Source organism: Citrobacter sp. XY323 (assembly GCF_025106035.1).
GTDB lineage: Bacteria > Pseudomonadota > Gammaproteobacteria > Enterobacterales > Enterobacteriaceae > Citrobacter > Citrobacter braakii.
On record NZ_JANYUK010000003.1, the window covers coordinates 1 to 57,671 of the forward strand.

The 57,671-nt window shown below is 50.9% G+C and carries 55 protein-coding genes, 1 other RNA gene, 1 pseudogene and 1 other annotated feature (1 of these 58 running past the window's edge); of the genes and pseudogenes, 29 read left to right on the top strand and 28 right to left on the bottom strand.

Going from position 1 to position 57,671, the window contains the following annotated elements; genetic code table 11:
• Positions 1-110 precede the first annotated feature (110 nt).
• The 10 genes and pseudogenes from N0B36_RS05805 to N0B36_RS05850 all read left to right on the top strand — a co-directional run bounded on the left by N0B36_RS05805 (position 111) and on the right by N0B36_RS05850 (position 7,122).
• A complete protein-coding gene (locus N0B36_RS05805; protein ID WP_232584972.1) occupies positions 111-491 on the top strand; it encodes a hypothetical protein in 381 nt (126 codons plus the stop codon).
• A gap of 71 nt (positions 492-562) precedes the next feature.
• The gene (locus tag N0B36_RS05810) at positions 563-766 is read left to right on the top strand and encodes a hypothetical protein (protein WP_235116734.1); all 204 of its coding nucleotides are present in this window, start codon (positions 563-565) and stop codon (positions 764-766) included.
• 172 nt (positions 767-938) lie between these two features.
• The gene (locus N0B36_RS05815; RefSeq protein ID WP_142417436.1) at positions 939-1,289 is read left to right on the top strand and encodes a hypothetical protein; all 351 of its coding nucleotides are present in this window, start codon (positions 939-941) and stop codon (positions 1,287-1,289) included.
• A 184-nt stretch (positions 1,290-1,473) separates the two neighbouring features.
• Complete coding sequence (locus N0B36_RS05820; RefSeq protein WP_232584968.1) at positions 1,474-1,623, top strand: hypothetical protein; 150 nt, start codon at positions 1,474-1,476, stop codon at positions 1,621-1,623.
• 63 nt (positions 1,624-1,686) lie between these two features.
• On the top strand, positions 1,687-2,151 hold the full coding sequence (locus N0B36_RS05825; protein ID WP_232585356.1) for an HK97 gp10 family phage protein: 465 nt from the start codon (positions 1,687-1,689) through the stop codon (positions 2,149-2,151).
• Positions 2,148-2,531 carry a hypothetical protein gene (locus N0B36_RS05830; RefSeq protein ID WP_181603972.1) on the top strand — a complete coding sequence of 128 codons (384 nt, stop codon included), beginning with the start codon at positions 2,148-2,150 and terminating at the stop codon, positions 2,529-2,531. The genes N0B36_RS05825 and N0B36_RS05830 overlap by 4 nt, the downstream gene beginning before the upstream one ends.
• Positions 2,532-2,593: 62 nt before the next feature.
• Positions 2,594-3,337: a phage tail tube protein gene (locus N0B36_RS05835; protein ID WP_259686181.1), complete on the top strand. Its 744-nt coding sequence runs from the start codon at positions 2,594-2,596 to the stop codon at positions 3,335-3,337.
• 57 nt (positions 3,338-3,394) lie between these two features.
• Positions 3,395-4,066 carry a DUF6246 family protein gene (locus N0B36_RS05840; RefSeq protein ID WP_235116736.1) on the top strand — a complete coding sequence of 224 codons (672 nt, stop codon included), beginning with the start codon at positions 3,395-3,397 and terminating at the stop codon, positions 4,064-4,066.
• Between the two features lie 12 nt (positions 4,067-4,078).
• A pseudogene (locus tag N0B36_RS05845) lies at positions 4,079-6,199 on the top strand (tail protein (tape measure)); the annotation flags it as partial.
• 101 nt (positions 6,200-6,300) lie between these two features.
• Positions 6,301-7,122 carry a hypothetical protein gene (locus N0B36_RS05850; RefSeq protein WP_259686201.1) on the top strand — a complete coding sequence of 274 codons (822 nt, stop codon included), beginning with the start codon at positions 6,301-6,303 and terminating at the stop codon, positions 7,120-7,122.
• Between the two features lie 33 nt (positions 7,123-7,155).
• On the opposite strand, the gene N0B36_RS05855 is transcribed toward N0B36_RS05850, so the two are convergent.
• Complete coding sequence (locus N0B36_RS05855) at positions 7,156-9,135, bottom strand: acyltransferase family protein (protein ID WP_259686182.1); 1,980 nt, start codon at positions 9,133-9,135, stop codon at positions 7,156-7,158.
• Positions 9,136-9,581: 446 nt separating this feature from the next.
• Here N0B36_RS05855 and thrS point away from each other — a divergent pair, with 446 nt between their 5' ends.
• The 8 genes from thrS to ihfA all read left to right on the top strand — a co-directional run bounded on the left by thrS (position 9,582) and on the right by ihfA (position 16,865).
• Complete coding sequence (thrS, locus tag N0B36_RS05860; protein ID WP_016152864.1) at positions 9,582-11,510, top strand: threonine--tRNA ligase; 1,929 nt, start codon at positions 9,582-9,584, stop codon at positions 11,508-11,510.
• 3 nt (positions 11,511-11,513) lie between these two features.
• Positions 11,514-12,056 (top strand): translation initiation factor IF-3, encoded by a 543-nt coding sequence (infC, locus tag N0B36_RS05865; protein ID WP_048997935.1) that lies wholly within the window; start codon positions 11,514-11,516, stop codon positions 12,054-12,056.
• Between the two features lie 96 nt (positions 12,057-12,152).
• Positions 12,153-12,350, top strand: a complete 198-nt coding sequence (gene rpmI / locus N0B36_RS05870; RefSeq protein WP_003030583.1) for a 50S ribosomal protein L35 — start codon at positions 12,153-12,155, stop codon at positions 12,348-12,350.
• Positions 12,351-12,405: 55 nt separating this feature from the next.
• Positions 12,406-12,762 carry a 50S ribosomal protein L20 gene (gene rplT / locus N0B36_RS05875; RefSeq protein WP_003030578.1) on the top strand — a complete coding sequence of 119 codons (357 nt, stop codon included), beginning with the start codon at positions 12,406-12,408 and terminating at the stop codon, positions 12,760-12,762.
• Positions 12,763-12,882: 120 nt separating this feature from the next.
• Positions 12,883-13,007, top strand: a sequence feature (Phe leader region).
• Positions 12,888-12,932, top strand: coding sequence for a pheST operon leader peptide PheM (pheM, locus tag N0B36_RS05880; RefSeq protein WP_001386830.1), 45 nt, complete (start codon positions 12,888-12,890; stop codon positions 12,930-12,932). (Overlaps the previous feature by 45 nt.)
• Positions 13,008-13,174: 167 nt before the next feature.
• Positions 13,175-14,158 carry a phenylalanine--tRNA ligase subunit alpha gene (gene pheS / locus N0B36_RS05885; RefSeq protein WP_016152865.1) on the top strand — a complete coding sequence of 328 codons (984 nt, stop codon included), beginning with the start codon at positions 13,175-13,177 and terminating at the stop codon, positions 14,156-14,158.
• 15 nt (positions 14,159-14,173) lie between these two features.
• Positions 14,174-16,561: a phenylalanine--tRNA ligase subunit beta gene (gene pheT, locus N0B36_RS05890; RefSeq protein ID WP_181220506.1), complete on the top strand. Its 2,388-nt coding sequence runs from the start codon at positions 14,174-14,176 to the stop codon at positions 16,559-16,561.
• Between the two features lie 4 nt (positions 16,562-16,565).
• Entirely contained in the window at positions 16,566-16,865 is a 300-nt protein-coding gene (gene ihfA, locus N0B36_RS05895; RefSeq protein WP_003030571.1) for an integration host factor subunit alpha, read from the top strand.
• 40 nt (positions 16,866-16,905) lie between these two features.
• Here ihfA and N0B36_RS05900 read toward each other — a convergent pair whose 3' ends face one another.
• The 5 genes from N0B36_RS05900 to N0B36_RS05920 form a co-directional block, all read right to left on the bottom strand.
• Entirely contained in the window at positions 16,906-18,135 is a 1,230-nt protein-coding gene (locus tag N0B36_RS05900) for a NupC/NupG family nucleoside CNT transporter (protein WP_016152867.1), read from the bottom strand.
• 3 nt (positions 18,136-18,138) lie between these two features.
• On the bottom strand, positions 18,139-19,101 hold the full coding sequence (locus N0B36_RS05905; RefSeq protein ID WP_016156339.1) for a nucleoside hydrolase: 963 nt from the start codon (positions 19,099-19,101) through the stop codon (positions 18,139-18,141).
• A gap of 17 nt (positions 19,102-19,118) precedes the next feature.
• Positions 19,119-19,853: an outer membrane protein OmpK gene (locus tag N0B36_RS05910; RefSeq protein WP_047500289.1), complete on the bottom strand. Its 735-nt coding sequence runs from the start codon at positions 19,851-19,853 to the stop codon at positions 19,119-19,121.
• 31 nt (positions 19,854-19,884) lie between these two features.
• Positions 19,885-21,099: a PfkB family carbohydrate kinase gene (locus tag N0B36_RS05915; RefSeq protein ID WP_259686183.1), complete on the bottom strand. Its 1,215-nt coding sequence runs from the start codon at positions 21,097-21,099 to the stop codon at positions 19,885-19,887.
• Positions 21,100-21,184: 85 nt separating this feature from the next.
• Positions 21,185-21,343, bottom strand: coding sequence for a DUF1427 family protein (locus N0B36_RS05920; protein WP_047500294.1), 159 nt, complete (start codon positions 21,341-21,343; stop codon positions 21,185-21,187).
• A 304-nt stretch (positions 21,344-21,647) separates the two neighbouring features.
• Between N0B36_RS05920 and btuC the strand changes: the two genes are divergently transcribed.
• The 6 genes from btuC (at position 21,648) to selO (ending at position 27,067) form a co-directional block, all read left to right on the top strand.
• Complete coding sequence (gene btuC / locus N0B36_RS05925; RefSeq protein ID WP_032931198.1) at positions 21,648-22,628, top strand: vitamin B12 ABC transporter permease BtuC; 981 nt, start codon at positions 21,648-21,650, stop codon at positions 22,626-22,628.
• A 59-nt stretch (positions 22,629-22,687) separates the two neighbouring features.
• On the top strand, positions 22,688-23,239 hold the full coding sequence (locus N0B36_RS05930; protein ID WP_016156341.1) for a glutathione peroxidase: 552 nt from the start codon (positions 22,688-22,690) through the stop codon (positions 23,237-23,239).
• The gene (gene btuD / locus N0B36_RS05935; protein ID WP_259686184.1) at positions 23,239-23,988 is read left to right on the top strand and encodes a vitamin B12 ABC transporter ATP-binding protein BtuD; all 750 of its coding nucleotides are present in this window, start codon (positions 23,239-23,241) and stop codon (positions 23,986-23,988) included. Before N0B36_RS05930 ends, btuD begins: the two co-directional genes overlap by 1 nt.
• 77 nt (positions 23,989-24,065) lie before the next feature.
• Entirely contained in the window at positions 24,066-24,530 is a 465-nt protein-coding gene (locus tag N0B36_RS05940) for an NlpC/P60 family protein (RefSeq protein WP_003832591.1), read from the top strand.
• 319 nt (positions 24,531-24,849) lie between these two features.
• Complete coding sequence (locus N0B36_RS05945; RefSeq protein WP_019076659.1) at positions 24,850-25,563, top strand: EAL domain-containing protein; 714 nt, start codon at positions 24,850-24,852, stop codon at positions 25,561-25,563.
• A gap of 61 nt (positions 25,564-25,624) precedes the next feature.
• A complete protein-coding gene (gene selO, locus N0B36_RS05950) occupies positions 25,625-27,067 on the top strand; it encodes a protein adenylyltransferase SelO (RefSeq protein WP_047500304.1) in 1,443 nt (480 codons plus the stop codon).
• On the opposite strand, the gene N0B36_RS05955 is transcribed toward selO, so the two are convergent.
• The 8 genes from N0B36_RS05955 to ppsR form a co-directional block, all read right to left on the bottom strand.
• The gene (locus N0B36_RS05955; RefSeq protein ID WP_200051735.1) at positions 27,064-27,843 is read right to left on the bottom strand and encodes a heme ABC transporter ATP-binding protein; all 780 of its coding nucleotides are present in this window, start codon (positions 27,841-27,843) and stop codon (positions 27,064-27,066) included. The two genes, selO and N0B36_RS05955, sit on opposite strands and share 4 nt — an antisense overlap.
• Positions 27,836-28,828: an iron ABC transporter permease gene (locus N0B36_RS05960; RefSeq protein WP_259686185.1), complete on the bottom strand. Its 993-nt coding sequence runs from the start codon at positions 28,826-28,828 to the stop codon at positions 27,836-27,838. Before N0B36_RS05960 ends, N0B36_RS05955 begins: the two co-directional genes overlap by 8 nt.
• Positions 28,828-29,649, bottom strand: coding sequence for a hemin ABC transporter substrate-binding protein (locus N0B36_RS05965; RefSeq protein WP_259686186.1), 822 nt, complete (start codon positions 29,647-29,649; stop codon positions 28,828-28,830). Before N0B36_RS05965 ends, N0B36_RS05960 begins: the two co-directional genes overlap by 1 nt.
• Entirely contained in the window at positions 29,646-30,677 is a 1,032-nt protein-coding gene (chuS, locus tag N0B36_RS05970) for a hematinate-forming heme oxygenase ChuS (RefSeq protein WP_259686187.1), read from the bottom strand. Before chuS ends, N0B36_RS05965 begins: the two co-directional genes overlap by 4 nt.
• A 47-nt stretch (positions 30,678-30,724) precedes the next feature.
• Positions 30,725-32,710 (bottom strand): TonB-dependent hemoglobin/transferrin/lactoferrin family receptor, encoded by a 1,986-nt coding sequence (locus N0B36_RS05975; RefSeq protein ID WP_259686188.1) that lies wholly within the window; start codon positions 32,708-32,710, stop codon positions 30,725-30,727.
• Between the two features lie 74 nt (positions 32,711-32,784).
• Entirely contained in the window at positions 32,785-33,015 is a 231-nt protein-coding gene (gene hemP, locus N0B36_RS24390) for a hemin uptake protein HemP (protein WP_072034386.1), read from the bottom strand.
• Between the two features lie 124 nt (positions 33,016-33,139).
• A complete protein-coding gene (gene aroH, locus N0B36_RS05985; RefSeq protein WP_046275860.1) occupies positions 33,140-34,186 on the bottom strand; it encodes a 3-deoxy-7-phosphoheptulonate synthase AroH in 1,047 nt (348 codons plus the stop codon).
• Between the two features lie 126 nt (positions 34,187-34,312).
• On the bottom strand, positions 34,313-35,146 hold the full coding sequence (ppsR, locus tag N0B36_RS05990; protein WP_016152884.1) for a posphoenolpyruvate synthetase regulatory kinase/phosphorylase PpsR: 834 nt from the start codon (positions 35,144-35,146) through the stop codon (positions 34,313-34,315).
• A 328-nt stretch (positions 35,147-35,474) separates the two neighbouring features.
• Here ppsR and ppsA point away from each other — a divergent pair, with 328 nt between their 5' ends.
• On the top strand, positions 35,475-37,853 hold the full coding sequence (gene ppsA / locus N0B36_RS05995) for a phosphoenolpyruvate synthase (RefSeq protein WP_019076667.1): 2,379 nt from the start codon (positions 35,475-35,477) through the stop codon (positions 37,851-37,853).
• A gap of 95 nt (positions 37,854-37,948) precedes the next feature.
• Here ppsA and fadK read toward each other — a convergent pair whose 3' ends face one another.
• The 5 genes from fadK to N0B36_RS06020 form a co-directional block, all read right to left on the bottom strand.
• Positions 37,949-39,595: a medium-chain fatty-acid--CoA ligase gene (gene fadK, locus N0B36_RS06000; protein ID WP_259686189.1), complete on the bottom strand. Its 1,647-nt coding sequence runs from the start codon at positions 39,593-39,595 to the stop codon at positions 37,949-37,951.
• A gap of 83 nt (positions 39,596-39,678) precedes the next feature.
• Complete coding sequence (locus N0B36_RS06005) at positions 39,679-39,972, bottom strand: ferredoxin (RefSeq protein ID WP_016152887.1); 294 nt, start codon at positions 39,970-39,972, stop codon at positions 39,679-39,681.
• Positions 39,969-41,258 (bottom strand): FAD-dependent oxidoreductase, encoded by a 1,290-nt coding sequence (locus N0B36_RS06010; RefSeq protein WP_181220497.1) that lies wholly within the window; start codon positions 41,256-41,258, stop codon positions 39,969-39,971. Before N0B36_RS06010 ends, N0B36_RS06005 begins: the two co-directional genes overlap by 4 nt.
• A gap of 53 nt (positions 41,259-41,311) precedes the next feature.
• A complete protein-coding gene (locus N0B36_RS06015) occupies positions 41,312-42,247 on the bottom strand; it encodes an electron transfer flavoprotein subunit alpha (protein WP_259686190.1) in 936 nt (311 codons plus the stop codon).
• A 21-nt stretch (positions 42,248-42,268) separates the two neighbouring features.
• Positions 42,269-43,033 (bottom strand): electron transfer flavoprotein, encoded by a 765-nt coding sequence (locus N0B36_RS06020; RefSeq protein ID WP_047500317.1) that lies wholly within the window; start codon positions 43,031-43,033, stop codon positions 42,269-42,271.
• A gap of 505 nt (positions 43,034-43,538) precedes the next feature.
• Between N0B36_RS06020 and N0B36_RS06025 the strand changes: the two genes are divergently transcribed.
• Entirely contained in the window at positions 43,539-44,429 is an 891-nt protein-coding gene (locus tag N0B36_RS06025; RefSeq protein ID WP_016152891.1) for an AraC family transcriptional regulator, read from the top strand.
• Between the two features lie 54 nt (positions 44,430-44,483).
• On the opposite strand, the gene N0B36_RS06030 is transcribed toward N0B36_RS06025, so the two are convergent.
• The 9 genes from N0B36_RS06030 to ydiK all read right to left on the bottom strand — a co-directional run bounded on the left by N0B36_RS06030 (position 44,484) and on the right by ydiK (position 53,745).
• Complete coding sequence (locus N0B36_RS06030; protein WP_003836610.1) at positions 44,484-45,635, bottom strand: acyl-CoA dehydrogenase; 1,152 nt, start codon at positions 45,633-45,635, stop codon at positions 44,484-44,486.
• Between the two features lie 13 nt (positions 45,636-45,648).
• Positions 45,649-47,244 carry an acyl CoA:acetate/3-ketoacid CoA transferase gene (locus tag N0B36_RS06035; RefSeq protein WP_047358873.1) on the bottom strand — a complete coding sequence of 532 codons (1,596 nt, stop codon included), beginning with the start codon at positions 47,242-47,244 and terminating at the stop codon, positions 45,649-45,651.
• A gap of 156 nt (positions 47,245-47,400) precedes the next feature.
• Entirely contained in the window at positions 47,401-48,159 is a 759-nt protein-coding gene (gene aroD / locus N0B36_RS06040; RefSeq protein ID WP_259686191.1) for a type I 3-dehydroquinate dehydratase, read from the bottom strand.
• Positions 48,160-48,195: 36 nt separating this feature from the next.
• On the bottom strand, positions 48,196-49,062 hold the full coding sequence (gene ydiB, locus N0B36_RS06045) for a quinate/shikimate dehydrogenase (protein WP_016156358.1): 867 nt from the start codon (positions 49,060-49,062) through the stop codon (positions 48,196-48,198).
• A gap of 21 nt (positions 49,063-49,083) precedes the next feature.
• On the bottom strand, positions 49,084-50,319 hold the full coding sequence (locus N0B36_RS06050) for an MFS transporter (protein WP_047417810.1): 1,236 nt from the start codon (positions 50,317-50,319) through the stop codon (positions 49,084-49,086).
• Positions 50,320-50,559: 240 nt separating this feature from the next.
• Entirely contained in the window at positions 50,560-51,780 is a 1,221-nt protein-coding gene (locus N0B36_RS06055) for an MFS transporter (protein ID WP_200010919.1), read from the bottom strand.
• A 48-nt stretch (positions 51,781-51,828) separates the two neighbouring features.
• Positions 51,829-52,185, bottom strand: a complete 357-nt coding sequence (locus N0B36_RS06060; RefSeq protein ID WP_016156361.1) for a YdiL family protein — start codon at positions 52,183-52,185, stop codon at positions 51,829-51,831.
• Positions 52,186-52,343: 158 nt separating this feature from the next.
• Positions 52,344-52,451, bottom strand: an RNA gene (gene rprA, locus N0B36_RS06065) — antisense sRNA RprA.
• Positions 52,452-52,635: 184 nt separating this feature from the next.
• Complete coding sequence (gene ydiK / locus N0B36_RS06070; RefSeq protein ID WP_016156362.1) at positions 52,636-53,745, bottom strand: AI-2E family transporter YdiK; 1,110 nt, start codon at positions 53,743-53,745, stop codon at positions 52,636-52,638.
• Between the two features lie 213 nt (positions 53,746-53,958).
• Here ydiK and N0B36_RS06075 point away from each other — a divergent pair, with 213 nt between their 5' ends.
• The 3 genes from N0B36_RS06075 to N0B36_RS06085 form a co-directional block, all read left to right on the top strand.
• Positions 53,959-57,015 (top strand): FAD-binding and (Fe-S)-binding domain-containing protein, encoded by a 3,057-nt coding sequence (locus N0B36_RS06075; RefSeq protein ID WP_047358869.1) that lies wholly within the window; start codon positions 53,959-53,961, stop codon positions 57,013-57,015.
• On the top strand, positions 57,012-57,422 hold the full coding sequence (gene menI, locus N0B36_RS06080; RefSeq protein WP_016152900.1) for a 1,4-dihydroxy-2-naphthoyl-CoA hydrolase: 411 nt from the start codon (positions 57,012-57,014) through the stop codon (positions 57,420-57,422). Before N0B36_RS06075 ends, menI begins: the two co-directional genes overlap by 4 nt.
• A gap of 77 nt (positions 57,423-57,499) precedes the next feature.
• On the top strand, positions 57,500-57,671 hold the 5' portion of the coding sequence (locus tag N0B36_RS06085) for a YdiH family protein (protein WP_029139522.1). 17 nt of this gene lie beyond the right edge of the window; 172 of the gene's 189 nt are visible here — the first part of the coding sequence; it begins with the start codon at positions 57,500-57,502; its stop codon lies off the right edge, out of view.

A 57,671-nucleotide genomic window follows, 5' to 3' on the forward strand; every position in this document is an offset into this window, starting at 1 on the left:
GCAGAGCAGGCAGAGCAGGCAGAGCAGGCAGAGCAGGCAGAGCAGGCAGAGCAGGCAGAGCAGGCAGAGCAGGCAGACACCTCCGCTAAATCGAAAAAGGCGAAATAACCATGGCAGTAGTGCAGATAACAGCCGAGCAGGTGAAGCAGCAGCTATCTGCACTCGGTTACTCAATTCCTGAGTTCATGATTGATGCTTACCTGTGCAAACTGGACAGCATTCAGGAGTGCCTGGAGGCGTCTGGCTATGATGAGTGCGACGTAATCCTGATTCAGGTATATGCCGTCACCTTAATGGCGCTCACGGCCTACAGCCAGCGCATTAAATCACAGTCAGCGCCTTCAGGGGCGTCGCGTTCGTTTGAGTACAGCGGCGATGTAACTAGCATGCGTGATGCTTTGCTGACACTTGATACTTCCGGCTGCACGTCAGCTCTACCGATTGATGTAGGTAGCAGCGTCGGATTCTTTGATGTTGTCGGGGGCTGTTGATGTTGGAAGCAAAGCTAATTACCGAACTGCTTAACCAGTTATTTTCTACCGACCAATCTGCGGCGAATGCCTTGGTAAATCATCGAGTGGTATGCAACGAAGCATTTCTCGGTAGCGACATCCCATTTGTTTGCTCTCAGTCTCGTGATGGCATCATCACCATGGGTGTGGTCGGGTTCGTGAATGGCATGGCTAAGCCGGGAACTGGTCGTGCAGCCGCTGTGTATGACGATGCCAATCATCTCACTGGGTTTACCGTCGTAGGTGCTGAGTGATGACGTACAAATCAGTTAAGCACGGCTTGCCGCGCTCGTTCACCCGCGTCTGGGTGATGACTGACACCGGGCGGGAGACGACCGGCTACGTTAAATCGGACGGCGAGTGGTTCATTAACTGCCCGCGCATCCGGGCGACTGGCGCGAAGGTTTTACGCTGGAAGGAGGGCTGATGTCATCGGTAGCGAACTGGAGCTATACCGCCACGGCAACCATCTGGCGCAAGCTGGAAGGCAATGACGAATACGGCGATCCGCTGGGCTATGCCGAACCTGAGCAAATCCTCTGCGATTACGAGGGCGGACTCAGCAAGAAGCTAGCCAGCTTGGGCGCTGAAATCGTCGTGAAAAATACAGTCTGGACCGAGTTTGCGCTGGCGGCCGCGGGTGATTACCTGCTGATCGGTGTATCGACCGAAGCCGACCCGGTTGTGGCCGGTGCCGACGAGGTGCGGCAGGTTATCCGCTACGCCGACACTTTCGAGCGTGTGACTGATGATTACGCCATCCTTACTGGAATCTGATAAACCTGTGCAATAATAGGGGAAAAATTACGTGGATTGAAAGGTAATGGGATTTCAATATTGGTTCACGGTGTGCGCGGTTTTTTTGGTTGGCCCAATCTCCTTGGTACAATCGTTTGTCTACTGTCGTCGGGGTGTTTATACCAAAACATTCAAAGGAACGCTCCGAAAGGAGTACATTCACGTGGATGAAAAGCCTATTGAATTCTGGTTCAGCATTATCTTTCACATGGTAATGGGCATGGCGATGATTGTTTTAGGCTTCTGGTTTTTAGATGACCTACCTGCTTTTCATGGTTGGTACACTGAAATTCGCGCAATGCTCCCTTTTTGATTCACCGTTTAAATGACACCAAACCTCGCTCAGGCGGGGTTTTTTTATTGCCTGGAGAAAGCTATGGGCATCAAAGTGAAGGGCATCAGCCAGGCGAAAAAGCACCTGAGCGATGTCATCAATGACGTTAAGGGCCGCAAGGTAATCCGCGCGCTGCAGTCGGCGATGATGCTTATCGGCACCCGGGCGGCATATTACACTCCGATCGACACCTCAACGCTGATTAACAGTCAGTTCCGGGAAATCGACGCTGGCGGCGTGCTCATCACCGGGCGAATCGGTTACTCAGCCAACTATGCCGCCTACGTGCATGAGGCGTCAGGCAAGCTGAAAGGCCAGCCGCGCGCGCACTTCGGCGTGACCAGCAACCGGTCTGAGTTCGGCCCGCAGAAACCGAAAGAGTTCGGCGGCGGGACCGGAAAGGGCAACTACTGGGATCCACATGGTGAGCCGCAATTCCTGACCAAAGGCGCGAATGACGAGCGCGATAACGTTGACGCGGTGATGCGCAAGGAGCTTTCGCTATGACACCCATGATGCACGAGCGGGTGCGCAACATGTTCGGTGACGCCGGGCTAACGACCGGATTTACGGTGCAGCAGCTGATGTACGACGACCCGGGTGACCAGTCGAAGGCGATCATGGTGTTCAGGCCAAACGGCGGCTCGAATATCCGAAACGATCTCGGATCGGAGTATCACGTCCTTGTCGACGTCGTCGGCGCGAAAGATAAGCGCAAAGACGCACTCAACGCCGTGCAGCGTATTGTCGATTATGTCCAAGCCAACCCCATGGTTAACGAGTGCGTAGGCTACATCCAGAACATGGGCGCAATCCCCGCGCCTGTGCTCACAGAAGAAGGGCGAATAGTCTTCCGACTCCAGTTCGCCTGCACTTACGGCGAATAGCCATCTCAACCAAATAACCCGCTCCGGCGGGTTTTCTTTTATACGTCAAAGAGGAGTTTCAAATGGCTGACTGCCCTAACTCGAACGAGCGCCTTTTCGGCGGTGCGATCGTGCTGGAGGTCGCTGACGGCTGCCCTGATGTAAAACCTGAAGAATCAGAGTGGAAATCTCTGGCTGCGGGTACATCAAAGGGCTTCGACTTCAACCCTAACTCGGTTACCTCTGATGCGGATGACGGCGGCGGCTATGTCGAGACCATCATCACTAACAGTGACTTTACCCTGAGCTTTGAAGGTGAAGTGCGCAAGAAGGACAAACTGGATCAGTACGGTGTTGGCAAGTTCATCAAGTATTTCGCTGACGAACTTAAGGCCAAGCGCCAGCCCGGTATCTGGGTACGTATGGACTACGGCCCGGTCGAATTCATCGGTTACATGAACATCACGGCTCTGAGCTCTGACGGCGGAACCAACGACATCGTCACGTTCTCTACCGAGTTCAAAGTCGGCGATGCAAGCACTATCGAGGTGAACGAAATCACTGCGGTAGCGGTGACTGGCGTGACGGTAACTCCGGCAACCAGTACTGGCGCGGCGGGAGGTACCAGCACATTCACGGTGAATATCGCACCAACCGGAGCAACCAACAAAGACTTCACCGTCGCATCAACCGATCCAACCAAAGCCACTGCCACAGCATCCGGTACCACTGTCACGGTGAACCGCGTCGCCACCGGCAGCGCGCAGATCATCATCAATACCGAAGACGGCAACTTTGTGGCCGTGCATACGGTTACCGTTACTTAACGGACATTCCAAAGGGCGGCGTGCTGCCCTTGATAATGACCGTTTACTGGAATGCCTATGACCGCTTTAACAGATATTGGTGAAATCTCCATCAGCGACAGCCGCGATGGCGGGAAAGATTACCTGCTGCGTCCTTCATTCGAGGCTATGACGAGGATCGGCACTCCGGAAGATATTGTGCAGGCGTATGCCACCATCCACGGCAATGACGTCGCTCAGCTCATTGAGGTTTGTGCTGGCACGCTGGGGCGTTTCCCTGCCTGGCTGTCACCATCATTCAACCGCGCTGCTGAAAAGCTTTTATCAACGTGTATGCATGTTTTACAGGCGTGCTGTGAGAGCGATCTGACGCCGATGATAGGCGAGTGGAAAGGTTGGCGGCATTGTGTCGTCTACCGCCCGGGCCAGATGCCGAAAAACGACATTATTGTGCTGGCTCAGCATCTCATGCAACACGGAGTGGTCGGTAAAGCCAAGGTTCGCCAGTTGCAGCGTCACGAGACGGGAGAACGTACTACCGAGTTTAAAGCCTTCGACTACATCAGCGCGGCACGCAGCCATTTTGGCATGAACCGCGCTGAAGCATCTCAGTTAACGATGACCGAATTTCAGATGCTGCTGGCGGCGAAATACCCCGATCAGAAAGGCTTCACTCGCGAAGAGTATGAGAGCATCGCCGACGAATATCTGGCTAAACAGGCCGCACGCAGGGCAAGAGCAAAGAAATAACCGGAGAATGACATGGCAGGTGAGAAGAACGCCGGTAGCATCGTTTATGAAATCAGCGCCGACGTTGAGCCGCTGTTGCAGGGCGGGAAACAGGCCATTGATGCTCTGGATAAACTGGATGCTGCGGCCCAGCAGTCTGGCAAGGGAATGGATAACCTCGATCAGAGCACATCTCAAACCGGGACCGCGTTTACAGAATTGGCTGGTTATGCCAACTCTATGGATAACCAACTGCGCAAGCTTAACACCAATGTGAGCGGGATCGCCCGCGCAATGGAAGAAGCCCGCAGTGGGACCGGTGGCGCTAACAGTGAGTTCAATCGCGCTGAATCCATCATCGAGGCGCTGGGTAACCAACTAGCTGTGCTGGACGAAGCACAGGAGAATGGCGCGCGCAGTGCTGCCGTTCTGGCTGCCCAGTTGCGCGCCGGGTCAAAAGCGACCGATGAAGAGAAGCAGAAGATCGGCGAGTTAACTGGTCGCCTGTATGACATGAAAACGGGCGTGGAGACCGGTGCCAAAGGAACCGGAGCCTGGAAAAACAGCATGCAACAGGCAGGGTACCAGGTTCAGGACTTCATCATTCAGGTTCAGGGCGGCCAGTCCGCGCTGGTAGCGTTTGCACAGCAGGGCTCTCAACTTGCCGGTGCATTCGGCCCGGGTGGTGCGGTAATTGGTTCTGTTATCGCTCTGAGCTCTGTCCTGGCCGGGGTGCTTATCACATCTCTTAATGGCGGCAAGAACGCCATGGATGCGCTGAAAGACGCAGCCGAGGCGATGGACAAGGTCATTACCATTTCCCAAAATGGCGTGGCCGCGCTGTCAGATAAGTACGCTTTTCTTGCAAAGACCAATTCTGAAGTCGCAACCCTAATGCGCAATCAGGCGCTTCTGGAGTACAACCAGGCGATCGCTAAAATACCAAAGGCCATTAGCGATGCTTCTAATTCATTTATCTCATTTGGCGATAAGGCTTTATCTGCATTTTCTGGTGGCTATGCCACTGTGCAGGGTTTCAATGAGCGCCTGGCTGCGCTTGATATCACCACAAGTAATTACTCAGAGGCGCTGAAGCAAATAAGCTCTGCTGGAATGGAGTGGAATGCAACGGGAATGAGCATCGCCAATACGGTCGGTGCATTGTCTTCCAAGTTTGGTATTAGCGAGCAAGAAGCCTTTGAGTTATCGAAGCAATTATCTGACCTAAGCAAAAATCCTTCGCCACAGGCTTTGCAGGATCTCGCCCTTAAATTGCAGAACCTTCAGCCAGCATCAAGTGACGGGCAGGCGGCTATTAACGCATTGCTTGGTCCTATCATTGAGCTAGCCAGAGAGGCAGCAAACGCTTCATTCAATGTCGATAGCCTTAAACGATCGACGGACAACCTCACCGCCGGCCAGAAGAACCTCATCAAGCAGTCTGAGCGCAACCTTGCGCTGTCTAAGTTGCAGGGTGAGGCTCGCGCCCGACTTCAGGCGCAATATGCCGCTGAAGATGCCGGGTTTGCGAAGGATGATCCACATGCTAAGCAGATGCAGGATGATGCTGCGCTACGTACAAAAATACGCAGGCGCAGAAGACTCTACAATCCGAGCAGAAGAAAGGGGCATCACAGGCTGAATCAATCGCTCAGAAACTGGCAAACCTGAAACAGCAGGCAGAACTTGCTGCCGGATCTACCAATGAACTGAGCAGAGAGCAGGCCATGCTCAATGCTGAACAGTCACTTGGGAAAGGGGCTACGCAAGCGCAAATCGCGGAGGCCAGGCAGTATGCCGCGGCTAAATGGGATACCGCCAACGCCATTAAAGCGCAGGCCGCAGCAGAGAAGCTGTTGCCGGAAGCGCGTGAAAACGCCAGCTACAGGTAGGATGTTGAAGCGCTGAATACCGCGCTGTCAGCCAAAAAAATTAGCCAGGAGCAGTACAACGAGACCTCTGAAAGGCTCGAAGCTACTCACCAGGCCAACCTTGCCAAAATTCGCGCGCAGCAGGCGGTTACACCGCAGCAAGATGCCGCTGGCGGAGTTGATCCTGTTCAGCAACTGGCAAACGAGAATGCCCGAAAACTTGCTCTGATTCAGGCCTATGAGCAGGAAGGGCTGATTACTCACGAGAACGCGCTCATATCTGACAATTATTTTTCTGCTCCGTCATTTTTAACTTTGTATACGCATATTACAAACTCAGACTGGAAGATAGATAACAATATTATTAATATTACAAGCACTGGAATGATAATCGGAGTAGATCAAGATGAAATTTCAAACTCAGCCCTGCGCCTTACTAATAACATTATGGGTAGATTACTAACATCAGGAACCGCCAACTTACATGTTAGTAATTTTGAGCGTGTATTCATTCATGATAATGAAATAAGAAATTGCTCTTTAAGTTTCGGGAGTTATAGTAAAGAGTTATTTATTGATAGAAATGACTTTAGTTGGTCAACATCTTTACCATCTACGCCAGTTTTTGGGGCAATGTGGAGTAACTCTGGAGGGGGATATCAAAAAGTATCATTAACAAATAACAATTTCACTGGCACATATAATAGATTCAACATTAAATGTTCTTCTGATTGTGTTGTAGAAATATCAGGCAATCAGTTAGGGACAGTCTCATCATTTTTTCTTGATTTAAGCTCAAGCGGTTATACTCCAAAGATACTTCGAGTAAATAGAAATATTCTAAGGGGTGGTAATGTTATTGCTAGTTTGCCATCAGGTATATCCATTGGTTCCTCCAATAGTATTATGGAGTTAACTTGCAACATGATTACCTCACAATCATTTACATCCCAGAGCGTTGCTACATTATTAAGAGACGATGGGAATCAATCATGGTTGTCTCACTATCAGTCAATTAGATGTGTTAGGAATAATTTCATAAATGCTCTATTGTGTTTAAAAATTGATGGAACTGGGTCCTCATCAGTATCGACATCAAATAAATTTTGGTTTGGTGAAAACTTGACCGTAAATTCAACTTTATCATGTAACTATCCAGTTGCTAATAAAGCCAATACTGATATAACTCAAACTCTTAATGTTTAATAAAGGCGCCGTCTAACGGCGCCTGATTTACGATTACTCTTTAACGAAAATTCTTCCGAGTTCCTTAGAACCAGACCAGTTTAAATGTCCGCCGTCTCTATAGATTATTTTTCCATTAATTTGACCTGTGCACGAACCATTTTTGCAGAGGATATCATTCGGATCAATATAAGTGATTTGTGGGTATTTTTTAATAATGTAATGAATGAACTCATCACCTCCTACAACCTCTTTTTTCATGTATTCTTTTGTGGAAATGTCTTTCCCACTTATTTTTCCTGATTTTATTTTGTTAAAATCAATTCCATTAACAGAGTTAAATATTATTACATTTACACCGTGGTTGATGTATTCTTTAATCATGGATTCAACTCTGTTTCTATAGTCTCTAGTGATGTTGTTACCATTGGAATCAAACAGAGCACATTCATGAGGTATACCAGTGATTTCATCACGTGAACATTTGTCATATTGTCTCCAGTCTGCAGATAATACAACGTACTTATATTTTAGAGATTCATTGAATATCCAAGAGGTAAAGCTTGCTGTGCTGGTTTTATATTCATTTTTGAAGTTAGGTCGACCAAAGGAGGTTGCTGGTATAGGTGGAGTCCAGCTTATTGTTCTTTCTTGAAAATTAAGTCCGTTAGCCTTCCCGTAAGAGTCAAAGAATCCTGCGCTTGCATTCCCAAAAGAGTCTCCCCATAGGTATCCATCAACAGGTCTTGATGTATCACCAATGTTACACTCTGGAATTATTTTTTTGATATCCCAATTGTTTTTATAATAGTTTGTATGGCAATCGCTTCTTATTTTGCTAGGATCATTTTCAGCGCTCAGTTCATCGATGTAACCTTTGAATCGGTAAGCGAATCCATCTGTTTTATATGAGGCAATAGTGATTCCTGTAAACGCAATGACAGGCAAAACGAAAAATATTAGGACTGTTTTTTGAAATGAAAAATTCAGATATCTGGTCTTATTTTCAATAAAATGAAATGTTACACTTGATAGCAATAGTGTAGTAATGATAATGGTTAATTGATTTAACGGTGTTAGAGGCAGGCCCCTATAATTATAAAAGGCAATTAATGGCCAATGCCACAAGTAAGCGGCATAGGATATTTTCCCTATGTAAACAATCGGCTTAAAACTAAGGATTTTGTTAACTGATGGATAAATATTGCCATTACCAGCAATTATTATCATTGCAGTTCCAAGGCATACAGGCAGCGCATTCAAGCCTGGGAAATTTGAATGCTTTGACAATATTAATGAAGAAGCAATAATGATTATTGCACCTAACGATGCAAATAAAGATCGGATCTTGATTGTAGGAAATGTATTATTTAGATAAATGGAACACATACCACCGATTAACAACTCGAAAGCTCTAGATGGTATCATGTAGTAAGCAAATGAAGGGTTGGTTAATGTTAGATACTGAGAATATCCAATGGATAATAAAAGGGAAGCTATGAATATAAACATCCCCTTCTTAAATCTAAATGCCAAGGTTAATATTATCGGCCAAAGAATGTAAAACTGCTCTTCAACAGATAATGACCATGTGTGTAAAAGTGGGAGATTGTCTGCGGACTGGTCAAAGTAACCGCCAGTGTTCAGCATGAAAAAGAAATTGCTTAATGAAAGTAATGATGCAAGAGCACTATTTATGAATTCTTTAAAATCTGTTTGCATCATAAAAAAATATGATGCAATGAATGTCACCGCAACTACTAATAATAGAGTTGGATAAATTCTTTTTATCCTTCGCAGATAAAAGTCTTGATAGCTAAAGGTCCCAGCTTGCAATTTAGGATATATGATTCCAGTAATGAGATATCCAGAAATCACAAAAAAAACATCAACACCAACAAAACCACCACTTATCCCTTGCACTCCAACATGATATAAAATCACCATTAATACGGCCAATGTGCGTAAGCCATCAATATCAGGTCTGTATTTAGCAGAATTCATACTGTTCTCTGTTTTATCCATTTTTGCCATGCTTGGCAGAATTCTAGATGTTGACTAAGTCACTGCAATCTTGGGCAAAACTATATCATCATACACTTGGATGATCGACCAGCGACCAGGTTTGATAGAGAAAACCGTGCGGTTGTTTTTTTACACTACAGTGAGACGAAACAGGGCACACAAAGCTTTGCGTTGGTTTGCAAGTGTTTGTGCTGCCCTTATCTAGTCGATTACATCCACTGTTGCAAGACAATTTGAAGCGATGTGAAACAGAGTGGTGCAATCACCACTTTTTTAGTGTTACCATCATTTTACCGGGTGAGGGACTGAGGATGTCAGTTTTTCATTTGTGTACCAGATTGTGTACCAATTTAGCGATTGTTGGTTAGATGGTTGCACAACTTACTGTAAACAAATAAATTTTCTCTTTGTATGTGATCTTACGTGTGGGTCACCACTGCAAATAAGGATATAACATGCCTGTTATTACTCTTCCTGATGGCAGCCAACGCCATTACGACCACGCTGTAAGCCCCATGGATGTTGCGCTGGACATCGGTCCAGGTCTGGCGAAAGCCACTATTGCTGGCCGTGTTGACGGTGAGCTGGTAGATGCTTCCGATCTGATTGAGCATGATGCGAAGCTCTCTATCATCACCGCGAAGGATGAAGAAGGTCTGGAGATCATTCGTCACTCCTGTGCGCACCTGTTAGGGCACGCGATCAAACAACTCTGGCCGCACACCAAAATGGCGATCGGACCGGTTGTTGATAACGGTTTTTACTACGATATCGATCTTGACCGTACGCTAACCCAGGAAGATGTCGACGCGCTCGAGAAGCGGATGCACGAGCTCGCTGAGAAAAACTACGATGTCATTAAGAAGAAAGTCAGCTGGTACGAAGCGCGTGAAACCTTCGTGAAGCGTGGCGAGACCTATAAAGTCTCCATTCTTGATGAAAACATTGCCCATGATGACAAGCCTGGCTTGTACCATCATGAAGAATATGTCGATATGTGCCGTGGCCCACACGTGCCGAACATGCGTTTCTGTCATCACTTCAAACTGATGAAGACCGCTGGGGCATACTGGCGTGGCGACAGCAATAACAAGATGCTGCAGCGTATTTATGGTACTGCGTGGGCCGATAAAAAAGCCCTGAGTGCCTACCTGCAACGTCTGGAAGAAGCGGCCAAACGCGACCACCGTAAAATCGGTAAGCAGCTTGACCTGTATCATATGCAGGAAGAAGCGCCGGGTATGGTGTTCTGGCACAATGATGGCTGGACAATCTTCCGTGAACTGGAAGTCTTTGTTCGCTCAAAACTGAAAGAATACCAGTATCAGGAAGTTAAAGGTCCGTTCATGATGGACCGCGTGCTGTGGGAAAAAACAGGTCACTGGGATAACTACAAAGATGCGATGTTCACGACCTCCTCTGAGAACCGTGAATACTGCATTAAGCCCATGAACTGCCCGGGCCACGTGCAGATCTTCAATCAGGGTCTGAAATCCTATCGTGATCTGCCGTTGCGTATGGCCGAGTTTGGTAGCTGCCACCGTAATGAGCCGTCAGGCGCGCTGCATGGCCTGATGCGTGTTCGTGGCTTCACTCAGGATGATGCACATATCTTCTGTACAGAAGAGCAGATCCGTGATGAAGTTAACGCTTGCATTCGTATGGTCTACGATATGTATAGCACCTTTGGCTTCGAAAAAATCGTCGTCAAACTGTCCACTCGCCCCGAAAAACGTATCGGTAGCGATGAAATGTGGGACCGTGCTGAAGCTGACCTGGCCGTTGCGCTGGAAGAAAACAACATCCCGTTTGAGTACCAACTGGGTGAGGGCGCATTCTACGGTCCGAAAATTGAATTTACCCTGTATGACTGCCTCGATCGTGCATGGCAGTGCGGTACTGTACAGCTGGACTTCTCTCTGCCGTCCCGTTTAAGCGCCTCTTATGTTGGCGAAAACAACGAGCGTCAGGTGCCGGTTATGATTCACCGCGCAATTCTTGGGTCGATGGAACGTTTCATCGGTATCCTGACCGAAGAGTTCGCTGGCTTCTTCCCGACCTGGCTTGCGCCAGTTCAGGTTGTCGTCATGAACATCACCGATTCACAGTCTGAATACGTCAACGAATTAACGCAGAAACTACAAAATGCGGGTATTCGTGTAAAAGCAGACTTGAGAAATGAGAAGATTGGCTTTAAAATCCGCGAGCACACTTTACGTCGTGTCCCTTACATGTTGGTCTGTGGCGACAAAGAGGTAGAAGCAGGCAAAGTTGCCGTGCGCACCCGTCGTGGCAAAGACTTGGGCAGCCTGGACGTAAATGAAGTGATTGAGAAGCTGCAACAAGAGATTCGCAGCCGCAGTCTTCAACAACTGGAGGAATAAGGTATTAAAGGCGGAAAACGAGTTCAAACGGCACGTCCGAATCGTATCAATGGCGAGATTCGCGCCCTGGAAGTTCGCTTAACAGGTCTGGAAGGCGAAGCTTTGGGTATTGTGAGTCTGAGAGAAGCGATCGAAAAAGCTGAAGAAGCTGGAGTAGATTTAGTTGAAATCAGCCCTAACGCCGAACCGCCAGTTTGTCGTATTATGGACTACGGCAAGTTCCTTTATGAAAAGAGTAAGTCTTCTAAGGAACAGAAGAAAAAGCAAAAAGTTATCCAGGTTAAGGAAATTAAATTCCGTCCTGGCACCGACGATGGCGATTACCAGGTAAAACTCCGCAGCCTGGTACGCTTTCTGGAAGATGGCGATAAGGCTAAGATCACGCTGCGTTTTCGCGGTCGTGAGATGGCCCACCAACAGATCGGTATGGAAGTGCTCAACCGCGTCCGTGACGATCTGAGTGAACTGGCAGTAGTCGAATCCTTCCCTACGAAGATCGAAGGCCGCCAGATGATCATGGTGCTCGCTCCTAAGAAGAAACAGTAAGGCCTTCAAGTAGCAATGTCTGTGGAGCCTGCGGGTTCCACAGCCGTTGTTCGCCTACGTTTCGTTTATTAACAATGCGAAGTGGAAGTTATTAAAATGCCAAAAATTAAGACCGTACGCGGTGCTGCTAAGCGCTTCAAAAAAACCGGTGGTGGTGGATTTAAGCGTAAGCACGCAAACCTGCGTCATATTCTGACCAAAAAATCTACTAAGCGTAAACGTCACCTGCGTCCAAAAGGCCTCGTTTCTAAAGGCGATCTGGGTCTGGTTATCGCGTGCCTGCCGTACGCATAAGCCGTTAACGTTTAATTAATTTTTTTACTAAGAATATAGATACAGGAGAGCACATATGGCTCGCGTAAAACGTGGTGTAGTTGCCCGTGCACGTCACAAGAAAATTTTGAAACAAGCTAAAGGCTACTACGGTGCGCGTTCTCGCGTATACCGCGTTGCCTTCCAGGCTGTTATCAAAGCTGGTCAGTACGCTTATCGTGACCGTCGTCAGAAAAAGCGTCAGTTCCGTCAACTGTGGATTGCGCGTATCAACGCAGCAGCACGTCAGAACGGTATTTCTTACAGCAAATTCATCAACGGCCTGAAAAAAGCCTCTGTTGAAATCGACCGTAAGATCCTGGCTGACATCGCAGTATTCGACAAAGTAGCGTTCACCGCCCTGGTCGAAAAAGCGAAAGCAGCTCTGGCATAAGCCGGTGAAGAGAGGGAGCCTGGCTCCCTCTCTTTTATTTGTAGTGCAATCAATTGGTTGACAATTTATCCGTAAGCCTTTTCAATAAAGGTTGTCCGGTTTTTACCACACAAGGTAACGCAAGCATGAATGCTGCTATTTTCCGCTTCTTCTTTTACTTTAGCACCTGAACTCAGGAGGCTTGCGCGTGAAAGAAGAAACGGAAAACAGCGCCTAAAAGCCTCCCTGGTGGAGGCTTTTTTTATACACGTTATCCTTCAGGCTGCCTCTGCGTTGGCTGCAGTCGCTTCCCCCAGTCTCGTACTTGTGTACGCTCCTGAGGATTAGCGCTTTACTGCTGCCTTGACTCAGCCAGAATGATTTTGTGTATATACGAGCGACTAGTGAATATCGCAACATAACGAGGAAAACCATGTCACATCTCGCAGAGCTGGTTGCCAGTGCAACGGCCGCCATTAACCAGGCTTCAGATGTTGCCGCGTTAGACAATGTCCGCGTCGAATATTTGGGCAAGAAAGGGCACCTGACCCTTCAGATGACTACCCTGCGTGAACTGCCGGCAGAAGAGCGCCCGGCAGCAGGTGCGGTGATAAACGAAGCCAAAGAGCAGGTTCAGCAAGCGCTGAACGCGCGTAAAGCCGAATTAGAAAATGCCGCGCTGAATGCTCGTCTGGCTGAAGAAACGATCGATATCTCCTTGCCTGGGCGTCGTATCGAAAACGGCGGTTTGCATCCGGTAACGCGGACTATCGATCGCATTGAAAGTTTCTTTGGTGAGCTGGGCTTTACCGTGGCGACCGGTCCGGAAATCGAAGATGATTATCATAACTTCGATGCGCTGAACATTCCTGGCCATCACCCGGCGCGCGCTGACCACGACACTTTCTGGTTTGATGCGACGCGTCTGCTGCGCACGCAGACTTCCGGCGTGCAGATCCGCACCATGAAAGAAAAACAGCCGCCGATCCGTATTATCGCTCCGGGCCGCGTATATCGTAACGACTACGATCAGACGCACACCCCAATGTTCCATCAGATGGAAGGGCTGATTGTTGATACCAACATCAACTTCACCAACCTGAAAGGCACGCTGCACGATTTCCTGCGCAACTTCTTTGAAGAAGACCTGCAGGTTCGTTTCCGTCCTTCCTACTTCCCGTTCACCGAACCTTCTGCGGAAGTCGATGTGATGGGTAAAAATGGCAAATGGCTGGAAGTATTGGGTTGCGGAATGGTTCATCCGAATGTGCTGCGTAACGTCGGTATCGATCCGGAAATCTACTCTGGCTTTGCATTCGGTATGGGTATGGAGCGTCTGACCATGCTGCGTTACGGCGTAACCGATCTGCGTTCTTTCTTCGAAAACGATCTGCGTTTCCTCAAACAGTTTAAATAAAGGCAGGATAAAACAATGAAATTCAGTGAACTGTGGTTACGCGAATGGGTAAACCCGGCGATTGATAGCGATGCGTTGTCAAACCAAATCACGATGGCGGGTCTGGAAGTTGACGGTGTGGATCCTGTTTCTGGCGCGTTCAACGGCGTTGTGGTGGGCGAAGTGGTTGAGTGCGCTCAGCATCCGAACGCTGACAAACTGCGCGTCACCAAGGTGAATGTCGGCGGCGACCGCCTGCTGGATATCGTCTGCGGTGCGCCAAACTGCCGTCAAGGGCTGAAAGTGGCTGTAGCAACCGTTGGTGCCGTTCTGCCGGGCGATTTCAAAATCAAAGCCGCAAAACTGCGCGGTGAGCCGTCTGAAGGCATGCTGTGCTCGTTCTCCGAGCTGGGCATTTCCGACGATCACAACGGTATTATCGAACTGCCTGTCGATGCACCAATTGGTACCGATATCCGTGAATACCTGAAGCTTGACGATAATACTATCGAAATCAGCGTCACTCCGAACCGCGCCGACTGCTTAGGCATTATCGGTGTGGCACGTGACGTAGCTGTATTGAACAAAGCCCCTCTGGTTGAGCCGGAAATAGCGCCAGTAGCCGCAACCATTAGCGACGTCCTGCCGATTCAGGTCGACGCGGTGGAAGCCTGCCCACGCTATCTGGGCCGCGTGGTGAAAGGCATTAACGTTAAAGCGCCAACCCCGCTGTGGATGAAAGAAAAACTGCGTCGTTGCGGCATCCGCTCGATCGATGCCGTGGTTGACGTGACTAACTATGTGCTGCTCGAATTGGGCCAGCCGATGCACGCATTCGACAAAGACCGCATTGAAGGCGGGATTGTTGTCCGCATGGCAAAAGAAGGTGAAACCCTGGTATTGCTGGACGGCAGTGAAGCGAAGCTGAATGCGGATACGCTGGTGATTGCGGACCATAACAAAGCGCTGGCAATGGGCGGCATCTTTGGTGGCGAGCACTCCGGTGTGAATGATGAAACGCAAAACGTCCTGCTGGAATGCGCGTTCTTCAGCCCGCTGTCTATTACCGGTCGCGCGCGTCGTCACGGTCTGCACACCGATGCCTCTCACCGCTATGAGCGTGGTGTCGATCCGGCGCTGCAACATAAAGCCATGGAACGTGCTACGCGCTTGCTGATTGATATCTGCGGCGGCGAAGCGGGTCCAATCATTGACGTGACGAACGAAGCCTCGCTGCCAAAACGCGCAACCATTACGCTTCGCCGTAGCAAACTGGAGCGTCTGATCGGACACCATATTGCAGATGAGCAGGTGAGCGATATTCTGCGCCGTCTGGGTTGTGATGTCACGGAAGGGCAAGATGAGTGGAAAGCGGTAGCACCGAGCTGGCGTTTCGATATGGAGATCGAAGAAGACCTGGTCGAAGAAGTCGCCCGCGTATACGGTTATGACAATATCCCGAATACGCCAATTCAGGCGGGTCTTATCATGGGTACGCATCGTGAAGCGGATTTGTCGCTGAAACGCGTAAAAACCATGCTGAATGACAAAGGCTACCAGGAAGTTATTACCTACAGCTTTGTCGACCCGAAAGTCCAGGCGCTGCTGCACCCGGGTGAAGAAGCGCTGCTGCTGCCAAGCCCAATCTCGATTGATATGTCGGCAATGCGTTTATCCCTGTGGACCGGCTTGCTGTCTACGGTAGTGTACAACCAGAATCGTCAGCAAAACCGCGTGCGTATTTTCGAAACGGGTTTACGTTTCGTACCGGACACGCAGGCCAATCTCGGGATCCGTCAGGATCTGATGCTGGCGGGCGCGATCTGCGGTAACCGTCATGATGAACACTGGAATCTGGCAAAAGAGACCGTTGATTTCTATGATCTGAAAGGCGATCTGGAAGCGGTTCTCGACCTGACCGGCAAGCTGGCGGATATTCAGTTCAAAGCTGAAGCGAATCCAGCACTGCATCCGGGGCAGTCTGCGGCGATTTATCTGAAAGGTGAACGCATTGGTTTCATTGGGGTTGTTCATCCTGAACTTGAACGTAAACTGGATCTGAACGGTCGCACTCTGGTGTTTGAACTGGAGTGGAACAAGCTCGCAGACCGCGTGGTGCCTCAGGCGCGTGAAGTTTCTCGCTTCCCGGCGAACCGTCGCGACATCGCAGTCGTTGTGGCAGAAAACGTTCCCGCTGCGGATATTTTATCCGAATGTAAGAAAGTTGGCGTAAATCAGGTAGTTGGCGTAAACTTGTTTGACGTGTACCGCGGTAAGGGTGTTGCGGAGGGTTATAAGAGCCTCGCTATCAGCCTGATCCTTCAGGATACCAGCCGTACACTTGAAGAAGAGGAGATTGCCGCTACCGTCGCCAAATGTGTAGAGGCATTAAAAGAGCGATTCCAGGCATCATTGAGGGATTGAACCTATGGCGCTTACAAAAGCTGAAATGTCAGAATATCTGTTTGATAAGCTTGGGCTTAGCAAGCGGGATGCCAAAGAACTGGTCGAGCTGTTTTTCGAAGAGATCCGTCGTGCTCTGGAAAATGGTGAGCAGGTAAAACTCTCTGGTTTTGGTAACTTCGATCTGCGTGATAAGAATCAACGTCCGGGCCGTAATCCGAAAACGGGCGAAGATATTCCCATTACAGCACGGCGCGTGGTGACCTTCAGACCCGGACAGAAGTTAAAAAGCCGGGTTGAAAACGCAACGCCGAAAGAAGAGTAATCTGAACTAACTAAAAAGGCCGCGAATGCGGCCTTTTTTCTTAGTGGGCCAGAAGGAAAAACAGCCCGGTCAGTGCTGCGCTCAGCAGGTTAGACAACGTGCCCGCCAGGATCACTTTAAGCCCCATTTTAGCAATGAAACTTTTTTTCCCCGGCACAATCCCCCCCAGTACGCCAATCAATGCAGCAGGAGAGGACAAATTGGCAAACCCAGCCAGCGCCATGATCGTTATTATCTGCGAATATTCCGACAGTTGGTCTTTCATTGGAATAAAGCTGGTATACGCGACGAACTCATTCAACACCAATTTTTGACCTAACAGGCTGCCAATTTGCAAGACTTCGTTAGCGGGAATGCCCAACAGCCAGGCAACCGGAGCAAAGAGGTAACTAAAGATAAATTGTAGCGTGACGTTACCATAGCCGAAAAAGCTACAAAACCAGCCCAACAAGCCGTTCACCATAGCAATTAATGCAATCAGTGCCAGAAGCATTGCCCCCACGTTAGCGGCGAGCTTCAGCCCGATAGTCGCGCCATTTGTCGCCGCTTCAACGATGTTGATAGGCTTTTCATCTTGACCAAGCATATCGCCTGACACGTCGGCAGTGTTTTCGGGTTCCGTTTCTGGAAACAGCATTTTCGCCATTAACAGACCGCCTGGTGCTGACATAAAAGAGGCGGCTACCAGATAGCGAATTTCGATCCCCATACTGGCATAGCCAACCAGCACTGAGCCTGCGATAGAGGCCACACCACCTGTCATGAGGGCAAACAGTTCTGAGCGCGTCATGCGTGGCGCATAAGGCTTCATCAGGACGAAGACGTCAGTATTGCCCGCAAAAATATTGGCCGTTGCAGCCATGGATTCTGCCGGGCTGGTGCGTAGCAGTTTATGGATACCCGTACCGATGAGACGGATAATCCACTGCATGATGCCCAGGTAGTACAGCACGGAGAACAATGCCGACATAAAAATGATAATCGGCAGAACATGCACGGCAAATACAAACCCCATTTTGAACTGTCCGAGATTACCGAAGAGAAAGTTAATCCCTTCCGACGAATAGTTCAGCATGCCTGACAGACTGTTTGATATGGCGAGTAAGATTTTTTCCCCTAAGGGGACATACAGGATAAATGCAGCAAAAAGAGCCTGGATTGCAAAGGCGCCGCCAACGGTGCGAAACCGGATAGCTTTGCGATTTTCTGAACATAGCCAGGCAACGAGTAACAGGACAACAATGCCAAGTATGACGATGAGTATCTGCATGGTTTATCCCTCATCGGCATCAATGATGCTACGGAAAAGATCTTTAAAGAGAGCATCCCGCTCAATAAATTTTGCGACCTGAATGACGTGACGGCGGTTATCAAAACTCCAGCTCAGATTGTCATTGATCAAAGGGGATGTACGGTATTCACAGGTGAACCAGTCAGGATTCAGGACATAGCCAACCGTAGTGATATCCCAAATGACTTTGCGGGATGCAAAACCAATCCAGGGGCATCGCGGGGCAATTTCAGCAAAGTAGCTACCAATGCGGCTGGTCTCTGCAAAATAGTGCTGCATCTCTGGGACCGATGAGGCCATAGTGTTAGCCACGCCAAAGCAGGGGATTTGGGTGAGCGCTACGCCGCTATCAAAAAGTACCCGACTCGCCGCAATGTCCTGCATCAGGTTGAATTCATGATTATCTTTCCAGGCATAACTGTTACCCCCAAGCCAGATGACATGAATCTTTGTGACGATGTCCGGCGCGAGGAGCAGTGCGTTAGCGATATTGGTCGGCGCGGCGATTGCGAGTACATGTAATGTTTGCTCAGCCGTTCTTGCCCGGTTAATCAAATCCTGTACTGCTGCTGACATCTCCGGCTGGTTGCTATCTTTCAGATAGCGTGTTGAACCCTGGAATATTTGCGGTATGTTTTCGCGGCGGGGGAGTTTGTTAAATACGCGATAGATCTCATCGACGCTCAGTTGCATGCCTACTGCGGGATCGTCAACATATGTGTGCGAGCCCTCTTTACCAAAATAGTGGTTGGTAAACGGAGCGGCGTAAACAGCTTGCAGATCGAGGCGCTCCGGGTGTAAGAATGCCCAGGCAATGGCCATCTGATCGTCAATTTCATTGTAGGTATCGCTGTCAATAACGATAGGTACTTTGCCATACTTAGGTGGCGTAATTAAGGTAATACGCTGCGCTGAAGTTAATTCAGGCCAGTGGATACTTAACATCGTTAATGTTCCTTAAGTTAGAAGTCGTAGGCCAGTCGATAAATGAGAATATCGCCATATCCATCCGCACCAAGTTTGTTATAAAAGTATCGATACATTAATGTGGTGGATATATGAGGCATGATTTTCCAGGTAATATTCAGACCGCCGTTTAAACCATTGCTACCATGATTGTTAGCGGTATAGTCATCATTACGGTCAAGTTCTATTTCATTCCAATTGGACAGTAAGAAGTCCTGGTTGAGAAGATTGAAAGCATAACCAGCGTTCCATCCAATTGAGAAACCATTGAGTCCATTAATATCATAAGCTGGGCCAAAATTACTGTGTGCGGTAATGTACTGACGAGCAATCCAGGGTTTAAACCACCATCCATCACCTTTCAGGTCGGTATAGCCAAGCCCAATAAATTGATTCGTCTCTTTAAAATTAGGGCTTTGCGAATTATAGACTTTTGTAAATAGGCTGGCACCCGTTTTCCAGAGGTAGGTATGGATTTCACCATTCGCAGTCTGCCCCTGATTTCCCTCGTCGTCTAGAATATTTTCAAAATCATAAAAACCGTACATTTCACCCCAATCAAAACCAATACCTCCCTCAATACCAATTAAGGCTTGTTCATATTCGAGGTCTTTAACACCGGCATCCCAAGATTGATAGTCAAAATGTATATTTCCCCAGCCGTATTGTTGTTCAGCTAATGAGGAAAAAGCTACGCACGATAATAAAGCCCCGAAGGCGATTGTTTTCATTTTATATCCCTATTTTGGTGGTAGGTAAATATCAGTATTTAGTACAAGCTAATCGTTTTAATACGAGTTCATGGGATGGCATATTGGCTGCACCTTCACGCTCTACGGCCAGTGCTGCAAATACACAGGCGTAATGAATTGCGCTGGCAATATTTTCTCCACAGGCAAGTCGTGCCGCGAGTGCACCATTAAATGCATCACCGGCGCCGGATGTATCAATATTAACGGCGGGATATGCCGGGAACTGTTGGTGAGTAGAACCATCAAATAACCAGCACCCATCTTTGCCTAACGTAATTAGAATATATTGTGGTCCCATTTGGTGCATGGTTTCGGCGGCCAGACGAATATCGTCTGGCGTACGAATAGCCTTGCCAATTATCGCCTCTGCTTCTGTGAGGTTTGGGGTCAGGATGTGTGTCCAGCGGAGAAGGTCTGTCACTTCCTTGCGACATGGTGCTGGATTCAGGATTGTCATCACCCCGGCGGCATGTGCGAACTTAATAGCTTGAGCTGTAGCATCAGGATTGTTTTCCATCTGCGTCAAAAAAACATTGGCGGTGCCTATCTCGTCATAACAGGATATAATTTCTTCACTCGTTATTTCCTGATTAGCCCCTGGATTAATAACGATTACATTATCGCCAGCCTCTTCGGATATCATCACTACGGCACTGCCGGTTGGTGCATCATTTTTGGTAAAGATGGTTAGCTTTTCTAATCCTACGCCATTTAAAAAATGCTGGGCTTTAGTTGAAAACTCATCTTCACCTAATTTGACTGTAAAATAAGTGCGAGCATTGGCTTGTGCTGATGCTATCGCCTGGTTGCTGCCTTTCCCTCCGGGTAAACAACAGGAAAAAAGCGCGCGCGTGGTTTCCCCTGAAATAGGAAAACGGTGAAGCCGATAGACTAAGTCGGTGTTAAATGAACCCAGAATGTAAACTTTACCATTGTTTTCGTTCATTGATATTTCTCGTTCGGTCTTTGATTGGTTAATGATGATGTTTTGGTGCAAATAAAGAGAGTTGTTCTCATATAATGGGAATGCATTGTCGTGATTATATACAGCACCTCCATAGCATGAGCGGACATGTCCTGTTTTTACAAGGTCATTGATGTCGCGGCGGAGTGTTCTTTCCGTAACATCAAGTACCTTAACAAGAGATGATATTTTTACACTTCCTTGTTTTTTGAGTAGTGTTAAAATATAGCGAAGACGCTGTTTTTTGTAACGACAGGGCATCTAATCCTCACTTTTCATGAATGTGATGAGAGGTCCATGTAATAAGTTTATTTTGTCTATACGTTAATTTTTTTGGTGAATGAATTTATTTGTTGAATAAATAGTTAAAGATCTGATTACCACTAAGTACACCGATGATACCAAATACACCAGGCCAGGCAGTAGGGGCTGGAATGGGTAGTTTTATTAATGTAAATATGAAACCAATAATTGCACCGGCAATAAGCGAAAGAATTATATCCATAAGATAATTCCTGAGGGTGTTATGATGATACGAAGACTACACAATATATTTACGTATTGATGAGAAGACAATCACACAAAACTTCTGCAACCGGACATCCTGTCCGGTTGTGGTTATTTATTTAATCTCAGGAACGATATTAATAATGACAGCGACTACCTGGTATTGCTGCCAGCATTGCATTATGCAAAAGACTAAGGTTCATGCTGTTTTGGGCCATTGCCTCATTTGCGGTAGACCTTCCTTCCATGTTTTTTGCTTTCATCGTAAAATTAATGAGATAACCCATAAAAAAAGTATAAACATGCAACCTTTTGCACAATTACAACGTCGGCGAGACCGATACTGGTTAGGCACTTTATCGCTGTTGCTATTGGTCATGCTCGTGATTAGCTTATGCGCAGGAGAACAGTGGATCGCCCCCGGCGACTGGTTCAGCGCCCGCGGCGATCTGTTCGTCTGGCAAATCCGATTTCCCCGTACCCTCGCCGTTTTGCTGGTAGGTGCTGCGTTGGCCTTATCTGGCGCAGTGATGCAAGCTCTCTTTGAAAACCCGCTCGCAGAGCCTGGATTACTGGGCGTGTCTAATGGCGCGGGCGTCGGGCTCATCGCCGCGGTGCTGCTGGGGCAGGGGCAGCTCCCCGGCTGGGCGTTGGGCTTATGCGCCATCGCTGGGGCGCTGATTATCACGCTTATTCTGCTCCGTTTTGCCCGTCGTCATTTGTCTACCAGCCGTCTGCTGTTGGCGGGGGTGGCGCTGGGCATTATCTGTAGCGCGCTGATGACATGGGCCATCTACTTCTCCACTTCTTTTGATTTGCGACAGCTAATGTACTGGATGATGGGGGGCTTTGGTGGCGTTGACTGGCATCAGGCCTGGCTCATGGTGGCGTTGATTCCAGTGCTGGTGTGGATCTGCTGTCAGTCGCAGCCGATGAATATGCTGGCGCTGGGGGAGACTTCTGCACGTCAGTTGGGATTGCCATTATGGTTCTGGCGCAACCTGCTGGTGGTCGCCACGGGCTGGATGGTTGGCGTAAGCGTGGCTCTGGCGGGAGCGATTGGCTTTATTGGGCTTGTGATCCCACATATTCTGCGGCTGTGCGGCTTAACCGATCATCGCGTGTTACTGCCGGGCTGCGCGTTGGCTGGCGCTATCGTATTACTGTTGGCTGATGTTGTCGCGCGTCTGGTGCTGGCCTCGGCTGAGCTGCCAATTGGCGTGGTGACGGCCACCATGGGCGCACCGGTATTTATCTGGCTATTGTTAAAAGCCGCGCGCTAGAACGCGTTGATTCGGTCTATGATTAAAAACTAAAATCCACCTGTTGTTCTGGAGATGCTATGCAAAACACAATCCTCGATACAGACGTGACGACCATCGACGGCGAGGTGACCTCACTGCAGCCGTATGCCGGAAATGTGCTGTTAATCGTCAACGTTGCTTCAAAATGTGGGCTAACGCCGCAATATGAGCAACTGGAGAATCTGCAGAAAGCCTGGCATCAGCAGGGCTTTACCGTTCTTGGGTTCCCCTGCAACCAGTTTCTGGGCCAGGAGCCGGGCAGTGAAGAGGAAATAAAAACGTACTGCAGTACCACCTGGGGCGTTACCTTCCCGATGTTCAGCAAAATTGAGGTCAACGGCGAGGGACGCCATCCGCTGTATCAGAAACTGATTGATGCCGCGCCAACCGCAGTTGCGCCTGCGGATAGTGGATTCTATGAGCGTATGGCGAGTAAAGGTCGGGCGCCGCTCTACCCGGACGATATTCTGTGGAATTTCGAGAAGTTTTTAGTGGGTCGGGATGGTCAGGTACTGCAACGATTTTCACCTGATATGACGCCTGAGGATCCTGTTCTGGTGCAATCCATCAAGACGGCGCTGGCAAACTAATGTCTCGATTGATGCAGCTACAGGACGTAGCAGAATCGACCCGACTCGGCCCGCTTTCTGGTGAGATAAAAGCAGGGGAGATCCTGCATTTAGTGGGACCTAACGGCGCAGGAAAGAGCACGCTGTTGGCGCGAATGGCGGGGCTGACGACCGGCAAGGGCAGCATCACCTTTTGTGATGTGTCATTGGATGAATGGCCGGCAGCAAAGCTGGCGCAATATCGCGCTTATCTTGCGCAACAGCAAAACCCGCCGTTTGCGATGCCGGTCTGGCATTTTCTGACGCTGCATCAACCCGATAAAACACGCACCGATCTGTTACAGGAAGTCGCCGATGCGCTTGGGCTTGGGGATAAGCTGGGACGCAGCGTGAATCAGCTCTCCGGCGGTGAGTGGCAGCGCGTGCGCCTGGCTGCGGTTATCCTGCAGATTTGCCCACAAGCGAATCCATTCGGCCAGCTTTTACTGCTGGATGAGCCGATGAACAGCCTGGACGTGGCGCAACAAAATGCACTGGACCGGATGCTGGGTCAGCTGTGTTTACAGGGCATCGCGATTGTAATGAGCAGCCATGACCTTAATCATACCTTACGTCATGCGCACAAGGCCTGGCTCCTCAAACGCGGGAAGCTGCTTGCCAGTGGTGCTCGTGATACGGTACTAACGCCAGCCAATCTGGCTGCGGCTTATGGCGTGAACTTCCGTCGTTTGGATATTGAAGGCCACAGAATGCTCATATCAACCACTTAAGTTAAATGGGTTCTTGAAAATCATATAATTTCCACGCTAAATTGGCATAAAAATATAATTCAGAGGATTCGTCCTGAATGCGCTTTTGGCTTCTTTTCATCACAGCATTGTTTTTGGCGGGCTGCAGCAGCCATCGTGCTCCTGCGCCAAATGCCCGCTTGTCGGATTCTATCGCCGTTATCGCCGGGCTTAATGACCAGCTACAAACCTGGCATGGCACACCCTATCGTTATGGCGGCATGAGCCGTAGCGGAGTGGATTGTTCTGGATTTGTATTGATGACAATGCGCGATAAATTCGATCTGCAACTCCCGCGTGATACGCGCACGCAATCAAAGATTGGTACCGAAATTGATAAAGATGATTTGCTGCCCGGCGATCTGGTGTTCTTTAAAACCGGGTCTGGGGAAAGCGGTCTGCATGTCGGAATTTACGATACCAATAATCAATTTATTCATGCCTCAACCAGCCGTGGTGTGATGCGCTCATCACTGGACAACGTTTACTGGCGCAAAAACTTTTGGCAGGCGCGACGTATTTAATCCTCATCAGTCACGAGGCTGCCTACGGCTGAGCAGCCTCGACATTTCCATTTGATAGTAACTTCTTATTTCTGCCGCCAGCCGGACAATACCCCTGAACATTAAGAGCGTATCTTGCTAAAAATATGATTTATTCCGAGATATTAAAAAGTGCAAAGCTGGATATTCGCTTATAATCAGGATAAGCTAAAAAAAAGGGATTCGATTTACTGGCTATAAAGGGAAAAATGAAAGGGCCTCTACTTGCATCAGCAATAACGTATTTCTCCATCCTTTGCTACAGGATGCCGGATAACACCTATGCAGAGGGGCTGGCACGATGATTGTTTCAATGGATACTCTTTACCATTCAGAGTTCTCTTTTCTCCCTGCGAGAAACGAAAAAGGCGATCTTGAATACGTAGATATCATTACCAGTTTTGCCAGTGCGCAGGGGGATGTGCGTATACCCACCGAGCTGGTCCTACCTCGGATGTCGGACGAAGAGCAATGTCGCTTATTTACCGAAAAGCTTGAATTAATCGAAACGTGCCAACATTTTTTTATTCAACGAAAGGTTTCTGCCTGGATTAATTTAACGCCGGCAATTGCTAATACTTTATTATCAGATGCTAAATTTGCTTCACAAGTTGAACGATTGTCATTTCTGGAACTGGCTATTAATGAAAACTATCCAGAGTTAAATAATGGAAAAGCGAATCCAACGCTGGCTGCACTGGCGGCGCGATTTCCATTAGTACTGACAAACTATGGTGCTGGCGGCATATCAAACCGGGCAATTTTTGATGGGCTGTTCAAACGCGTCGTGCTCGATAAAAACTTTGTTCAACAAAGGATTACACATATTTCGTTTGAGCCGTTTATGCGGGCTATCCTGGCACAGCTATTTCCCAGCAGTGAGTCAATTATCATTAGCGGTATTGATACACCCGAGATGTTAGCGCGCGTACTGCCTCTGGGATTCAGCGCCATGCAGGGCGCGCTGTGGCCCGCTGTGCCCCCCGCGCAGATAATTTCGCTCGCGAAGATATAACCCTCATATTTGCTGGTGTTTAACAGGCTTTTAACAGTCTACACTAGAGACAGGAGGCCCTATGACCCTGTCTTTTACCACCCGCTGGCGTGATGAATTACCAGCAACCTATACAGCACTTTCACCCACTCCCCTGAAAAACGCGCGCCTGATCTGGCATAACGATGCGCTGGCGGAGCAATTAGCTATTCCAGAGACACTATTTGATATTCCAACCGGAGCCGGTGTTTGGGGCGGTGAATCGTTGCTTCCCGGGATGTCGCCTTTAGCGCAAGTTTATAGCGGACATCAATTTGGCGTCTGGGCGGGCCAGCTTGGCGATGGACGCGGGATCCTGTTGGGCGAACAACAGCTCGCTGACGGCTCAACGTGTGACTGGCACCTGAAAGGCGCCGGACTTACGCCTTATTCCCGTATGGGGGATGGTCGCGCCGTACTGCGCTCGACAATTCGCGAAAGCCTGGCCAGCGAAGCGATGCATTACCTGGGAATACCGACCACGCGGGCATTGTCGATTGTTACCAGCGACACGCCGGTGTATCGCGAAACGGTAGAATCAGGGGCGATGCTCATTCGCGTGGCGCAAAGCCATATGCGCTTTGGCCATTTTGAGCATTTTTACTATCGCCGCGAGCCGGAAAAAGTGCGCCAGTTGGCTGACTTTGCGATTCGCTATTATTGGCCGCAATGGCAGGAAGAAGCCGATAAGTATCAGCTGTGGTTTAACGATGTTGTCACGCGTACTGCGACGTTAATCGCAGACTGGCAGGCGGTGGGATTTGCGCATGGTGTCATGAACACGGACAACATGTCGATTCTGGGACTGACGATGGATTACGGCCCATTCGGTTTCCTTGATGACTACGTGCCCGATTTTATCTGCAACCACTCAGACAACCAGGGGCGATACAGTTTCGATAATCAACCGGCCGCGGCGCTTTGGAACCTGCAACGTCTGGCGCAGACTCTGTCGCCATTTATCCCGGTCGAGGCGCTTAATGATGCGCTGGACAGTTATCAACTGGCGCTGTTAACTCGCTACGGTCAGCGGATGCGACAAAAGCTTGGCTTCTTTAGCGAGCAAAAAAACGATAACGAACTGCTTAGTGAACTGTTTAACCTGATGGCGCGGGAAAGAAGCGACTATACCCGAACGTTTCGCATGCTCAGTCAGACGGAGCAACACAGCGCGCAATCCCCGCTGCGCGATGAGTTTATCGACCGCGCAGCGTTTGACGACTGGTTCACGCGGTATCGCTCACGCCTGCAGCAAGACAACATTGCCGACGCAGTCAGACAAACGCAGATGAAGGCGGCTAATCCGGCGATGGTATTGCGTAACTGGTTGGCGCAACGGGCGATTAATCAGGCAGAGCAGGGGGATTACGCCGAGCTGCATCGGTTACACGAAGCGTTGCGTACCCCATTTGTCGATCGTGATGATGACTATGTCAGCCGTCCACCTGACTGGGGCAAACGGCTGGAAGTGAGCTGTTCAAGCTAAGGGGCCAGAAACACCTGCGGGGATCCGTTGGCCGGATGCTGGCCAACGTGTACCTGCGCGCCATACCAGCGTTTCAGGTCATCGGCCTGTAACACGGCCTCAGGCGTTCCCTGCGACACCAGCCTGCCATTGTGCAGCAACACTATTCTGTCTGCCCACAGTGCGGCGAGATTCAGATCGTGAAGCACAATGCACACATGCAGCTCTTGTGAAGCGGTAAGCGTCTTCAGCAAGCGCAACAGATGCTGCTGGTGGTAAAGATCCAGCGCAGAGGTCGGTTCATCAAGGAATAACCAGCCGCGAGGCGCGCCGTCGCACCAAAGTTGCGCCAGTGCACGGGCTAACTGTACTCGCTGTTGCTCGCCGCCGGAAAGCGCGGCGTATTGCCGGCCCGCCAGCGGTGTACATCCGGTCATTTCCATCACCTGAGCGATAAGTCGAGGTTCCGACCGCGAGGTCCAGGGCGCACGCCCCATCGCGATGACGGCCTCTACCGGCCAGTCAAATCCCAGTTGCGTTTGCTGGCGCATCACCGCCCGATGCCGCGACAGTGTTTGGCTATGCCATTCATCCAGCGGTTTACCCGCCAGCACGCAACGCCCTATAGCCGGTTTCAGAAAACCGGTCAGCAGGCGCAGCAGGGTGGATTTCCCCGCACCGTTTGGGCCGATGAGCGCCACCAGTTCACCTTTTTCGAGAGCAAGAGAGACGTCGTCAATCACCGCTCTGCCCGCGACGCGATAGTGAAGCCCTTCAGCGATGAAATGTTCAGCCATGCGGTCCTCGCTGACGAAAAATAAGCCATAAAAACCACGGTGCGCCGAGAAGACTGGTTAGCAAACCGACCGGCATTTCCGCAGGCGCAACCGCCGTACGGGCCAGCGTGTCGGCTATCAGCAATAAAAATGCGCCCGCCAGCACTGAACCTGGGATAACGGCCCGATGGTCTGAGCCGAGCCACATGCGCATCAGATGCGGGATAACCAGCCCGATAAAGCCTATTACGCCGCTTACCGCCACGGCTGCGGCAACCAGCAATGCGCTACAAAGTAGCAAAACACGCTGAACGGTACGCACATCTACGCCGAGGTAATGCGCCTCTTCCTCACCTAACTGCAGCAGGTTCAGCGCCGGTGCCAGACGCCAGATGATCAGCACCGTCGGGACAGTCAATGAAGTGACAGCCAGCAGCGTGGACCATTGCGCGGCCCCCAGACTGCCCATCCCCCATAGCGACAGCTGGCGCAGTTGCACGTCATTACTGACCCACGACAGAACGCCAACCGCCGCCCCGCACAGCGCGTTGATGGCAATACCGACCAACAGCAGACGTGAGAGTGAAGCGTCGCGCTGTTGGCTAAGGATAAAAATAACCACCGTTGCCGCCAGCGCACCGAGAAAAGCGGCCAGCATGGGGGCGTACAGCATCAACAGCGCGGGCAAAGAGACCGGCAGCACTACCCACAGGGCGACGGCGCAGGCGGCACCGCTGCTTATCCCCAGTAATCCCGGATCGGCAAGCGGGTTGCGGAACAGGCCCTGCATCACGCAGCCCGCGAGCGCCAGAGAACCGCCAATCACCAGCGCCAGCAGGACGCGGGGCAGGCGAATGGTGAGCCAGATTTGACGCAGTGCCTCATCACCATCACGCCACAGCAAACTTACCGGCAGGCGCAACGCGCCAAAACCGGTAGCCATGATTGTCATCACGACCAACATGAGTGCGAGTGTCCATAAAGAACAACGGATACGTCGCGACATCAGGGCAATTGCTCAGCTTTAGCGCGAAGCTGCAAAATGGCCTGCGGCGTGCGTACGCCAAAGCCGAGCAGCGCCATATCGTCAACCTGCAATACCTGTTTATTTCGTCCGGCAGGCGTCTGCGCCAGGCCCGGCAGCGCCCACAGGTTATCTTCGCCACCCATCGCCTCAACGCCGTCCTGTGAAATCACCACCAGATCGGGCTGGCTGGCAATGACACCTTCCTGCGACAGCGGCTGATAGCGGTTAACACCCTGCATTGCGTTGCGCAAACCGGCGGCACGAATAGCCGCATCGGCTGCGGTTTGCTGGCCCGCCGCCATCGCGGTCATCCCGCCATGATTGAGAATAAACAGCACGCGTTTGTTAAGTTCAGATGACGGCAACGCCGCCAGTTCCTGACGGAAGCGGGTGCGCAGCGTTTCGCCATCGGCTTCCCTATGGGTGGCTTCGGCGATGACGCGAATTTTTTCATCAATCACATTAAGCGCGTTGCTTGCCGGGATCGTCACAACCCTGACGTTGCTCTGTTCGAGCTGTTTTAGCGCCAGAGAGGGCTGCGCCTGCGCGCTGGCAAGGACCAGCGTAGGACGGGTGGCAAGGATCCCTTCGGCGTTGAGTTGGCGCAAATAACCGACATCAGGTAGGGCGTTTGCTGCTTCAGGCCACTGGCTGGTGCTGTCTCGCGCCACAAGGGAAGACTGTGCTCCCAGTGCGTATACAATCTCGGTGACATCGCCACCGAGAGCAACAACCCGTTCCCTGGACGCAGCCATCGCGACGATGGGCAGTAGCGCAATCAGGACCAGCAGTTTTTTCATGCGGCCAGCCCTTTCGGCGTCAGTGCGTCAATTTGCGCGCGCCATTGCGTCTGCTCCGGTTCGCCTTCCGTTCGTTGACCATACAACTGGGCGATTTGCGTGCCGTCGGCAGCAAACAGTTCCAGGCTGGTGACGTGGCCATCGGCGGTCGGTTTGCGCGTTACCCATGTTTCTGCCACGCTCTCTTCCAGCAGGTGTAAGGTAAATGTCGGGTTGAATATATTCAGCCAGCCTTTCATCGGCACCAGTTTTTCTATCACACCGGTGAAAATCTGTACGCAGCCACGATTACCCACAAAGACCATAATTTCATTGCCATCCTGGCGCGCGGTGTCGAGTAACTGCGCCAATGCGCTATTTGCGACTTTACAGGCCAGATCGTCGCCCACCAGGTTAAACGCCTGTTGGCGGGTGAGATCGTGGCGTTTCAGCAGACCGAAGAACTGGTGTACATCGGTCATGGCTCGCCACTCTTGATCCACGGTCTGCGCATCGACCGTGACGGTAGCTGGAGTAGAAGGGGTGGCGGGTTGCAGCGCCAGAGGCGGGTTTTCCGCGAAGATGAAACGGGTCAGCAACGCAGCCCATTCCTCAATGAGGGTATTCTGTGTGGCATAGACCTTCAGCAGCGCATCCCCCTGATGGTCAAAGAACTGAATGCTCTGACGCTCACCGTGGGCGGTTGTTTCGCTGATATGGAACACGCTTGCCCACTGATTGAGGAACAGGCGCAGGTCGAGGGCGCGCGGATTGAGTACCAGTCCGGCATGACCGTTCAGGTGCTGATTGGTAAACGCACCAACCTGCTCATGCACAGCATATTCGTTGCGGCATATACATTTGGTTTCGCCGACGGCTTCCAGTGCGCCGAGGATTTCACGCACTTCGCCACGTAAGCGCCAGGCGTCATGACCGACGCGCGCGAAGGTCAGTTCGGCTTCGCTAATATTCATCAATCCCGCAATATCACGTGCGTATTTGCCAGGATTTTCTTTCTTCAGTTCCAGCCAGCGAGTGTAATGATTCATTGTCTCTTCCTTCCAGATTGCTGCCCCGGCGAACCGGGGGAAAGTGATTACCACTGATAACTCACGAAAATTTTGCCATTACGACCATCCTGCGGAATGCCCTGCGGCGACCAGTACTCTTTGTCGAAGGCGTTGCCCAGTACCAGCGTGGTGGTCATGCCTTTCAGCGCTTGTTGGCCCTGATAGCTCACGTAGAAATCGTTTACCGCATAACCGGGCTGTTTCGTGTAGCTGCTGCTGATATGCGTTGAACGGTCAGCAAATGTACCTATCCAGCCAACGGAAAAACCGCTGTGCGCAACCGGTACGTTCAGTTTGCTGGTGACGGTATCCGGGTTAATGCTGGAAATGTATTCGCCGGTGTCTGTATCTTTGCCGCGCGTACGGTTATAGGCCATGTCGAGGCTGAACAGATCGGCGGAATATTTCGCCATCACGTCCCAGCCCCAGATTTTGGCGTTGGGTACGTTATAGGACATGGTTGTCGCGGCGGCGAAGTCGACGCTGGTGGAGATGTAATCTTTCGCTTTGGTGTCGAAATAGCTGGCTTTAAATTCGAGCGCATCGCTCGCCATCAATAGATCGTCAAAGCGCAGGCCAAATCCGTATTCCTGCGTTTCGTTGGTTTCCGGGCGTAGGTTAGGGTTCGGCACCCAGTAGTTGGTGTAAAAACGGCCAATCGAGAAGTGTTTGGCATCGTTATACATCTCGCCCATGGTCGGCGCACGGAAGGCCTGAGCGTATGAACTGAACAGCATCAGCCAGTCGGTTGGCGCAAAGGTGAGCCCGGCGCGGGACGACCATTTATCGGCATCGACATCTTCATAGCCGTCGCTGCTGCCGCGATAAGAGTCATAACGGGTACCGCCCAGCAGCGTAACTGGCAGGTCGCGCAGGGTGATTTCATCTTGTAGCCAACCGGAGCTGAAATCGATTTTTGCCTCCGGGAAACCGGTGGTTGCGCCGCCTGGCTGTTGTTCCTGACGATAGTATTCCCCGCCGTAGGTCAGCAGGTGAGATGCAAAAGAGTCGGTAAACAGACGGCTGCGGTTGTCGATTTTGCCGCCTTTGGTGGTTTGTTTGCGAAACTCGCCGGTGTTATCCGTGTTTTGCGCATTAATGCGTGCTTCGGACCAGTAGACGCGGGCATCCGCGTTCAACCAGTCATTGTCGGCTGGAGCAATCGAGTAGGTCAGTTGCGCGTCGCGCTGGATGGTTGAGCGATCGGTCATCGGGTTGCTGGTGGCATCCGCCGCGCTGGTTTGCGGGTTTTTAGGTTCCCGGGCGTCATTGTTGTAGTAACGCAGCGAGCCGGCCAGCGTCTGGGCGCTGTCAATTTTCCAGCTGCCTTTCGCCAGCATATTGTTAATCGCTTCGTCGTTTGGTGCCGTAGTGCCGTCGCTCTGGCGCAAATCACCGCGATCGCGACTGGACCAGGCAAGCAGTCCGTCCAGCGTATCGGTGCGACCAAACGCGCTGGCGCCCATACCGAGGCTGTGATCGCCGGTTGCCGCGGTACCGAACACGCGATAACCGCTGTTTTGTCCGGCTTCCAGCAGATCTTTGGCATCCGCAGTGTCATAGGCGATCACACCACCTAACGCGCCGCTACCGTACAGCAGTGCAGAAGGGCCACGGACGACCTCGATGCGTTTGATCAGCGCCGGATCGAGGAAGGTACTGTTCAGGTGTCCGGTGTCGGTTCCCTGACGAACGCCATCAACCAGCACCAGAACGCCACGTCGATCGTAGCCGCGCAGATTCACGTCCTGGCCGTTAGTGCGACCGGTGCCGTCAAGGGTCAGGCCCGGAACCGTACGCAACAGGTCGGCTGCTGAGCTGGCGGTCTGGTTTTCCGGCGCGGTGGCATCAATCACGCTGACCATCATCGGCGCTTCAAAAGCACTACGGGCATTGCCGGTAGCGGTGACGGTCATATCTTCTACCGCCGCATACGCGACGGCGGGCAGGTTACTGATAATCGCCAGCGCCAAGAGCGAAGGGCGCAGGGATGCAGTGTGCAGGTGTGGCATAGCAACTCTCCATTAGGAAATCGAAAAGCGCTGGCTGCCTGGGTATTACCTGGGTGGCTGGCGAAAAGTGGTGTTTATTTGGTCAGAATGAGTTTTCCGGCTTGTGTCTGGCGCAGCAGATAGAGCTGACCATCGTGTTCTATGATCACGCGCCCCTCTTTGCCCAGCAGACTTTTACTGTCAATTCGGCGCTCATTTGGCGCGACGGCAGGCGGTGTTTTTTCTTTTGCGGGCGTTGTTGTGTTATCCATACGTGAATAGTGTTTAAAAATAACAATCAATTTAACAATGATAATCATTATCATCAAACTGCAAAATTGCGGCAAGCCTTTTTGTGAAATAATTGTGACGAGAATAGATTTTGTACAATAAGGAGGGGGAAAACAAAGGATTAGCACCGGGCAACGTGATGTTACCCGGCGAACAGCATTAAAAACGGCTATCAATCGCAGAGGCGAGTTTTTCAACCAGTAGTTCAGTATCTTCCCAGTTCAGGCACGGGTCGGTAATGGACTGGCCGTAAACCAGCGGCTGGCCGCTAACGATTTTTTGCGTACCTTCACGCAGGAAACTCTCCGCCATAATCCCGGCAATCGCCGTCGAACCATTGCGAATTTGCTGGCACACATCATCACAAACGTCCAACTGACGACGATGCTGCTTCTGGCAATTGCCATGGCTAAAATCGACCACCAGATGTTCAGGCAAGGAAAATTCGTGCAGGGTATCGCAGGCGGCGGCAATATCTTCAGCATAATAATTCGGCTTTTTACCGCCGCGCATGATGATATGCCCGTAAGGATTGCCGCTGGTCTGATAAATGGTCATCTGGCCGGTTTTATCCGGAGAGAGGAACATATGGCTGGCACGGGAGGCGCGAATCGCATCGACGGCAATACGCGTATTGCCATCCGTACCGTTTTTAAAGCCGACCGGGCAGGAAAGCGCAGAGGCCATTTCACGGTGGATCTGGCTTTCGGTGGTGCGTGCGCCAATGGCTCCCCAACTGATTAAATCGGCAATAAACTGACCGGTCACCATGTCGAGGAATTCTGTTGCCGTGGGTACGCCCAGTTCATTGACCTGCAACAGCAGTTTGCGCGCCAGTTCAATGCCGTGATTCACGCGGTAGCTGCCGTTTAAATCCGGGTCGGAAATTAAGCCTTTCCAGCCCACTACGGTGCGCGGTTTTTCAAAATAAGTGCGCATCACGATTTCCAGACGCGCCTGATGTTTTTCGCGCAGCGCCTGTAAACGCGTCGCGTATTCCATGGCAGCATCAAGATCGTGAATCGAGCAGGGACCTACGATCACCAGTAAACGAGCGTCTTCACCATTTAATATTTTTTCTATCCGGCGTCGGGAGTCCGTAACATGACGGGCGACGGAGGACGAAACAGGATGCCGTTGCGCAAGCTCTGCTGGAGTGACCAGGTTGTCAATACGCGCAGTACGGAGTTCATCGGTTCTGTTCATTACTTGTCTCAGAAATTTGTTGCTTCAACGGCAGGACTACCGGGAAGTGATGTATATCACAATATCATACTCATCCTGCCTGGTGGCGAGCATAATAACAAAAAATCGAACCAATGCACTAGCATTCTAGTACATGCGGCGATTCAGCCCCATGATGTCGAGGATCTTGGTAGCAATCTCTTCTACCGAATAATTGGTACTGTTCAGCCATGGAATCTGGTTTTTCCGGTATAGCGCTTCCACCTCAGCAACCTCCATCCGGCACTGGCGCATCGAGGCGTAACGGCTGTTTTCCCGGCGCTCTTCCCGGATGGCCGCCAGGCGCTCAGGGTCAATGGTCAGGCCGAACAATTTATGCTGTAACGGCTTCAGGGACGCTGGCAGCACCAGATTATCCATATCATCGGCAATAAAGGGGTAGTTGGCCGCGCGAATGCCAAACTGCATGGCCAGATACAAACTGGTCGGGGTTTTACCGCAACGGGAAACGCCAAGCAGGATCACCTGCGCCTGATCGAGGTTGCGCAACGAAATACCGTCGTCATGGGCGAGGGTATAATCAATGGCGGCAATGCGCGCGTCGTACTTGTTAAGGTTGCCGGGGTTCAGGCCGTGGGTACGATGGGCGATCGGCGTAGGATCGAGCTTCATCTCTTGCTGTAGTGGGGCAACCAACGCCTGCACGATATCCTGACAAAATCCTTCGCTTTGCAAAATGATCGAGCGAATTTCCGGCAAAACGATAGAGTAAAACACCAAAGGGCGCACGCCAGTTTGTTGATAGATCGCGTCAATCTGGTCTTTGACCGCTCGCGCACGACTCTCATTTTCCACAAACGGCAGCGTAATGCTGCTGATCGTAACCGGAAATTGCGACATTACCGCGTGGCCCAATACCTCGGCGGTGATGGCCGTACCATCAGAAATATAAAATACGTGACGATCAACAGCATTATCCATTTTGCTCATCCTGGGGCTGACATAATTCTCTGAAAGCATAAATTAAAATTCGCCAGAAGCGAATATTGCTGCATCTATTTTGTAAAATGAAACGGTATTTTTATATTTACTGAAAAGTACATTTCATTTTTCGGAACAAATGTTTATACCGGTAGTTTTTGTGGTGATCCCCTGTGGCTCGCGGGTTTGCGCAAATGCGGAAACAATCTGAAAAAATAAAAAATAAAGTTGCTTGAACGATTCACCGTTTTTTTCGCTGAAGTAAATATGCAAAGATAATTACGCAAAATTGAGTTTCCTAACCTCGTTCATATATAAGGATTGTTCGATGTCCAACAATGGCTCGTCACCGCTGGTGCTTTGGTATAACCAACTCGGCATGAATGATGTAGACAGAGTTGGGGGCAAAAATGCCTCCCTGGGTGAAATGATTACTAACCTTTCCGGTATGGGTGTTTCCGTACCGAATGGTTTTGCAACGACCGCCGATGCGTTTAACCAGTTTCTGGACCAGAGCGGTGTAAACCAGCGCATTTATGAGCTGCTGGATAAAACGGATATTGACGATGTCACCGAGCTTGCGAAAGCCGGCGCACAGATCCGCCAGTGGATTATCGACACTCCTTTCCAGCCGGAGCTGGAAAATGCCGTCCGCGATGCCTACGCGCAGCTGTCAGCAGACGATGCCCATGCCTCTTTTGCCGTGCGCTCTTCCGCCACCGCAGAAGATATGCCAGATGCGTCATTTGCCGGTCAGCAGGAAACCTTCCTCAACGTCCAGGGATTTGATGCCGTACTGGTTGCTATCAAACACGTCTTTGCCTCGCTGTTTAACGACCGTGCAATCTCTTATCGCGTTCACCAGGGTTATGACCATCGTGGCGTGGCGCTCTCTGCTGGCGTTCAGCGGATGGTGCGCTCAGACCTCGCGTCTTCCGGCGTAATGTTCTCCATCGATACCGAATCCGGTTTCGATCAGGTGGTGTTCATCACTTCCGCATGGGGCCTGGGCGAGATGGTTGTGCAGGGTGCCGTTAACCCGGATGAATTCTACGTGCACAAACCGACTCTGGCGGCAAACCGTCCGGCGATCGTCCGTCGCACAATGGGTTCGAAAAAAATCCGTATGGTCTACGCGCCAACCCAGGAACACGGCAAGCAGGTGACGATTGAAGATGTACCGCAGGAGCAGCGCGACATTTTCTCCCTGACCAACGAAGAAGTGCAGGAGCTGGCGAAGCAGGCGGTACAGATCGAGAAGCACTACGGTCGTCCGATGGACATCGAATGGGCGAAAGACGGTCATACCGGCAAGCTGTTCATTGTGCAGGCGCGTCCGGAAACCGTGCGCTCGCGCGGCCAGGTGATGGAGCGTTATACGCTGCATGCTCAGGGTAAAATTATTGCTGAAGGTCGTGCTATCGGTCACCGCATTGGCGCGGGTCCGGTCAAAGTCATTCAGGACATCAGCGAAATGAACCGTATCGAACCTGGCGACGTCCTGGTTACCGACATGACCGACCCGGACTGGGAACCGATCATGAAGAAAGCGGCGGCGATTGTCACCAACCGTGGCGGTCGTACCTGCCACGCGGCGATCATTGCCCGTGAACTGGGGATCCCGGCCGTGGTTGGCTGTGGTGATGCCACCGAGCGTATGAAGGACGGTGAGAAAGTCACTGTCTCCTGCGCCGAGGGTGATACCGGTTATGTTTATGCTGAGATGCTCGACTTCAGCGTGAAGAGTTCCAGCGTGGAAACCATGCCGGATCTGCCGTTGAAGGTGATGATGAACGTGGGTAACCCGGACCGGGCTTTCGACTTCGCCTGTCTGCCAAACGAAGGTGTCGGCCTGGCGCGTCTGGAATTTATCATCAACCGCATGATTGGCGTACACCCGCGTGCGTTGCTGGAGTTCGATGACCAGACGCCTGAGCTGCAAAACGAAATCCGCGGCATGATGAAAGGTTTTGATTCCCCGCGTGAATTCTACGTTGGTCGTCTGACGGAAGGGATCGCCACGCTGGGTGCGGCGTTCTATCCAAAACGCGTTATCGTGCGTATGTCAGACTTTAAGTCCAACGAATATGCCAACCTCGTCGGCGGTGAGCGTTATGAGCCGCATGAAGAGAACCCGATGCTGGGCTTCCGCGGGGCGGGCCGTTACATTGCTGATAGCTTCCGCGACTGTTTCGCGCTGGAATGTGACGCAGTGAAACGTGTCCGTAACGATATGGGCCTGACTAACGTAGAAGTGATGGTCCCGTTTGTACGTACCGTTGCCCAGGCGAAAGCGGTAGTGGAAGAGCTGGCGCGTCAGGGGCTGAAACGCGGTGAGAACGGACTGAAGATCATCATGATGTGTGAGATCCCGTCCAACGCCTTGCTGGCCGAACAGTTCCTTGAGTACTTTGACGGTTTCTCCATCGGTTCAAACGACATGACGCAGCTGGCGTTGGGACTGGACCGTGACTCTGGTGTGGTTTCTGAACTGTTTGACGAGCGTAATGATGCTGTGAAAGCGCTGCTGTCGATGGCGATTCGTGCAGCCAAGAAGCAGGGCAAATACGTGGGTATTTGCGGTCAGGGTCCATCCGATCACGAAGACTTCGCCGCCTGGCTGATGGAAGAGGGGATCGATAGTCTGTCGCTGAACCCGGACACCGTCGTGCAGACCTGGCTGAGCCTGGCTGAACTGAAGAAGTAACATCATGCCGGATGGTGGCGTAAATGCCTTATCCGGCCTACGGTTAGTATGCAACGTAGGCCGGATTAGAGGTGTTAGCATCGCCATCCGGAACTTTACCCTTCAACGCTTTCCACACTCTCCACGCTTAAACGCTGAATGATATCCTGACGCAGCTGGTATTTTTGTACCTTGCCGGACGCCGTGCGCGGTAACGTGTCGACAATGACGATGTGTTCCGGATATTTATACTTTGCCACCCGTTTGCGGCTAAAAAAGGCCACCACTGATTCCAGCGACAGCGAATGATGCGGCGGTTTCAGTACCACATAAGCGCACGACCTTTCACCTAGCCGATCGTCTGGCATCGCGACAACGCAGGCATCATGAATGCGCGGATGCTGTAATAAAATATCCTCCACTTCGCGGCTGCTGATGTTTTCCCCACCGCGCACAATAATATCTTTTTTACGCCCGGTAATTTTGATGTATCCCGCTTCGTCCATGCGGCATAAGTCGCCACTGTAATACCAGCCATCTTTGTCCAGCGCGCGGGCGGTCAGTTCAGGCTCATCGAGGTAGCCCATAAAAACATTGGGGCCACGCGAGGCTTCTTCACCTTCGATCCCTGCAGGCAACGTATTGCGCGCTTCATCGACGACTTTAATTTCCACGCCTGCGGCGGCATATCCATCGGTGTTCATCATGCGTGAAAGTGAATCGTCGAGATTGACCAGCGCATGCGGCGAGCTCTCCGTCGAACCATAGATGCTTAACAATTTAATGCCGCGCTGTTGGCAGTCACGGGCAATCTTTTGCGGAATGGTGGTACCACCGCATAAGAAAAAACGTAGTGATGTGAGAGCACAGGGCCGTTTTTCCAGACTACACAACATGTCGTAGACGAAGGGGGTTGCACCGAGCACGCAGGTACAGCGTTGTTGCTCGAGCAGTTCAAGACAGGCGGTTGGGGTGAATATATCCAACAATACGCTGCGTGCGCCGATTAAAAACGGCGCGGTAACGCCATGCAAAAAACCGGTAGCGTGTCCCAGTGGGGCGGGCATCAAAAACACATCCTGCCAGGTGAGATTGAGTCGGGCACAGTAGGCGCGTTCGCTGGCAAGGATATTGTTGTGGGTTAACATTACGCCTTTCGGCATTCCCTCGGTCCCGGAGGTAAACAGCACGGCAGCCAGTTCATCGGCGTGAACGTTAATAACCTGGGTTAATGGCGGAGCCAGAAGCAGTTGGCTGAACGCCAGCGAAGCGGTGGCCGGTGCCAGTTTATCTACGGCGACAATCTTTTGCAGATGCGGCAATTGATTTTGCAAGGGGAGGATCAGATCAACCGGTCGGGTCTGTTTAAACAACGTCGGTGCGAAAAAAATCTTCGCTTTGCATTTGTTCAGTACCCACACCAGTTCCGCTTCGCGCCAGGCAGGCAGCAGTGGTACGGAAACGGCCCCGGTTTTCAGGCAGGCCAGGTAGATAATGGTGAACTCGCACCAGCCAGGCAACTGAAAGGCAATGCGATCGCCGGGTTGGATCCCGCAGGCTACAAACCAGGTTGCCAGACTGCTGGCAGCATCGTCGAGTGCAGCGTAGGTATATGAAGCGCCATGATTATCAACCACGGCGATTTTATCCGGCATGGCTCTGGCGGTTTGGTGCCAGTAATCGCCAAGCGAAGCATCTCCCCATAAACCCAGTTGTCGCCAGACCTGGCGACGTTCGGCGTTAAACGTAAGTGTGATACTCATGAAGTTATTCCCAGGATTATTTCGGCATACATCTGACCGGATGGCCAGGCGGGGCCAATCCGGCGTACAACATGCAAAATCCGTTAGCCGTAGCGGAAATCAACGCCAAATGTTCCGAGCGGGTATTCCCATTGTGTGAGGATCGTGTCACCGCACAGCACCCGGCAGGTGCCGCACTCCAGGCAGCCTGCGGAATCAAAATGAATATTTCCACTCTCATCCTGTTTATACAGTCCGGCGGGGCAGGCTTTCAGCAACTTGCGAAATTCATTAAGGTCGGGATGTTCAGCCAGAATGATGTGCGGGTGGCCTTCATCAACATTAAATTTATTGACGCCCAGTTTGACGTCGACGTTAACGTTAGTGTCCTGATTCATAGTGCGGTGGCCCCCTTGATGCCGTCTTTCAGTAAGTTTATCAGCCCAATTTGCCTGGCATGGGACATGATCATCTTGCGAACGGGCTGATTTGGGCTTCCGTCGACGGTAAACATATCGTTCATGATATCGGCCACCATGCGGGGATACTGGGTGAACAGGCGCGGGTTTTCCATCAGCGCCGGGATCTTGCGAAAATGCTGTAAATCACGCATCACACAGCCTTGTTCGAGGGCGCGTTTGTAATCCATCAGGCTACTGGCCGAGTAATCCTGGCGTTCTTTTGCTGCAATGGCTGTTTGGGCGGCGGCTTCTGCGGAAGCTATCGCCAAATCCATGCCGCGCACGGTATAACCCAGATTCAGACAGAAACCAGCGGCATCGCCGACGATCATTACCCCGTCATCAACCAGCTTCGGAACCATTGCCAGACCGCCTTCCGGTACCATATGTGCGGAATACTCCAGCAGTTCACCGCCGGCAATCAGCGGACGAATAGTCGGGTGTCGCTTAAAGTCTTCCAGCATTTGCGGAATGCTTTTCGTGGCATGGGCAATATCCCCCAGACCACACACCAGGCCCAGAGAGATGGAATCCTGGTTGGTATACAGAAATCCGCCTCCCATCAGTCCATCAGACGGTGAGCCTGCGAACAGCCAGGCTGCACCTTCGTTGCCTGACAGATTGAACCGATCCGCAATCACCGCCGACGGTAAGCCGATCAGCTCTTTTACGCCAACGGCATAGTGCTGTGCAGAAGAGGGGGGAACCATTCCCAGCGACCGTCCCAGCATAGAATTAACGCCATCGGCTAGGATGACAATATTGGCTTCAAGGATATCGTCCCCGGCTTGCACTCCGGTGACCTTATTGCCTTCGCGAATTAGCGCGTCGACGCGCACGCCGGGGATGAACTGCACGCCAGCCTGTTCCGCTTTTTCCATTAGCCATGGGTCAAGCCGGTTGCGCAAAACGGTATAAGAGTCCTGCGCTGGCGCGTTGTCTTTTTCACGATGGAAGTCGAGGGTAACGGCGCTCTCTTCGGTCAGGAAGGATATTTTTTCGCGGGTGACTTTACGTTCGAGAGGCGCTTCCTGCGCGAATCCGGGCATGATGCGCTCAAGGCTATGCGCGTAGAGTCTCCCGCCGGTCATATTTTTACTGCCCGCACTGTTGCCGCGCTCGATGACCAGTACGTCCAGTCCGGCCCGGGCCATAACGTAACCTGCCATTGTACCCGCTACACCAGCCCCGACCACAATGGCATCAAATTTTTCATCTGACATGCTTTATGCTCCTTTCCCGCCGCGAGGGCAGCGGGAGATGTGCGTTAACGGGATTAGCGGCTGAGATGGTCGATAAGGGCCGGAACCACTTTGTAGATGTCGCCCACCAGACCGTAATCGGCGTAATTGAAAATAGGGGCTTTTTTATCTTTGTTGATGGCGACAATGACTTTCGCGCCATTACCGCCGACCATATGCTGAATTTGTCCTGAGATGCCCAGCGTGAGATACAGGTCTGATTTCAATAACACGCCAGAAACGCCAATGTAGCGTTCGCGTTCCATCCAGTTTTCGCCTTCGGCAATCGGTCGTGAACAACCCACTTCAGCACCCAGCACCGATGCCAGTTGGCGCACCATTTCCAGATCGTTTTGCGCCACCAGGCCGCGACCTACACCCACCACGCGCCTGGCTTTGCTGAGATCCACGCTGCTCACGGATTTGGCACGACGCTCCAGGCACATCACTTCATGGTGCGGTGCGATGTACGTTGCTGAGACAACCGGGCAGTTGTGTAAGGCGTTTTCCGCGACAGGTTCAAGCTGGCCTGGAGCAAGCGTGATAATCGCCAGCGTACTTTTGATTTTTTCTTTGCCAAATGCCAGACCACCATACATGCGGTGTTCGGCGAACAAAATGCCTGCATCCAGCGTTACCGATGTGGCGTCGTTCACCATCGCTGCGTTGAGCTGAATGCTTAAGCGTGCGCCAAGGGATTTGGCTCGTTTAGTCGCGGACATCAGCAGCAGCCCGGCGTGTTCCTGCATCAGGGCGGCGATGGTCTCAGCGTAATTTTCAACACGCTGTAAACCGGAGGTTGCGTCGAGCACGACTATCTTATCGGCGCCCAGGGCTTGCAACTGATTGGCCTGGTCGCTGCCTTGTACGATAAGGTGTACCTGCTCACCCCACAGGCGAGCGCCGGCCATTAATTCTGCATAGCGTTCTACGTTATCGCTGAACACCCAAACGTTGGCTAATTTACTCATGATGATTTCTCTCCGTAGGGCTTAGTTCAGGGCTTTTTTCAGGTGTTCAGCCAGTTCGGCAATGGCTTCTGCTGAGTCATTTTCCAGAATGATGTGCTGACGTTCTGTTTGCGGCGGCACGGTAAGGCTCACCAGTTCCGCTAACGGTGATGCAGGTATCCAACCAATATCGCTGGCTTGCCACGGGGTGACCGGTTTTTTACCCGCGCCCAGAATCGCCTTCATCGAGGGAATACGCGGTGTGTTGATATCCGACGTCACGCACAGTACGGCGGGGAGCGGCAGATCAATTACTTCGACTTCATCTTCAAGCGTGCGCTCAACCACAAGGCGGTCGCCATTACGTTGGATGCTGCTGACGGCATTAATCACCGGGAGCTGTAATAGTTCCCCAACCAGTAAGCCGACCTGCTGCGCGTAGATATCCCCCGATCCTTCACCGAACAGCATCAGGTCGAAATCCATATTGTTGGCCGCACAGGCCAGCGCCTGAGCGGTATCCCGGGGTAATGAATGCTCCAGTTGTGGATCCTGCACCATATACAAACTGTCCGGCCCGCGGGACAGCACGTCTTTACGCACTTTGGAGTTTTGTAGTAGCGACCCGCCCACCGTTAAGGCGACGATTTCATCACCCTCCGCGCTAAGTTGCGCTGCGGCCTCTATCGCATTTAAGTCAAACTGGCTGATTTTGGCATCGGCCCGGTCAAAGTTAAGCGAGCGCTGTGGGGTAACAACAATGTCCTGTTCTTCAGGCACCAACTTAAAGCAGGTTATTATTTTCATGGCATCTCCAGTGATTCTCGTGTGGATGATGACGTGGTGCGTCATTATCGACAGTAGGGAAAATTGACTGAAAATAGTGTGCGACAGAGGGAGGGCTGTTTTCGACGGGGAAATCTGTTTTCATTGCCAACAATCTTGCAAAAAAAACGTCCCGGGAATGCCTGGTTTATCAGCAATAATCAGACGGTGCGTACCAGAGGAAAAAACGGGAACACAAAGACAGTGAAAATAATTGCGAAATGCGTCATGTTTTTAATCGCCTCTGCGCTGAATTTGTTTCTTATATGTAAATTATTAATGCAGACTTAATAACATTTATTCTTTTTGATTATTATTAAACGCAAATAATCAATTGCAGCAATGTACCAAAGCAAAAGGTGTCATCTTGCAGACGGCGCAAATAATTTTGTTTCGCCGGGAAGGAATAACGTTGTATAACGTCATTATCATTTTTATTTTCTGATATTAATAATCCCAAAATTGCTGCCTTTAGGTGGAGGTTGTCATGTATCAACGCTGCTTTGATAATGCCGTGGAGACCCTTTTTGAACAGGGAAAAACCCCGAGATTCTCGCGATTCGTCATCAGTGATGACCCTAACTGGGAGTCGGGTCATCACGTTCACGATAATGAAACAGAGCTTATTTATGTCAAAAAAGGGGTCGCAAGATTAATTATCGATTCGTCGCTGTATGTCGCGCATGCCGGGGATATCGTGGTGATAGAGCAAGGGCGACTCCATGCGGTTGCTTCGGATAGTAGCGCGCCTGCAACGACTTACACCTGCGCGCTCTACGGTTTTCGTTTCAACGGCTGGCAGGATAATCAGCTATTGCAGATGCACTCGTGTCCGGTGATCAGCGTTACTCAGGGGAAGGAAGTTATTAAGAGTATCTTTAATGAGTTGGGGGTTATGCTCCCCCAGAGCAAAAATAACCTGACATCTTCAGCCTACGATGCTTTTGCTTATGCTTTAACCGTTTTATTTTACGAAAACTTTAAAAATGCCTATCGTTCTGAGCAAGGTTATATTAAAAAAGATGTCTTAATTAAAGATGTGCTGGTTTATTTAAATAATAACTTCCGTGAAAAAATTACTCTCGATCAGTTATCCAAAAAATTCCGGGCCAGCGTGAGTTATATCTGCCATGAATTTACTAAGGAGTATCGAATTTCGCCGATCAATTATGTGATTCAGCGACGAATGACCGAGGCGAAATTTGCCCTGACGAATACGGAAGCTTCGTTAGCGGAAATCTCCTGGCGGGTAGGGTATGAAAATGTCGATCACTTTGCCAAACTCTTTCAGCGGCATGTGGGTTGTACCCCCAGTGATTATCGCAAGCAGTTTAAAAATAATCTGGTTGAGCAGGAATGCTTAATGCCAGAGGTCTGATTATCCTGGCTCGTGCCGGAAAACGCTTGTGCGCTATCCGGCACGAATTACCGCTTACTTATTCTGATAATCTTTCAGGATTTGGCGTCCGGCGACGTAAATCATAATTTCGTCGGTGCCGCCGCCAATGCGCTCGCAGCGAACATCGCGCCAGAATCGGGAAACGCGCGCTTCATCGGTGTAACCCAGCCCGCCCATGATCTGAATGGCGTCATCAATCACTTCCATTGCCGTGCGGGCGCAATACAGTTTTGCCAACGCCGCGCTGGTCCGCAGCGACTGTTCCTGATCGGCCTGCCAGGCCACTTTCAACACCATATTGCGCATGTTTTCAATTTTAATCGCCATCAGCGCCAGTTTTTCCTGGATCATCTGGTTATGGCCAATCGGTTTACCAAATGCGATGCGCTGGTTAGCGTAACGGGCGGCATCTTCGAAGGCGCACTCGGCGAAACCGGTACTACGCGCGGCGTTGATCAACCGTTCCATCTCAAAGTTGTACATGACGTTGAGGAAGCCCATGCCTTCTTCGCCGACCATATCGCTTTCGTCTACTTCAACATCATCAAGATAGACTTCGCAGGTGCTGAGCATGTGCCAGCCGATTTTATGCAGCGGATTAACCTTAATGCCGGGTTTCTTCGAATCCACCCACCACAGCGTAAAGGCTTTCTTCGGATCTTTCGGCTCCGGATCGCGAGCCAGTACCAGCATATAAGGATACTCTTTAGCGCCGGTGATAAAGGTTTTTTGCCCGTTGAGATATACCTTGCCGTTTTTGCGGGTGTAGCTGGTGGTGGCGCTGTTATTGTCTGAACCTGCTCCCGGTTCGGTTAATGCCAGCGCATAAGCCGGATCGCCCGTTTCCATGGTGCTTTCTGCCGTTTTACGTAACTGCTCGGCGGAGCCAAAACGACGCATACTGTGAATGCACTGACCGTTCGTGATTAAAAAAGCGGGTGCGCCGCATTTGGAAACTTCCATCAGTGCCAGCATCTGCGTGACGTAATCTGCCGGGATGCCGCCGAATTCTTCCGGAACGCCCAGCATTGAAATACCGTTGTCCGCAAGGGCGCGCATAAACTCTTTCGGATAGGTCGCCGTCTGATCGCAGGTACGGAAATATTCCTCCGGGAAATTGCTGGTAATCAGTTCGCGAATGCTGGCAAGCAGCAGCTCTTGTTCTTCAGTTAATGAAAAATCCATCAGGGTACTCCTTTTAATTGGCGGCATCGGGCAATATAAAACCCATCGAAGCATCGATAAATAATCTTTCGTCCATCAGTTTCAGTTCCGGAGAAATAACCGGAGGGAAATCCATTTTGTCCAGAATGTCTTCCTGTAAAGAGACTCCTGGCGCAATTTCGACTAAATGAAGGCCATCTTCTTTTAACGTAAATACAGCACGCTCGGTGATGTAACGCACATCCAGTCCGCGCTCGAGTGCAATTTTTCCGCTGAAAGTGACTTCAGGTAATTCGTTGACGAATTTTTTCACCCGGCCTTCCTGCACGATATTTAATTTGCCATTGGCAACTTCCGTTTTCAGGCTTCCGGCAGTTAAGGTGCCGCAAAATATTATTTTCTTCGAGGTGGCGCTAATATCGATAAAACCGCCGGTCCCCATAATTTTGCCATTGAATTTATGTACGCCGACGTTGCCGTGGCGATCCACTTCGGCGAAGCTTAAATAGCATACATCCAGCCCACCGCCGTGGTAGAAGTCAAACTGGGAGGTCATATCCAGAATCGCGCGGGTGTTGACGTTGGCGCCAAAAGCGATGCCCTGGGAGGTAATTCCGCCAATCGGGCCGGTCTCGACCGTCAGAATAAAGTCGTCAGCGCAGCCTTCTTCGCGTGCAACGAGACCAATACCATCGGCGATACCCACGCCAACGTTGCCGACCGCGCCTTTACGCATTTCGAACAGGGCGCGTCGAGCCACCAGTTTACGCTGATTGAGCGGCAGGGCAGTCTGCTGGCTGTCATCAAGGACAAAATCACCCGAGATAAAGCGGTTAACCGGCGCACCGCCGTACAATTGAGTTTGATCGGGATCGATGACCACAATATCGACCAGATAGCCCGGAATACGCACGGCTTTTGGGTGCAGTGTGGCTTTCTTCACCATTTTTTGCACCTGCATCATGACGATACCGCCGTTGTTGTGAACGGCCTGAGCAATCACCAGCGCGTCGAGATACATAACTTCATCTTCAAACGTGGCGTAACCTTCGCTGTCGCAGGTGGTGGCGCGAATAAAGGCGATGTTTGGCGCAATGGCTTTGTAATAGAGGTACTCTTTGTTATCAATTTCCACCAGCTTGATCAGATCTTCGGTGGTCACTTCATTCAGCTTTCCGCCCTGTTGGCGGGGATCGACAAATGTTCCGATACCGATCTCACTCAGAATACCCGGCTGGTGGGCTGCCGATGCTCGCAGGGTCTGGGTTAATACGCCCTGAGGATAGTTATAGGCGGCAATTTTATTCTGCTCAGCGAGGTCGGAAATTCGTGGTGATTGTCCCCAGTGGCCGCATAATGCCCATTTGACTAAACCTTCTTGTGCTAACGGGCTAATTCCACGGTCAGCACGGTCACCTAATCCCGTTGGGCTAATCAATGATAAGTTTCGGGGAGAGTGTGAGTTTTTATATTTTTCAGCCAGCGCGTTAATTAATGTTGTTGCTTCGAGAATACCGCCGCCTGCGCCTAATACACAGAGCGTTGCCTCATCAGGAATATAATTAATGGCATCCACTGCGGATAATACGGGGACCCGACCATCAATGCGTTTTGGTCTTGATAATTTCATGTGAACTCCAGATTATATGCGTGCGACTACCTGTCGCTATATTCGACAATAATAATGTGAGTTATTTAATAATGTCCGGCCATCTGCCCGATATTCGTGATTAAGCGAATATCTGGGGCAGGGCATTACTGATATTAATATGGATAAACGGTACTATTACGCCTGATGCAATATGGTCAAAACGGTACGTAGGTCGGTGACCGAAATTTGCCCTGGGGCAGAGGCTTTTTGCACCGCGCCAAAGGTTGCCGCTGAACCAAAAACCTCACCGGACAGACGTGAAATCACCCCTGTTTTGGCCATCGACATGGTAATGATCGGGCGATCGGCATAGCGTTCCTGCATTTCCAGCGTGGCGCCAAGCAGGGTCAATACATCCGTTTTGTTTTGCGGCATCAGGGCGATTTTCGGGATATCAGCGCCAAGCTCCTGCATTTTACGCAGGCGCAGGACAATCTCTTGTGCCGCTGGCGTCTTATGGAAATCATGATTCGACATAATGACGGCGACATTTTTTGCATGTGCATATTCGACGGTGGCTTTAATCAGTTCGTCTCCGGTGAAAAGCTCCAGGTCAATCATATCGACCAGACCGCTATCTACCGCCGCACGGTTTAGCGCAATATAGTTTTCGACAGCCAGCGCCTGTTCACCACCTTCTTTGGCACTACGGAAGGTGAACAGCAGCGGTTTGTCAGCCATCACATCGCGGATGGCGCGTGCAGCTTCCAGTACGGCATCAACGGAGGACACCTCGGTGAAATGGTCAACGCGCCATTCCAGAATGTCGAAATCCGCCTCGCGATAGGCCAGCGCTTCGCTTTTTACCGTTGCGATGTCTTTACCCATCAGTGAGACAATGATCTTCGGCGCACCCTCGCCAATGACGAGGTTTTTTACGGTTACGGTTTTCATCGATTACCCTTTAAATATTTTACAAATGCTTGCCCATCAGGCTGCAAAACCCATAACCTGTTTCACATACTCAAGAGGGAAATCTTTCCCGGTCCAGAGTTTGAACTGTTCAGCCCCTTGCCATAACAACATGCCGTAACCATCAATCGTTTTGCAACCGGCAAGTTGTGCCTGTTGCAATAATTTGGTCATATGCGGGTTGTAGACGCATTCAGTCACCAGCAGGTCCGGGCGTAGCAGGGAAACGTCGGTCACCAGAGATTCGTTCTCCAGCGGCTTCATTCCCACTTTCGTACCGTTGGTCAGAATATCCGCGCTGGCCAGTGCGTCCGCAAAAGCCTGTCGATCGTCGAGATCGATAACGGTGACCACGCAGTCGGTATTTTCATTAACACGTTTGGCGAATTCCTGCGCTTTGGCAAAGAACTCATCTTGACGGTTAAAGAGTTTGATTTCTTTGATGCCTTCAATCGCCGCCTGGGCGCCAATGGCCGTTGACGCGCCGCCTGCGCCCAACAGTACCATGGTTTTACCCCTGATATCGAAACCGCTTTCCTTGATGGCGCGAATATGCCCCGTGCCATCAGTATTGTAGCCGCGCAGGTAACCATCATCATTGACGATAGTATTAATCGCGCCGACCAGTTTGGCTGCAGGCGTTAATTCATCAACATATTCACATGCCAGCTGCTTGTTGGGCATTGAGACTCCGGTACCGCGCATTTTTAAGGCCTTCAGCCCGGCAATCGCATTAGCAAACGTGGAGTTATCGACTTCAAATGCCATGTAGGTAAAAGGTAATCCCGCTTTTTCTAATGCCTTATTTTGCATTTCAGGCGACAAGCTGTGTCTGATAGGGTAGGCCATCAGACCAATCAGTTCATATTTTGCAGTTACGTCCATTTGATACTCCTTCTAAGCAATTTATTGAAAATAACGTTCGCCCAACCGCACATCATTTTTGGGAATATCAAATACGCGGTAGTAACGAATAAAGACGATGATGGCGGTGATGAAGGCCAGCAAAGCAAATGCGAGGTCCAGCAAAATGATGTACTGCAGGCCAATGTTTGAAAGGTATCCGGTGATTAATGGGATAATAAAGTTGGCTACGCCCCCCATCATCATATAAATACTGGTGACCTTGGCTTTGCTCCTGGGGAAAAACTCTGACATCACCGAAACGCCGAGCTGTAAAATACCGCCTGCGGCAGAAAACCCGATAAGAAATGAACCGGCGTTACACACCAATGGGGATGGATATAAATAGATAACCGCTGCGGTGAGGGTTGCCAGCCCGGCGTTAAACACATTCGCCCAAATGGGTCGAACCATTTTCTTGAGCAGTGCAGCAAAAATAAACACGCAGACCAGCGAACCCATACTGTAGTAAGAGATGGTTTTCAGCGCGTCGGCTTCTGCCATGCCGGCAAATGCCATCGCGTATTTCGGCATCCAGACTACGATGACGTAAAAGGTCGAGAATGCGGCCACCCCAAACATAACGGAGGCTACGCCTTCCAGCCAGACCAGCGGTTTACTGTTCATCTGCGGTAGCTCTTTTGCAATGCCCGCATCCACCATCTGGCTGGGGAAACGGCTTTTGAGCAGCATCAACGTTATGACGACGAACAGTACCCCCGGGATAATGACCGCATAGCCATACCAGATATGGTTGAGCAGCATGGTGCTGACGACGATGGGGTAGATCATCTGCCCGAATGAGACCATCGCTTTAACCAGGATAACCGCTGACCCAGACGCCTTAGGGAAGCATTCCATCAAAGCCGGATAGCCACCTGTATCCAGGGCCGAGTTAGCGACGCCGACACAAACAGCGAGAATAAAGGCAATCATCAGATTCGGGCTGGCGGGAATGCCGAAGAAAAACAGCATGTACAGAATTGCCCCTAACAGAATGATAGCCCGTCTACCAAATTTATCTGAGAGCACACCAAAGAATAAAATACTCACCAGGCGGCCAAGACCAATTCCGGAAATTAAATAGGCTATCCCAGCATTGTCAGTGGAGAATTTTTCTGCGAGAGAGCTCATATTTTGCGCCAGTGTAATGACACTAATGCCGTGTAAAAAATAACTTAAATAAATACAGATTATCGCCAAAAGAAATGGCGTATTAAAGGTCTTATTTTGAGACATGTTCACAACTCCTTGCGGATTTTAAAATTGTTCTGTGCTCGTCGATTTTGTTTAAATTGCGGGGACCTTGTGATTAATATACCGGGGTGCTGATATTGTGCCTACATAGCATGGCGTTTAAGTTACCAGGTATGTTGCATGCTCAACTGTGAAACTTAATTCTTTCAACCAACATTTTGCTGAAGTTTTAAAACCGCGACCAATTATTTTGCAGCGGGGGAGAACAATATTGCATCCGCGTTATTTTACGACCGTCGCCATGTTTAGTTGCTGCTTTGTCGCGATACGGCTGCGATAGCCAATAAACAATGCTAACAGGAAGCCTACCGCGGCTATGCCGGTATCAAACCACATGATGTGAGCAATGCTGGTCTGCGAGAGTCTTGCCGTTATCAGTGGGATGGTGAAGGTCGCAATGCTGCCCGCGCTGTAGTAAATCCCGGTAGCTTTGCCCTTCGCATCGGGAAAGCGTGCGGCCATCAGCGTTAAACCGATTTGTACAACGCCTCCGGCTGAAGAGAAACCGATGACAAACGCGAAGACGATCACCATGTAGATCGACGGATGCAGGCAGACCATCAGCAATGCGATAAATGAGATAAAGGTGTACAGCATTAACAGAGAGGTTGCGCGCCCCGTCTTTCGTGCCAGTGGCGCGGTGATCAACACACACAGTAGAGAACCGCAGGTGTAAATGCTTAACAGCTTGATCGATAAGGTGTAGGACATCCCGGCGACAAACTGTCCGTACTGTGCCAACCACTGGCTTATCAGATAAAATGTCGCCATGGCGATGTAGCCGTACAGAGTGTAACTGGTGAGATCGAGAAGAGAACAACGATGTTCAGATTGTATGCTTTTCTGTTCAACGGGTAATGCCTTGAGGGGGGCTTGATGCCCAGGATGGGCCGGGAATCGACAGCGAAACAAAAATATGCCATTGATTAGCATTACCGCGGCCGCCACAAGGAAGGACCAGCCAAACCAAAGTTCTGCCCACACCAGCAGACTGATAATCATCGGCAGCAGAAACTGACCGATGGAAACAAACGCTTTAATTAAGATATTAGCCGTGCCGGGAGAGCGGGGAAACGCCTCCATCAGGCTGGGGTAGGTTCCGGCGTCAAGAAAACTGTTTGCCATTCCGGCTAAAAATCCAAAAGCATAGGCAATATAAATGCTGTGAGTATTGATGATGCCTACAAAGAACAGCAGGTAGCAGACCATGCCGAAAATAATAAACGGTCTGCGGCCATAGCGATCGGAAAGCATGCCCGCCACCAATAACACGCTTAAACGGCCAATGCCGAGTGAGGAAATAACAATTGAGACCCCTGCGGCATCGGTGTGCCACTGTTGTTCCAGTGAAGACATATTGAGGCTCATCAGAATGACCCCCATGCCGTGTACCAGGTAATTAAAGTACAGCCCTATCGCAGTGGAGAAATAGGTGTTTTTCATAATATGTTACTCAGCGAAAAGGCTAAATGAGTGTGGCGCTGCGGTCTCTTAACACAAACGCTCAAGATCGTGGGCATACAGTTCAACAGCGGCCGATTGATAGATTTTCCAGTCGAGAAAATCATCGTGCTGATAAACCGCCTGAAAAGAGATCAGATCGGGAAAGAAACGCATGGTGTTATTACCGATACGGTTATTTATTTTTTCGATAATGGCGTTAATTCTTAACTTTCGTCTGGCTTTCATTTCTGCACAAATGCGCGTGATGTCTTCCGGGATTTCCCTTTCGCCATTCTCCCATTGTTGCCAGGCGGCAACATTGTGATCCCGCGAGATATACATAGCGCTTTCTTCTACCGTCATAGCAAAAATATGGCGGATAGCCTGGAGTTCTAATGCGTTCATTATTTGATCACCTCATAAAAGACGGTGGAATAGTAATAACATTGCTGTGGATATTTCGGCTTGAAGAGAGTCACAGTATCTTGTGCAATATTATTTGTTTATCAACGGGGAAGAGGGGAGCTGTGGTGCGGTAAGGCTGGTGGCGAGGCGCGCGAAGGACAAAAAAAAGCCCATCGTGGGAGATGGGCAAAGACTACACACAGCAATTCGTTGTTTCACTCAGGGGATTTCCATGCTTATAAATCAATGTGTTGATCTAAAGCCATGGGCTAATAGTAGGCATACTGATTTTTTACGTCGATCAGATTCATCTCAATAGTTTAAAAACTGTAAATAATTTGCGAAGCAAATGAGTATTTAAAGAAGGATAACGTTGGGTCTTATTCAGTAAGCGGGCGGAATTGATTAGCAATGTTAAACAATCAGGCGGCGGTGCCGCCTGACGTGGGATTACTTATTGCGTTCGATTTCAGCAATTTCTTCGAGGATTTCGTCGGGATCGCTACCTGGCGCAGGGGCTTCGTTTACCCAGGCGGAGAACAGACGCCAGGACACGGCCAGTACCACCGGGCCGATAAACAGACCAATCATGCCGAAGGCAATCAGTCCGCCGATGACCCCTGAGAGAATCAGGATCAGCGGCAAATCGGCCCCCATGCGAATCAGCATCGGGCGAATAACGTTATCCAGCGTTCCGACCACGCCGCTCCACACCAGCAGCACCGTGCCCCAGGTTGAATCGCCCGTCCAGTACAGCCAGATAATGGCCGGGACCAGCACCGGCAATGGCCCCAGTTGCACCAGACAAGACAGGATCATCAATACCGCCAGCAACGTGGCGTACGGCACGCCGGTTACCGCCAGACCAATGCCACCGAGCACTGCCTGCACCAGCGCGGTGACCACAACGCCTAATGCGACGGCGCGAATGGCTTGTGCTGCCAGCAGAATGGCGGCATCGCCACGTTTGGATGCCAGGCGACAAGCGAAGTGGCGAATACCTAACGCCACCTGTTCACCGCGCCAGTACAGCAGGGCGCTGAACAGCAGCATCAGACCACAGTGCATCATAAAGCGGCCAAGATGTGCAGCCTGGCCAACAAACCAGGTCGTCGTCGTGCCGATATAAGGACGAACCTTGGCCATGATGGCCGCGCCGCCCATATCCAGCAGACTGTGCCACGCGGCATACAATTTTGCGCCGACCAACGGAATACTGTTCAGCCACGCCAGATCCGGCAGGGTCATATCGCCTGCGGTTACGGCATGGATCAATGGCCCGCTGCCATCAACAATGCTATTGACCAGTAGCGCGATAGGAATGATGAACAACAGCACCAGCAGCAGGGTCATCACCAGCACAGCCAGCGAGCGACGGCCCCAGAGCAATTTTTGTAAGCGTAGCAGGATCGGCCAGGTCGCAATGACCACCGTCCCCGCCCATGCAAAACCGAGGATAAAGGGCTGAACAATCCAAAGACAGGCCACAATCATGACGGCTAAAAACAGCGCCGATAGCAGCACTTGTGCAATATCCTTGGGCTGGCGGAAATTTACCATAAATACTTTTCACCTTTGTCTTTGCGCCAGAACGTTGACGCGACGTGAACACTTAAATGACACCCTGTAATGATGAGCAATTTCAGCGGTTTTTAACAGGCGGATTCTGCCTGTAAATCTGCTGAGCGTATTAGAAAAAAATGTGATACAACAAACAAAGCAACACGCAAACGATTAAATTCACAACACAGACCGCAGGAAAGGGTCACTATAATGATTCCACAAATTTCTCAGGCGCCAGGTGTCGTTCAACTGGTGCTCAATTTTTTGCAGGCACTGGAGCAGCAAGGATTTACGGGTGATACGGCAACGAGCTATGCCGATCGTCTGACAATGTCGACGGATAACAGTATTTATCAGCTGCTTCCTGATGCTGTCGTATTCCCTCGTTCAACCGCAGATGTGGCGCTCATCGCTCGTCTGGCGGCGGAACCTCTTTTCTCTTCGTTGATTTTTACCCCACGCGGCGGCGGCACCGGGACCAACGGTCAGGCGCTGAATCAGGGCATTATTGTTGATATGTCCCGCTATATGAGCCGCATCATTGAAATCAATGTGCAGGAAGGTTGGGTGCGGGTTGAAGCCGGGGTGATAAAAGACCAGCTCAACCAGTTTCTGAAGCCTTACGGCTATTTCTTTGCCCCCGAGTTATCCACCAGTAACCGGGCAACTCTGGGGGGGATGATCAATACCGACGCATCCGGACAAGGCTCGTTGGTTTACGGTAAAACCTCCGATCACGTGCTGGGTATCCGCGCGGTGCTGATGGGCGGCGATATTCTTGATACCCAGCCAATGCCGGTCGAACTTGCCCAAACGCTGGGTAATAGCAACACCACTATTGGCCGCATCTACAAGACGGTTTATGAGCGTTGCCGCGACAACCGACAGCTGATCATTGATAAATTCCCGAAACTTAATCGCTTCCTGACCGGTTACGATCTGCGGCACGTCTTTAACGATGAGATGACCGAATTTGATTTAACCCGCATTCTTACTGGCTCTGAAGGTACGCTGGCGTTTATCACCGAAGCCCGTCTGGATATCACGCCGCTACCCAAAGTCAGACAACTGGTTAACGTTAAGTACGACTCTTTCGACTCGGCATTGCGTAATGCCCCGGTGATGGTGGAAGCGCGCGCGCTGTCGGTAGAAACCGTCGACTCCAAAGTGCTTAACCTGGCACGGGAAGATATTGTCTGGCACTCGGTAAGTGAATTGATTACCGATGTGGCGGATAAAGAGATGCTGGGTCTGAATATTGTGGAGTTTGCCGGTGACGATGAAGCATTGATTGATTCGCAGGTCAGCGCACTGTGCGAACGGCTGGATGGCTTAATCGCGCGTCAGGAAGCGGGTGTTATAGGCTGGCAGCTATGTACCGAGCTGGCAGGCGTCGAGCGCATTTACGCGATGCGTAAAAAAGCCGTCGGTCTGCTGGGGAATGCGAAAGGGGCCGCGAAGCCGATTCCGTTTGCTGAAGATACCTGCGTTCCGCCGGAACATCTGGCTGACTATATTGCCGAGTTCCGTGCGCTGCTCGATAGCCACGGCCTGAGTTACGGCATGTTTGGTCACGTGGATGCAGGCGTGCTGCACGTCAGACCGGCGCTGGATATGTGCGACCCGCAGCAGGAAGTGCTGATGAAACGCATTTCTGACGATGTTGTCGCGCTGACGGCAAAATATGGCGGTCTGCTGTGGGGCGAGCACGGGAAAGGTTTTCGTGCAGAATATAGCCCGGCGTTCTTCGGTGAGGAACTGTATCGAGAACTGCGTAAAGTGAAATCGGTGTTTGATCCGCAAAACCGGCTCAATCCGGGCAAAATCTGTCCACCGGAGGATGTTGATGCGCCGATGATGAAAGTGGACGCGGTGAAGCGCGGAACGTATGACCGTCAGATCCCGCTGGCCGTACGCCAGGAGTGGCGTGGGGCGATGGAGTGTAACGGCAATGGGTTATGCTTTAACTTTGATGCGAAAAGCCCGATGTGTCCGTCGATGAAAATCAGCCTCAACCGCATCCATTCACCGAAAGGGCGAGCTACGCTGGTGCGTGAATGGCTGCGTCTGTTGGCAGATCGCGGGATTGACCCGCTACAGCTGGAAAAAGAGCTACCGGAAAAACGTGCCAGTTTACGTACGCTGATTGCCCGTACCCGCAATAGCTGGCATGCGCGCAAAGGCGAATACGATTTCTCGCACGAAGTGAAAGAGGCAATGTCGGGTTGTCTGGCGTGTAAAGCCTGTTCCACACAGTGCCCGATTAAAATCGATGTGCCGGAGTTCCGCTCACGCTTCCTGCAGTTGTATCACACGCGTTATCTGCGGCCGTTGCGCGATCACATGGTGGCGACCGTTGAGAGTTATGCGCCGTTAATGGCGCGGGCGCCCAACACGTTTAACTTCTTCATCAACCAGCCGCTGGTGCGTAATCTGGCTAAAAAGCACATCGGCATGGTCGACTTACCGCTGCTGTCTGCGCCGTCGCTTCAACGTCAGTTAGTTGGCCATCGTTCCGCTAATATGACGCTGGAACAGCTCGAATTACTCAGCCTTGAGCAAAAAGCCCGTACGGTGCTGGTGGTGCAGGATCCGTTCACCAGCTATTACGATGCACAGGTGGTGGCTGATTTTATACGTCTGGTTGAAAAGCTGGGTTTGCAGCCGGTACTGTTGCCGTTTTCGCCAAACGGCAAGGCCCAGCATATTAAGGGCTTTTTAAACCGTTTTGCTAAAACCGCAAAGAAAACATCTGAGTTTCTCAATCGGGTGGCGAAGCTGAATATTCCGATGGTGGGTGTCGATCCGGCTCTGGTGCTTTGCTATCGCGATGAATACAAACTGGCGCTCGGGGAACAGCGGGGCGATTTCCATGTGTTACTCGCCAACGAATGGTTATCGACAGTTGTAGAGTCACAGCCGCCAGTCGCTGTGGGCGGTGAACCGTGGTACTTCTTTGGACACTGTACCGAAGTGACGGCCCTGCCGGGCGCGCCTGCTCAGTGGGCGGCTATTTTTGCCCGCTTTGGTGCAAAGCTGGAGAACATCAGCGTAGGGTGCTGTGGTATGGCGGGCACCTATGGCCACGAAGTGAAGAATCATCAGAACTCACTGGGGATCTATGAGCTATCATGGCACCAGGCAATGCAACGATTGCCGCGTAACCGTTGTCTGGCTACCGGATACTCCTGTCGCAGTCAGGTTAAACGCGTTGAAGGCACGGGCGTTCGCCATCCATTACAGGCACTGCTGGAGATTATAGGATGATCTGGAAACGTGAAGTCACACTCGAAGCGCTCAACGCCATGGGTGAAGGAAATATGGTTGGGCTGCTCGATATTCGTTTTGTGCACATTGGCGATGACACGCTGGAAGCCACAATGCCGGTAGACCACCGTACTAAACAACCTTTTGGTTTGCTGCACGGCGGCGCGTCCGTAGTGCTGGCTGAGAGCATTGGTTCGGTGGCTGGCTACCTGTGTACTCAGGGTGAGCAGAAAGTGGTGGGCCTGGAGGTCAACGCCAACCATATTCGCTCGGCGCGGGAAGGGCGCGTCAGAGGGGTATGTCGCGCGGTGCATACCGGCTCCCGTCATCAGGTATGGCAAATCGAAATCTTCGATGAGCAGGGACGATTGTGCTGTACGTCGCGTCTGACGACAGCAATTTTGTGATGCATATTGCTTTTGGTCATTATCTGCACAGGGAATGGTGTTATACTGTGCAGGTTTTGAACACAAGCGAGGATGATATGTCTACCCAATTAGACCCGGCCCAACTGGCAATAGAGTTTTTACGTCGTGATAAAACCGATCTTTCACCAGCTCAGTACCTGAAAAGACTGAAACAGTTAGAGCTGGAGTTCGCGGATTTATTGACGCTTTCTTCGACTGAACTTAAAGAAGAGATCTATTTTGCCTGGC

Excerpts from the sequence above, each read along its gene's own strand:
- N0B36_RS06005 (WP_016152887.1), bottom strand. The coding sequence starts at position 39,972 with ATGAATCAGGACACTAACGTTAACGTCGACGTCAAACTGGGCGTCAAT.
- N0B36_RS05920 (WP_047500294.1), bottom strand. The coding sequence starts at position 21,343 with ATGGATATAATTCTTTCGCTTATTGCCGGTGCAATTATTGGTTTCATA.
- N0B36_RS05830 (WP_181603972.1), top strand. The coding sequence starts at position 2,148 with ATGACACCCATGATGCACGAGCGGGTGCGCAACATGTTCGGTGACGCC.
- fadK (WP_259686189.1), bottom strand. The coding sequence starts at position 39,595 with ATGAGTATCACACTTACGTTTAACGCCGAACGTCGCCAGGTCTGGCGA.
- thrS (WP_016152864.1), top strand. The coding sequence starts at position 9,582 with ATGCCTGTTATTACTCTTCCTGATGGCAGCCAACGCCATTACGACCAC.
- chuS (WP_259686187.1), bottom strand. The coding sequence starts at position 30,677 with ATGAATCATTACACTCGCTGGCTGGAACTGAAGAAAGAAAATCCTGGC.
- N0B36_RS05905 (WP_016156339.1), bottom strand. The coding sequence starts at position 19,101 with ATGTTAAGTATCCACTGGCCTGAATTAACTTCAGCGCAGCGTATTACC.
- menI (WP_016152900.1), top strand. The coding sequence starts at position 57,012 with ATGATCTGGAAACGTGAAGTCACACTCGAAGCGCTCAACGCCATGGGT.
- pheT (WP_181220506.1), top strand. The coding sequence starts at position 14,174 with ATGAAATTCAGTGAACTGTGGTTACGCGAATGGGTAAACCCGGCGATT.
- aroH (WP_046275860.1), bottom strand. The coding sequence starts at position 34,186 with ATGAACAGAACCGATGAACTCCGTACTGCGCGTATTGACAACCTGGTC.
- N0B36_RS05955 (WP_200051735.1), bottom strand. The coding sequence starts at position 27,843 with ATGGCTGAACATTTCATCGCTGAAGGGCTTCACTATCGCGTCGCGGGC.
- N0B36_RS05910 (WP_047500289.1), bottom strand. The coding sequence starts at position 19,853 with ATGAAAACAATCGCCTTCGGGGCTTTATTATCGTGCGTAGCTTTTTCC.
- N0B36_RS05900 (WP_016152867.1), bottom strand. The coding sequence starts at position 18,135 with ATGCAGATACTCATCGTCATACTTGGCATTGTTGTCCTGTTACTCGTT.
- N0B36_RS05850 (WP_259686201.1), top strand. The coding sequence starts at position 6,301 with ATGATAATCGGAGTAGATCAAGATGAAATTTCAAACTCAGCCCTGCGC.
- N0B36_RS05965 (WP_259686186.1), bottom strand. The coding sequence starts at position 29,649 with ATGAAAAAACTGCTGGTCCTGATTGCGCTACTGCCCATCGTCGCGATG.
- N0B36_RS06035 (WP_047358873.1), bottom strand. The coding sequence starts at position 47,244 with ATGAAATTATCAAGACCAAAACGCATTGATGGTCGGGTCCCCGTATTA.
- N0B36_RS06030 (WP_003836610.1), bottom strand. The coding sequence starts at position 45,635 with ATGGATTTTTCATTAACTGAAGAACAAGAGCTGCTGCTTGCCAGCATT.
- N0B36_RS05915 (WP_259686183.1), bottom strand. The coding sequence starts at position 21,099 with ATGCCCTGTCGTTACAAAAAACAGCGTCTTCGCTATATTTTAACACTA.
- pheS (WP_016152865.1), top strand. The coding sequence starts at position 13,175 with ATGTCACATCTCGCAGAGCTGGTTGCCAGTGCAACGGCCGCCATTAAC.
- ppsA (WP_019076667.1), top strand. The coding sequence starts at position 35,475 with ATGTCCAACAATGGCTCGTCACCGCTGGTGCTTTGGTATAACCAACTC.
- hemP (WP_072034386.1), bottom strand. The coding sequence starts at position 33,015 with ATGATAATGATTATCATTGTTAAATTGATTGTTATTTTTAAACACTAT.
- N0B36_RS05805 (WP_232584972.1), top strand. The coding sequence starts at position 111 with ATGGCAGTAGTGCAGATAACAGCCGAGCAGGTGAAGCAGCAGCTATCT.
- ydiB (WP_016156358.1), bottom strand. The coding sequence starts at position 49,062 with ATGGACGTAACTGCAAAATATGAACTGATTGGTCTGATGGCCTACCCT.
- btuC (WP_032931198.1), top strand. The coding sequence starts at position 21,648 with ATGCAACCTTTTGCACAATTACAACGTCGGCGAGACCGATACTGGTTA.
- N0B36_RS05840 (WP_235116736.1), top strand. The coding sequence starts at position 3,395 with ATGACCGCTTTAACAGATATTGGTGAAATCTCCATCAGCGACAGCCGC.
- N0B36_RS05960 (WP_259686185.1), bottom strand. The coding sequence starts at position 28,828 with ATGTCGCGACGTATCCGTTGTTCTTTATGGACACTCGCACTCATGTTG.
- rpmI (WP_003030583.1), top strand. The coding sequence starts at position 12,153 with ATGCCAAAAATTAAGACCGTACGCGGTGCTGCTAAGCGCTTCAAAAAA.
- N0B36_RS06025 (WP_016152891.1), top strand. The coding sequence starts at position 43,539 with ATGTATCAACGCTGCTTTGATAATGCCGTGGAGACCCTTTTTGAACAG.
- N0B36_RS05835 (WP_259686181.1), top strand. The coding sequence starts at position 2,594 with ATGGCTGACTGCCCTAACTCGAACGAGCGCCTTTTCGGCGGTGCGATC.
- ydiK (WP_016156362.1), bottom strand. The coding sequence starts at position 53,745 with ATGGTAAATTTCCGCCAGCCCAAGGATATTGCACAAGTGCTGCTATCG.
- N0B36_RS05975 (WP_259686188.1), bottom strand. The coding sequence starts at position 32,710 with ATGCCACACCTGCACACTGCATCCCTGCGCCCTTCGCTCTTGGCGCTG.
- N0B36_RS05815 (WP_142417436.1), top strand. The coding sequence starts at position 939 with ATGTCATCGGTAGCGAACTGGAGCTATACCGCCACGGCAACCATCTGG.
- N0B36_RS06050 (WP_047417810.1), bottom strand. The coding sequence starts at position 50,319 with ATGTCTCAAAATAAGACCTTTAATACGCCATTTCTTTTGGCGATAATC.
- N0B36_RS06020 (WP_047500317.1), bottom strand. The coding sequence starts at position 43,033 with ATGAAAATAATAACCTGCTTTAAGTTGGTGCCTGAAGAACAGGACATT.
- N0B36_RS06075 (WP_047358869.1), top strand. The coding sequence starts at position 53,959 with ATGATTCCACAAATTTCTCAGGCGCCAGGTGTCGTTCAACTGGTGCTC.
- N0B36_RS06060 (WP_016156361.1), bottom strand. The coding sequence starts at position 52,185 with ATGAACGCATTAGAACTCCAGGCTATCCGCCATATTTTTGCTATGACG.
- N0B36_RS05825 (WP_232585356.1), top strand. The coding sequence starts at position 1,687 with ATGGGCATCAAAGTGAAGGGCATCAGCCAGGCGAAAAAGCACCTGAGC.
- ihfA (WP_003030571.1), top strand. The coding sequence starts at position 16,566 with ATGGCGCTTACAAAAGCTGAAATGTCAGAATATCTGTTTGATAAGCTT.
- rplT (WP_003030578.1), top strand. The coding sequence starts at position 12,406 with ATGGCTCGCGTAAAACGTGGTGTAGTTGCCCGTGCACGTCACAAGAAA.
- N0B36_RS06055 (WP_200010919.1), bottom strand. The coding sequence starts at position 51,780 with ATGAAAAACACCTATTTCTCCACTGCGATAGGGCTGTACTTTAATTAC.
- N0B36_RS05940 (WP_003832591.1), top strand. The coding sequence starts at position 24,066 with ATGCGCTTTTGGCTTCTTTTCATCACAGCATTGTTTTTGGCGGGCTGC.
- selO (WP_047500304.1), top strand. The coding sequence starts at position 25,625 with ATGACCCTGTCTTTTACCACCCGCTGGCGTGATGAATTACCAGCAACC.
- N0B36_RS06010 (WP_181220497.1), bottom strand. The coding sequence starts at position 41,258 with ATGTCAGATGAAAAATTTGATGCCATTGTGGTCGGGGCTGGTGTAGCG.
- N0B36_RS05930 (WP_016156341.1), top strand. The coding sequence starts at position 22,688 with ATGCAAAACACAATCCTCGATACAGACGTGACGACCATCGACGGCGAG.
- N0B36_RS06015 (WP_259686190.1), bottom strand. The coding sequence starts at position 42,247 with ATGAGTAAATTAGCCAACGTTTGGGTGTTCAGCGATAACGTAGAACGC.
- N0B36_RS05855 (WP_259686182.1), bottom strand. The coding sequence starts at position 9,135 with ATGGCAAAAATGGATAAAACAGAGAACAGTATGAATTCTGCTAAATAC.
- ppsR (WP_016152884.1), bottom strand. The coding sequence starts at position 35,146 with ATGGATAATGCTGTTGATCGTCACGTATTTTATATTTCTGATGGTACG.
- btuD (WP_259686184.1), top strand. The coding sequence starts at position 23,239 with ATGTCTCGATTGATGCAGCTACAGGACGTAGCAGAATCGACCCGACTC.
- N0B36_RS05945 (WP_019076659.1), top strand. The coding sequence starts at position 24,850 with ATGATTGTTTCAATGGATACTCTTTACCATTCAGAGTTCTCTTTTCTC.
- aroD (WP_259686191.1), bottom strand. The coding sequence starts at position 48,159 with ATGAAAACCGTAACCGTAAAAAACCTCGTCATTGGCGAGGGTGCGCCG.